This window comes from Micromonospora sp. R311 (assembly GCF_056780015.1).
In genome coordinates this window covers 1-56,275 of the sequence record NZ_JBSWCE010000042.1, presented here as the reverse complement: position 1 = coordinate 56,275, position 56,275 = coordinate 1, and the positions used below count along the sequence as shown (strand labels likewise).

Genomic DNA, 56,275 nt, shown 5'->3' with positions numbered 1-56,275 from the left:
GCCGGACGTGCTGCCGCCATAGCAGATCCACCGCGTCGGCGGGCGTTGTCCACAGGGCGTCGCGTTGTCCACAGGCGGCCGCGCGGGGCCGGCGGACGGGAGCCGATCGGCAGCAAAGTCTCCGGTCAGCAACCCCAGCCGACCGTTGGAGGCCACGATGCCACCCCGTACCTCCGTTTCCGCACACCGGCGCCGACCACTGGTCGTCACGTCGGACGGCGAGCTTCTCGACGACCTGCTGCGGCTCGCCGCGGCGGGCGACGTCGAGGTGGACCTCGCCGCCGACCCGACCGCCGCCCGGACCCGCTGGCTGCCCGCCCCGCTCGTGCTGGTCGGCTGCGACCAGGCGCAGCCCTGTCTGCGGGCGCGGTTGCCGCAGCGACCGCGGCTGGTCCTGGTGGGCCGGTCCGGCGAGCTCGACCCCGGCTGGCAGGTCGCCGAGCTGATCGGCGCCGAACACGTCGCCACCCTGCCCGCCGCCGAACCGTGGCTGGTCGACCGGTTCGCCGAGTGCGGCCCCGACCCGGCCGGGAACGGCGAGGCACGGGTCACCGCGGTGCTGGGCGGGCGCGGCGGTGCCGGTGCGAGCATCCTCGCCGGCGGGCTCGCGGTCACCGCCGCCCGCGCCCGGCTGCGCACGCTGCTGGTCGACGCCGACCCGCTCGGCGGCGGGCTGGACCTGGTGCTCGGCTGGGAGCAGTTGGAGGGACTTCGCTGGCCGGCGCTCACCGACGCGGACGGGCGGGTGGACGCACCGGCGCTGGTGCGGTCGCTGCCCAGCCGGGGTGACCTGGTGGTGCTCTCCTGGGACCGGGGCGACCTGCTCACCATCCCGGTGCAGGCAATGGCGGCCACCGTGGACGCCGCCCGGCGCGGCCGGGACTTCGTGGTCGTCGACTTGCCCCGCCAACTGGACGACGCGGCGGTGACCGCGCTCCAGGCGGCGGACCAGGCGTTCGTGGTGGTGCCCGCCGAGCTGCGGGCCACCGCTGCCGCGGCCCGGGTGGTGGCCGCCGCCGCCCCGCACTGCGCCGACCTGTCGGTGATCGTCCGCGGCCCGGCGCCGGGCCGGCTGCGGGCCGCCGAGGTCGCCCGGGCGCTCGGCCTGCCGCTGGCCGGCACGCTCCGCCCGGAGCCGGGACTCTGCCGAGGACTGGAACGGGGCGAGGCGCCGGCGGCCGGCGGCCGAGGGCCGTTGGCCACGCTCTGCCAGCGGATCGTCGGCGACCTGACCGGCGTGCCCGTGCCGGGTGCGGCATGACCGGGCAGGCCGACGGCGACACCCTCGCCGCCCGGGTGCGGCAACGGATCGCCGCCACGGACACGCCGGTCACTCCGGCCGCGATCGTCTCCGCCGTACGGGCCGAGCCGGGCGCCGCCGTCCTCGGGGACAACGCCGTGCTGCGGATGGCCGACCGGGTACACGACGACCTGGTCGGCGCCGGCCCGCTCGCCCCGCTGCTGGCCGACCCGGAGGTGACCGACGTGCTGGTGAACGGCACCCGCGTGTGGGTGGACCGGGGTCAGGGCCTGCACCAGGTCGCGGTGCCGGTCGGCACGGTCGACGACGTACGCCGGCTCGCGCAGCGGCTCACCGCCGGCGCCGGCCGGCGGCTGGACGACGGCTCGCCGTACGCGGACGCCCGGCTCGCCGACGGCACCCGGCTGCACGCCGTGCTGCCCCCGGTGGCGACCGACGGGCCCTACCTGTCGTTGCGGACCTTCCGCCAGCGACCGTTCACCCTCGACGACCTGGTACGGCAGGGCACGGTCCCGCGACCGGTGGCACCCGTGCTCGCCGCCGTCGTGGCGGCCCGGCTGGCGTACCTGGTAACCGGCGGCACCGGGTCGGGAAAGACCACACTGCTGAACACGCTGCTCGGTCTGGTGCCCGCGACCGAACGGATCGTGCTGGTGGAGGACGCCGCCGAGCTGCACCCGGTGCACCCGCACGTGGTCGGGCTCCAGGCCCGCACCGCCAACGTGGAGGGCTCCGGTGCGGTCGGGCTGACCGACCTGGTCCGGCAGGCGCTGCGGATGCGGCCCGACCGGCTGGTCGTCGGTGAGTGCCGGGGCGGGGAGGTGGTCGACCTTCTCGCCGCGCTCAACACCGGCCACGACGGCGGAGCCGGGACGTTGCACGCCAACGCGCCCTCGGACGTACCGGCCCGGCTGGAGGCGCTCGGCATGCTCGGCGGGCTGCCCCGCGCCGCCCTGCACGCCCAGGTGGCCGCCGCGCTTCAGGTGCTGCTCCAGGTCCGTCGCAGCGCCGGCGAGCGGGTCCTGGAGTCGATCTGCCTGTTGCTGCCCGAAGGCCCGGACCGGCTGGTCACCGCGGTCCCGGCCTGGATACGCGGACGCGGGCTCGGCATCGCCGCCCGGCCGCTCGGAGCGCTGCTGCGGGAGCGGGGCGTCGCGCTGCCGCCGATCCTCTGCGAGCCCTGGCCCGGATCGGCGGGACCGGCATGACCGCCGGGTACTGGCTGCTGGTGGCATTGCTGACCACGGCCGCGGTGCTGGTGGCCGGGCCGCTGCGACGCTCCCGGGTCCGATGCCGCGCCCTGACCGGCCCGGCTCCCCGGTCGGCCAGCACGGACGGGCCCGACGATCCGCTCGTGGACTGGGTGGCGGAACTGCGCCGCCCGATCGCCGGGCCCGCCGGCGTCGCCCGGGCGGCCGGCAGGGTGCCGTCACCGCCCGTCCGGCAGGTGGCCGGCCGAGCGTCGCTGTCCCGGCCGGGCGACGCGCCTCCGCTGTCGCCCCGGCCGGCCGACGAACCGGCGCTGCCGCCGCCTGCTGCCGGCGGGACTCCGATGGCACCGCGCTTCGCCGGCCCGCCGCGACCGCCCGGTCGCCGGGATCCCCGCCGACCCGCCGGGCCCGTCGGGCCGCCGAGGGCCTCAGTGGGGCGACGACCGGCGACAACGGGGCGACGGCCGGCGACCTGGGCCGGGCGGGTGCTGCCGGACGCCGGACGGCGTCGCGTGTCGGCGGTGCTCACCGCGTCGCCGAAGCGCACCCTGCTCCTCGTCGGCCTGGTCGGTGCCGGGTTGGGGTTACTGCTCGGCGGCCCGGTGGCGGGAGTGGCTCTCGGCGGCTACGGGACGTTGGGTGCCCGCGCCCTGGTGCGGCGGCAGGCGGCGCGGCGGGCGGACCGGGCCCGGCGCCGACGACTGGACCAGCTCTGCGGACTCGCCGCCGACCTGCGCGCGGGCCTACCCGTGCTGGTGGCCGCCGAGCGCCTGGGGCTGACCGTCGCCGGTGGCGCCTCGAACGCTCCGGCCCCGGCACGCGACGGCATCGGTCTGCCCGCGACGAACACCGGGCCGGCGCGGGCGCCGGTGAGCGCCGGTGCGGGTCTGCTGGCGACGAACGCCGACCGCGAACTGCCGTCGTCGAGCATCGGGGCCGTCGCGGGCGGCGGTGGCGCCGGGGCGGGTCCCGACCGGCGCGGGGAGCACGTCCCCCGGCCGCCGGTCGCGCCGGCGAGCGCCGAACCTCCCCGGGCGGATGCTCTCCCGGCTCTGCTCACCGGTGGTCCCAGCGTGGTCGTCGAGCCGGCGGCCAGCGCCGGCCCGCGACGCGGCGAGCCGGGCCGGCGTGCGCGGCCGGGCGACGAGCCGACCGGGTCGGATCGGCTCCTGCGGCTGGCGCTCGCCGCCGTACGCCTGGCTGACCGGACGGGCGCGCCGCTGGCCGAGCTGGTGGAGCGGATCGAAGCCGACGCCCGCTCGACCGATCGCGGCCTGGCCGCGGCGGCGGCGCAGGCGGCCGGGGCGCGGGCGACCGCGTGGCTGTTGGCGGCGCTGCCCCTCGGCGGCATCGGGCTCGGCTACGGCATCGGCGTGGACCCGGTCGCCGTGCTGCTGCACACCCCGGTCGGCGGCGGCTGCGCCGTCGCCGCGATCGTGCTCCAGGTCTCCGGGCTGCTCTGGGCCGAGCGGCTCGGCGCGGCGCCGGGGCGGGCCGGCTGATGTCCCGGACGGTGCTGGCCGCGGGGTGCCTGGTCGGGGCGGCTCTGCTGGCCGCGACGTCCGGGGTCGGGCGTCGACCGCGGCACCGGCTGCGCGACCTGAGCTCCACCCCGCCCGGCCCGGGACGACTGCCCGCCGAGCCGGCGGCGGACGGTGACGGGGCGCCACGGCCTGGTCGGCGCCCGGACGCGCTCCGGCTCGCGGCGGGGCTGGGCGGCCTGGCCGTGGCCGTTGTCGTCGGCGGTTGGCCGGGGCTGCTCGCGGCGCTCCCGACGGCGATGCTGCTCGACCGGGCGTTGCGCCGGATCGAGCCGCCGGCCGTCCGGAACCGCCGGTTGCGTGAGGCCGCGGACCTGCCCCTCGCCGCCGACCTGCTGGCCGCCGCGATGCGGGCGGGCGCGCCGGTGGACCGGTCCGTGCTGGCGGTGGCCGAGGCGCTCGACGGCCCTCTCGCCCAGCGGCTGGGCCGGGTCGGGCGCACGCTGCTGCTCGGCGGCGGCCCGGAGGAGGCGTGGTCCCAGCTCGGGCCGGTACCCGGTGCGGAGCGGATGACCGCGGCGGCGATGCGCTCCTCGCACAGTGGTGCCGCGCTGGCCGGGGCGCTGACGCGGCTCGCCGACGACCTGCGTGCCGACCGGGCCACCGCGGCCGAGGCGTCCGCCCGCCGGGCGGGGGTGCTCGTCGTGCTGCCGCTGGGGCTCTGCTTCCTACCGGCCTTCATTCTCGCCGGCCTGGTGCCGGTGATCGTCGCCGTCCTCGGCGACGTGCTCTGACAACCCTCGAGAAAGGACCAGCACGTGCGCAAACTCTTCGCCCGCCTGCGCGGGGACGCCGGCATGAACACCGCCGAGTACGCCGTGGGCACTCTCGCCGCCGTCGCCTTCGCCGGCATCCTGCTGAAGGTGCTGACCTCGGGCAACGTGCAGTCGGCGTTGACCGCCGTCATCGACCGGGCGCTGAAGTGACCCGGCGCCGGCCGGCCGGCCGCGACCGGGGTTCCTTCACCGCCGAACTGGCGGCCGGCCTGCCGGCGCTGGTCCTTCTCCTGCTCGCCGGGCTGACCGCGGTCAACGCGGTCAGCACGAAGGCGGGCTGCCTGGACGCGGCCCGGGAGGCGGCGCTCGCCGCCTCCCGGGGCGAGGACGGAACGGCCGCCGGGCAGCGCTCCGCTCCGGCGGGCGCCGAGGTGTCGGTGGCGGTCGACGGCGAACGGGTCCGGGCCACGGTCCGGGCGCCGGTCCGCACCCTCGGCGCCCGGCTGCCCAGGATCACCGTGGCCGCCACCGCGGTCGCCGCCGTCGAACCCGGCGTTCCGGGCGCGCAACCGTGACCGCCCGCGGCGACCGCTGCTCACCGAGCGGCCACCACCGCGGCGCTGCTCGCCGGCGGGCTGGTCCGGTGCGTCATCGAGCCGGTGGTGGCGTTGGGGAGCGGGGTGGGGCGACCATCTGCCTGCTCGCCGTCGGGCTGGTGTTCGTGGTGGTCGGGCTGTTCGGCGCCGCCGTGGCCAGCGCCCGGGCGGCCCGGCAGCAGGCTCGGGTGGCGGCGGACTTCGCCGCGCTCGCCGGTGCGGGTCGGGTGCTCGACGGCCACCCGACCGCCTGCGGACGGGCCACCGAGGTCGCCGCCGCCAACGGTGGGCGGCTGGTCGGCTGCCGGCTCGACGGACTCGACGTCCTGGTCACGGCGGAGGTGACCGTCGCGCCGCTGCCCGGGCTGACCCGCGTCGCCACGGTCAGCGCGCGGGCCGGCCCGGTGCGAGGCTGACCCGCGTCCACGGTCAGCGCGGGCCGGCCCGGTGCGAGGTTGACCTGCGTCGCCACGGTCAGCGCGCGGCCCGGCCCGGTGCGCGGCTGGCCCGCGTCGCCAGGGTCAGCGCGGGCCGGCCCGGTGGGGGCCAGGAGCGCGCCCGTCGGAGCCTGGAGGCGTCAGCGGGCCTGGAGGGCGTCGAGCGCGACGGCCATCGCGATCACCAGCCGCCGGTCGATCTGCGGGTGCTGGATCTCGACGACGTACCGGTCGCGCAGGCCCCACTTCTTCACCACCGTGAAGACCGGCTGGCCGTTCGCGGTGAAGTCGAAGTGGTACGGCAGCCAGGAGAGCGAGTCGACGAAACGCCGCAGCAGGGCCACCGGCAGGCTGCGCTCCTGGCCGGTCACCTGCGGCAGGCCGGCCTGCTCGACGTGCCAGGTGGAGCGGAGCAGCGACTGGGCGAAGTCCTTGCGGAAGACGCCGATGGGGTTGCCGGCGGCGTCGGTCACGTCGTACGTGGCGCCGAGGTCGAGGCGCTGGCGGGCCTTGAACCCGAGCAGCGGCTGCTGCTTCGAGTCGTCCGTGTAGATGGTCACCTGCTCCTTGAAGGCGAGCCGCTTCTGCTGGGCGAACGCCAGCAACCCGCCCTCGGAGCCGTCCGGCGCGACGGCGTGGACCTCGTACTGGTTGACCATCATCCGCACCCGTTGGCGGATGTGGAACTGCTGCTGGGCCTGCAAGTTGTCGGGCTGCATAATGTCTCCTCACCGATGATCCGCCGGAGTCTCGCACAGCCCGGTCGCCCCCGCCGCCCGGAAACCGCGACAACCGGCACCGAAAGCCACCACGACGGTGCCCTGACGGCGGCCACCATCGCGATCACCGGTGCCGGCCGCCGCCGCGATCACCGGTGCCGGCCGCCGCCGCGACTATCGGTGCCGGCCGCCGGTTGCCGAGGGGCCGGGCGTCAGCGGCCGCCGTCCACGGTGGCGCGCAGCGCCCAGGCGTTGAGCACCTGGTGGATGCTGCGCAGCCTTTCGTTGATCTGTTCCAGCCGCTCCGCCTGGGCCAGCGCGGCGAGCGCGGCGCCGAGCGCTATCTGCTGGTCGAGGGTGAGGTTCTCCTGGTCGATGGTGTAGAGCAGGTCGACGGTCTCGGCGATGGTGTCGGCCACGACTCCTCCTCCGGGCGAACGACGAACGAACAGCGGGACAGGACGACGACAACAGCGAAACGCCATCGACCACACCGTCGATGGAAGCGCTCCCACGACAGTGCCCAGCGAGCACCGGGTTCATGCATGACGGCCGGCTCAGGACGGCAGGTTCGACAGCACCACGTCGAGCACCCGGATCGCGTCCGGCTTGGACAGCGGGTTGTTGCCGTTGCCGCACTTCGGTGACTGGACGCAGGACGGGCAGCCCGCCTCGCAGCCGCACTCGGCGATCGCGTCCCGGGTGGCGCGCAGCCAGGCCGCCGCCGTGCCGTACGCCCGTTCGGCGAAACCCGCCCCGCCGGGGTGCCCGTCGTAGACGAAGACGGTCGGCGCCTCGGTGTCGGGGTGCACCGCCGTGGAGAGCCCGCCGATGTCCCACCGGTCGCAGGTGGCCATCAGCGGCAGCAGCCCGATCGCGGCGTGCTCGGCGGCGTGCAGCGCCCCCGGCACGTCGGCCGGCTCCACCCCCGCCGCGGTCAGCGACTCAGGGGAGAGGGTGAACCAGACCGCCACCGTGCGTAGCTCCCGGGCCGGCAGGTCCAGCGGCCGGGTGTCGATCACCTCGCCGGTGGCGATCCGGCGCCGCTGGTAGGAGACCACCTGACTGGTCACGTCGACCTCGCCGAGGAAGAGCCCGACCGGGCCGGCGTCGACATAGGAACGCACACTCACCACCGACAGCGAGGTGACGTCGCGGGCGTGGGTGGACCAGTCCGGCTCCTCCGGGTGCACCAGCGCGCACCCGTCGGCCAGGTCCAGCTCGTCCACCACGTACGAGACGCCCTGGTGCAGGTAGACCGCACCGGGGTGGAGCAGGAAGTGCGACGAGCCGCCGTCGACGGTGCCGAGCAGCCGGCCGGTCGCCGCCTCCACCACGCAGACCGGGGCGCCGCCCTCGCCGCGCAGGTCCACCTCGGGGTGCTCCCGGTGCCGCCAGTACCAGCCGGTCGGGCGCTGCCGCAGCGCCCCCGCCTCGACCAGCGCGTCCACCGCCTCCTTCGCCCCGTCGCCGAAGAGCGCCAGGTCGGCCGGGGTCAGCGGGGACTCGACCGCCGCGCAGGCGAGCTGCGGCCCGAGCACGTACGGGTTGGCCGGGTCGAGCACGGTCGCCTCCACCGGAGCCCCGAACAGCGCCTCCGGATGGTGCACCAGGTAGGTGTCCAGCGGGTCGTCCCGGGCCACCAGCACGGCGAGCGCCTCCTGCCCGGAGCGCCCCGCCCGCCCGGCCTGCTGCCAGAGCGAGGCCCGGGTGCCCGGGTAACCGCAGATCAGCACCGCGTCCAGGCCGATCAGGTCGACGCCCAGTTCCAGCGCGTTGGTCGAGGCCAGCCCGAGCAGGTCGCCGTGCAGCAGCGCCCGTTCCAGCTCGCGCCGCTCCTCGCGCAGGTAGCCGGCCCGGTAGGCGGCGACCCGGTCGCCGAGCCCGGGCACCGCCTCGTCCAGCGCCCGGCGCGCGTTGGCCGCCACCACCTCGGCGCCCCGGCGGGAGCGGACGAAGGCGAGCGTGCGTACCCCGTCGGCGACCGTGTCGGCGAGCAGGTCCGCGGTCTCCCGCAGCGCCGACCGGCGGACCGGCGCGAGGTCCACCGCGTCGGACGAGGTGTCGGCCGAGGGCAGCAGCGGCGGCTCCCAGAGCGCGAAGGTCACCCCGCCGCGCGGCGAGGTGTCCTCGGTGACGGCGGCCACTGGCAGGCCGGTGAGCCGACCGGCCGCCGCCGCCGGGTCGCCCGACGTGGCCGAGGCCAGCACGAAGACGGGGGTGTTGCGCGAGCTTGCGAGCGCAGGGGAGGAGGAGCGGCCCGTATTTCCACTCAATCTCCGCAGCCGGCGCAGCACGTGTGCGACGTGCGAGCCGAACACGCCCCGGTAGGTGTGGCACTCGTCGACCACCACGTACGCCAGCCGGCGCAGGAACCCGGACCACTGGGCGTGCCCGGGCAGGATGCCGTGGTGCAGCATGTCGGGGTTGGTCAGCACGAACCGGGAGTGCCGCCGGATCCACTCCCGCTCGGCGCGCGGGGTGTCCCCGTCGTAGCAGGCGGGGCGTACCCCGTCGAGTTCCAGCTCGGCGACGGCGCGCAACTGGTCGGCGGCGAGCGCCTTGGTCGGCGCCAGGTAGAGCACGGTGGCCCGGGGGTCGGCGAGCAGCGCCGCGAGCGCGGGCAGTTGGTAGGCCAGTGACTTGCCGGACGCCGTGCCGGTGGCCACCACCACGTGCTGCCCGTCGTACGCCAGGCTGGCCGCCTCGGCCTGGTGCCGCCACGGCGCGACCACGCCGCGGCGGGCGAACGCCGCGCGCAGCTCCGCCGGGGCCCACGCGGGCCAGGGCGCCGGCACGCCGGGCCGGGCCGGTACCCGCTCGACGTGGGTGACCGGGTCGGTCGGGTGCCGCCCGCGCAGCCGGCCCAGCAGGTCCGCCGGCGATCGCCCTCGGCCGGGGCCTGCGGATACGGTGACTGCGGACGACACGACCTGCACTCTCGCACTGGTGTTCGGAAATGAAAAGCCGGGGGGTTGGGTAAGGGGGAGCCTTCGCCGGTGAGCCGTCGGGCCGCACCGGCGGTAGTGGTTAGATGCCCAGGAGAGTTTACGGCTCTTGCGAGGAGGACCGATGGAGCTGTCGCTGGCGACCCGCACCGTGGGGGAGCACACGGTGCTCGAGGTCGGCGGTGAGGTGGACGTCTACACCGCCCCCCGGCTGCGTGAGCGGCTCCTCGAACTGATCGACGGCGGGGCCCGCCACGTGGTGGTGGACCTCGGCCGGGTCGACTTCCTCGACTCCACGGGGCTGGGCGTGCTGGTCGGCGCGCTCAAGCGGCTGCGCTCGGCCGGCGGCTCGTTCGCCCTGGTCTGCGACAAGGAGCCACTACTCAAGATCTTCCGGATCACCGCGCTCGACCAGGTCTTCCCGCTGCACCCCACGGTCGACGCCGCGGTGGCCGCGGGCCCGACCGGCGCCGGCGCGTGATGGCCACGGTCCGGCTCTCGTTCTCGCCGGCGCCGGTGCACGTCCGCACCGCGCGCCTGGTCGGCGTCGCGGTCGCCCGGCGCGCCGGGGTCCGCGAGGACCTGCTGGACGAGGTGCGCCTGGCGATCGGTGAGGCCTGCACCCGGGCCGTCGCGCTGCACCGCCAGTACGGGCTGGCCGACCCGGTGCTGGTGGAGATGTCCGACGCCGGGCAGTACGCCGTCCGGGTGGTCGACCGCGCGCCGATCGAGGCCGGCATCGGGCTGGCCGCGCTGCCGCCGGACGAACTGGCCGACGAGTCGCTCACCGACGAGGCGCTCACCACCGGCGTCGGCTTCGCGCTGCTCGCCGGCTTCGTCGAGGACCTCCAAGTGCGCCCGGTCGACGAGGGCATCGGCACCGAGGTCCGGATGGTCTGGCCCGTCGGCCGCTGACCCGGTCACCCACCACACAGGCCGCGTCCCCACCGGGGGCGCGGCCTGCCTGCCATGGACCCGCTCCTATATCAGATTCCGGTTCATAACACAGCGACGAAGATCATCGAGAGAGGGTGACCCCTCGGTGTGACCTCCGACACGGCAGAGGGCTACAGTACCCGGGTTGTCAGCAAGTGATCCATCCCGCAGCCAGCGGGAACGGGTGTTCATCGCTGGTCCGCCGGGGTGGGTTGGCGCGCGCTTGCGAGTCCGCATCCAGGCGCCGGTCGGTGCACTCCACCGGCCGGCGCGAGTGTCGGTACAGGAGGACACAGATGTCCGATACCTTGGCCGCCGCCGAAGGCGGCGGGATCTCCCTCACCGGAGCCAATGTCACCTACGTCGTCATCGCCGCGGTGATCGCGCTGGTGGCGCTCGCCTTCGCGGCCGCGCTGACGAAGGCGGTGCTGGCGGCCGGCAAGGGCACCACCAACATGCAGGAGATCTCCGGGGCGGTCCAGGAGGGCGCCGCGGCCTACCTGCTCCGGCAGTTCCGCACCCTGGCGATCTTCGTGGTCATCGCCGTGGTGCTGCTCTTCCTGCTGCCGGTGCACGACACCGACGGCAGCGAGACCGCGGTGAAGATCGGCCGCTCGCTCTTCTTCGTGGTGGGTGCGCTGTTCAGCGCGTTCATCGGCGGGGCCGGCATGTGGCTGGCCACCCGGGCCAACCTGCGGGTGGCCGCCGCCGCCCGGGAGCGACAGGGCGGCCGGGAGGCGGCCATGAAGATCGCCTTCCGCACCGGTGGCGTGGTCGGCTTCCTCACCGTCGGCCTCGGCCTCTTCGGCGCCGCGCTGGTCGTGCTGATCTTCCAGGGCGACGCGCCGACCGTGCTGGAGGGCTTCGGCTTCGGCGCCGCGCTGCTGGCCATGTTCATGCGGGTCGGCGGCGGCATCTTCACCAAGGCCGCCGACGTCGGCGCCGACCTGGTCGGCAAGGTCGAGCAGGGCATCCCCGAGGACGACCCGCGCAACGCCGCCACCATCGCCGACAACGTCGGCGACAACGTCGGCGACTGCGCCGGCATGGCCGCCGACCTGTTCGAGTCGTACGCGGTCACCCTGGTCGCCGCGCTGATCCTCGGCCGGGCCGCGTTCGGCAACGAGGGCCTGGTCTTCCCGCTGATCATCTCCACCGTCGGCGTGCTCGTGGCGATCATCGGGGTCTTCATCACCCGGCTGCGCACCTCCGACCGCAACGGCCTGACCGCGATCAACCGGGCCTTCTACCTGTCCGCGGTGATCTCGGCGGTGCTGGTGGCGATCGCCGCGTTCGCGTACCTGCCGGCCACGTTCGGCGGCCTCGAGGGCGGCCTCACCAACGACGACGGCACCCCGATCGACGGCAACCCGCGCCTGGTGGCCATCGGCGCCGTGGTGATCGGCATCGTGCTCGCCGCCGCGATCCAGGCGCTGACCGGCTACTTCACCGAGACCAACCGGCGCCCGGTGCAGGACATCGGCAAGAGCTCGCAGACCGGGGCGGCCACCGTCATCCTCGCCGGCATCAGCGTCGGCCTGGAGTCGGCGGTCTACTCGGCGCTGCTGATCGGCGCCGGCGTCTTCGGCGCCTTCCTGCTCGGCGGCAGCTCGATCACGCTCTCCCTGTTCGCGGTGGCGCTGGCCGGCACCGGCCTGCTCACCACGGTCGGCGTGATCGTCGCGATGGACACCTTCGGCCCGATCTCCGACAACGCCCAGGGCATCGCCGAGATGTCCGGCGACATCGACGAGCACGGCGCGCGGACCCTCACCGAGCTGGACGCGGTCGGCAACACCACCAAGGCGATCACCAAGGGCATCGCGATCGCCACCGCGGTGCTCGCCGCGACCGCGCTCTTCGGCTCCTACACCGACACGCTACGCATCTCCTACCTGGACGCGGGGGTGGGTGACGCCGGCGCCGAGATCCTCAATGCGCTCAACGTGTCCAACCCGCGCAACCTGGTCGGCCTGATCATCGGCGCGGCGGTGGTCTTCCTCTTCTCCGGCCTGGCCATCAACGCGGTCTCCCGCTCGGCGGGCGCCGTGGTGATGGAGGTACGCCGGCAGTTCCGCGAGCTGCCCGGCATCATGGACCGCACCCAGCGCCCGGAGTACGGCAAGGTCGTCGACATCTGCACCCGGGACGCCCAGCGCGAGCTGATGACCCCCGGCCTGCTCGCCATCCTGGCGCCGATCGCGGTCGGCTTCGGCCTCGGGCCCGGCGCGCTGGCCGCGTACCTGGCCGGCGCGATCGGGGCCGGCACGCTGATGGCGGTCTTCCTGGCCAACTCCGGTGGCGCCTGGGACAACGCCAAGAAGCTGGTCGAGGACGGCGCGTACGGCGGCAAGGGCTCCGAGTCGCACGCCGCGACCGTCATCGGCGACACCGTCGGCGACCCGTTCAAGGACACCGCCGGCCCGGCCATCAACCCGCTGATCAAGGTGATGAACCTGGTCTCGCTGCTGATCGCCCCGGCCGTGGTGGCCTGGAGCGTGGGCGACGACCGGAACACCGGCCTGCGGATCGGCATCGCCGTGCTGGCCACGGCGATCATCGTGGCGGCCGTGGTGTTCAGCAAGCGCAAGGGCGTGGCGATGTCCGACTCGGACACCGACGCCGGTGCGGGCAGCCCGGACCAGCGACCGGAGCCGGTCAACGCCTGATCCGTACGCCCCACCCGGTCCCCGGTCGGCAGCCGCCGGCCGGGGACCGGCGTGTCCGGATCGGTGCCGCCCGGGCCGCCGCAGCCGCGTCCGGGGCGGCAAACCTGACCGGTGCCGCCACTCGACAGAGGTCGTACGCTGCAACGCATGCGTACGTGCCGGGCGGCAGCCGCCGGAAAGCTCACGGTGGTCGTGGCCACGCTCGTACTCGTCGTCGCCGGCTGTGGTGGCGGCCCCAGCCCGCGGGCGTGGGCGGCGTCGGTCTGCTCGGCGCTGACCCCGTGGCGGGCCGAGATCAACAAGCTGACCAGCAGCACCAACCAGCAGATGACCGCGCAGACCACGCCGGCGCAGGCCAAGGAGAACCTGGTGCGGCTCTTCGGCGGCGCCGAGCAGGCCAGCGAGACGGCCCGGCGCAAGGTCGAGCGGGCCGGCATCCCGGAGGCCGAGCACGGCGCCGAGGTGTCCGCGGGGTTCCGCGCCTCGCTGGCGAAGATGCGGGACGCCTACGGCAAGGCCCGGGACACCATCGACGGGCTGAGCACCGGCCAGGCCACCGTCTTCTACGACGGCGTCCGCGCCGCCGTGGACACCCTCAACAAGGAGTACGACGCGAGCGCGCTGGACACCAGCCGGCTCAACTCCGAGGAGTTGAAACAAGCCTTCGCCGAGGTGCCGGAGTGTCGCTGAGCGGGACCGGTGAGCCGCCGGACGGGCAGCCGCCCCCGGCGCTGTTCCCGGTGCCCGAGCCGACCCCGGCGGGGCGGGGACGGCCGGGTCGGCCCGATGACGGTCGGGCCCGGCGGGCCCAGGGCCGGCAACCCCCCGGCGCCCGGTCGACGGCGACCGCCGGTCGGGGCGAGGCGACCACCGAGGCCGGCGGCGGACCGGCCGGCCCGCCCGGTGCTGACCGGTCCGGTGCCGGCGACACCCCGGACGACGCCCGCCGGCAACTGGTCTTCTTCGGCGCCGAGACGGCCGACCCGTCCGTCGCCGACCTCGCCGGCCTGCTCGCCGGGCCCGGCGAGGTGGTCCGGATGGGTGGCACCGCCCGGCTGTCGGTGGTGGTGGACGCCGCCTGGCGGGTGCACGTCCTCGTCGCCGAGCTGGCGCTGCGCGGCCTCCCGGCCAGCTGGGAGGCGACCGGGGACGAGCGGCACGCGGTGCGTACCTCGTACACCCGGGCCCTGAAGCCGCTCGCGGCGGCCTGGCTGCGCGGCGCGGTGAAGCGGCCTCCGGCCGGCTTCCACCTCAACGGCCGGCGGCTGCGGCTCTGGCTGGCGGCGGCGGGGGTGGCGGAGCCGACCGGGTTCCTGCTCCGGCTCGGCGCGGCGGACGCGGAGTGCCAGGCGACGGTGGGGGCGGCGCTCGCCGCGGCCGGCCTGGCCGGGGCGCTCGAAGCGGAGGTGGGTGGCCCGGCGTACCGGATCACCGGACGCCGCCGGCTGGCCCGGCTGGCGGAGCTGGTCGGCGACCGGCCACCCGCCGCGCCGGTCACCGCCTGGCCGGTCCGGCCCTGACCCGCCCGGCCCGGGCCGTGATCGCCCAGGTGGCGCCGGTGTGTCCGGTCGGCGACAGTGAGGGTGGGGCGGGGCGGTTTGGGGTGGAAAACGGCCGGGTGGCGCCTCGGCCGAGGGTCCGCCATCGTCACAGTGTTCCGCTTCCGGGCCTACCCACGGTGTACGGTGGCGCCGTCCGGCAACCCCGGCCGCGCACCGGCGGCGGGCGACCGCCCCCTGCCGGGGCGGTTTGCCGCCCGCGAAACCCGAAACGCGGACGGCGCGTTACGTTGGACATCCGGACCGCCGGGCATCGGCGGGGCGAAGCCGGCCCGAACCGGACGCGGGCGGCCACGAGCAGGAGTGAGGTCGGGGAGAGACGTGCCGAGCAACGCTGGAACCACCCGTCTGGTCATCGTCGAGTCACCGGCGAAGGCCAAGACGATCTCGGGCTACCTCGGCCCGGGGTACGTCGTGGAGGCCAGCTTCGGCCACGTCCGGGACCTCCCGCGCAACGCCGCCGACGTGCCGGCCAAGTACAAGGGCGAGCCGTGGGCCCGGCTCGGGGTGGACGTCGACAACGGCTTCCACGCCCTCTACGTGGTCTCCGCCGACCGCAAGCAGCAGATCAGCAAGCTGGTGAAGCTGGCCAAGGAGGTCGACGAGATCTTCCTGGCGACGGACGAGGACCGCGAGGGCGAGGCGATCGCCTGGCACCTGGTGGAGACGCTCAAGCCCAAGGTGCCGGTCAAGCGGATGGTCTTCCACGAGATCACCAAGCCGGCCATCCAGGCGGCGGTGGCCAACCCGCGGGAGATCGACCGCGACCTGGTCGACGCCCAGGAGGCGCGGCGCATCCTCGACCGCCTCTACGGCTACGAGGTCTCCCCGGTGCTGTGGAAGAAGGTCATGCCGAAGCTCTCGGCGGGCCGGGTGCAGTCGGTGGCGACCCGGATCGTGGTCGAGCGCGAGCGGCAGCGGATGGCCTTCCGCACCGCCGAGTACTGGGACATCCTGGCCACCCTGGCCGTCGCCGGGGCCGGCGAGGGCCCGCGCAACTTCAACGCCACGCTGGTCGCGCTGAACGGCGACCGGATCGCCACCGGCAAGGACTTCGAGCCCACCACGGGCCGCGTGAAGCCCGGCGCCGGGGTGGTCCACCTCGACGAGGGAGGTGCCCGGGGTCTCGCGGCCCGCCTCGAAGGGCGGCCGTTCACCGTCACCCGGGTCGAGGAGAAGCCCTACCGCCGCCGCCCGTACGCGCCGTTCATCACCTCGACGCTCCAGCAGGAGGCGGCCCGCAAGCTGCGGTTCTCGTCCCAGCAGACGATGCGCACCGCGCAGCGGCTCTACGAGAACGGTTACATCACCTACATGCGTACCGACTCGGTGAACCTGTCGGAGACCGCCATCGCGGCGGCCCGCCGGCAGATCATCGAGCTGTACGGCGAGCGCAGCGTGCCGCCGGAGCCGCGCCGCTACACCGGCAAGGTGAAGAACGCGCAGGAGGCGCACGAGGCGATCCGCCCGGCGGGGGACAACTTCCGCACCCCGGGCGAGGTGGCCAAGGAGCTCTCCGCCGAGGAGTTCAAGCTCTACGAGCTGATCTGGCGGCGCACCATCGCCTCGCAGATGACCGACGCGGTCGGCTCCAGCGTCTCGGTGCGCATCCGCGCCGTCTCCTCCGCCCAGGAGGAGGCCGACTTCGGCGCCACCGGCAAGACCATCACCGACCCGGGCTTCCTGCGGGCGTACGTCGAGTCCAGCGACGACGAGAACGCCGAGGCCGAGGACGCCGAGCGGCGGCTGCCCACCCTGGTCAAGGACCAGCCGCTCACCGCCGAGGAGCTGGCCGCGCAGGGCCACCACACCCAGCCGCCCTCCCGGTACACCGAGGCGTCGCTGGTCAAGGCGCTCGAAGAGCTGGGCATCGGCCGCCCCTCGACGTACGCGTCGATCATGCAGACCATCCAGGACCGCGGGTACGTCTTCAAGCGCGGCCAGGCGATGATCCCCTCCTTCCTGGCGTTCGCCGTGATCGGGCTGCTGGAGCGGCACTACCCGCGGCTGGTCGACTACGACTTCACCGCCAGCATGGAGAACGAGCTGGACGAGATCGCCGGCGGTGACCACGCCGCGGTCGACTTCCTCACCGCGTTCTACTTCGGCAGCGCCAACGGCGCTGGCGACCAGGACATCGCCCGTTCCGGCGGGCTGAAGAAGCTGGTCACCGAGAACCTCAGCGAGATCGACGCGCGCAGCGTCAACTCCATCCCGCTGTTCACCGACGACGAGGGCCGCGAGGTCGTCGTCCGGGTGGGGCGGTACGGGCCGTACCTGCAGCGGGCGGTGCCGGGCGAGCAGCCCGCGCCGGCCGCCGAGGGCGAGGAGGGCGGCGGCCAGGGTGACCGGGCGCCGATCCCCGAGGGCCTGGCGCCGGACGAGCTGACCCCGGAGAAGGTGCACGAGCTGTTCCTCGGCGGCGGCGGCGAGCGCAAGCTCGGCGACGACCCGGCCACCGGGGAGCCGATCCTGCTCAAGTCCGGCCGGTTCGGCCCGTACGTGGCCAGCGGCGAGCGGAAGTCCTCGCTGCTGCGCTCGCAGTCGCCGGACTCGCTCACCTTCGACGACGCGCTCAAGCTGCTCAGCCTGCCCCGGCTGGTCGGCGTGGCGCCGGACGGTGTCGAGGTCTTCGCCAACAACGGCCGCTACGGCCCGTACGTCAAGCGCGGCGAGGAGTTCCGCTCGCTGGACTCCGAAGAGAAGATGTTCACCGTCACGCTGGACGAGGCGCTGGCCCTGCTGGCCGCCCCGAAGACCCGCCAGCGCCGGGCCGCCGCGCCGCCGCTGCGGGAGATGGGCGTCGACCCGCTCACCGAGAAGCCGCTGGTGATCAAGGACGGCCGGTTCGGCCCGTACGTCACCGACGGGGAGACGAACGCGTCGCTGCGCCGCGGCCAGACCCCGGAGGCGCTGAGCATCGAGGAGGCCTCCGAGATGCTCGCCGAGAAGCGCGCCAAGGGTCCGGCCCCGCGCAAGAAGGCGGCGGCGAAGAAGGCCCCGGCCAAGAAGGCGACGGCGACCAAGAAGACGGCCGCCGCCGCCAAGTCCACCGCCGCCAAGAAGACCACCACCGCCAAAACCACGGCAAAGAAGGCAACCCCCCGCAAGGCCACCACCCCCACCGAGTGACGTCCGGGATCTTGGAAGGAAACGGCCCCCGGAGGGGCCGAAACCTTCCAAGATCTGTAACGACTACGGCTTCAGCCGGGCCAGCCCGCGGCGCGCAGGGCGGCGCGGAGTTGGGTGATCACCTCGTGTGGACGGGTGCGGAGAGCCCAGGAGGGGAAGCGGAGCATCCGGTCGCCCTCGATCCAGACGGCGTTCTGCCGGCGCATGTCCGCCCACGCGTGCGCCGGGTCGAGGTGCTGGCCGCCGTCGATCTCCACGTGCACCTGCCACTCCTCGAAGTAGGCGTCGAGGTAGCGGCGTCGGCCTGCGGAATCGCGACGGACCCGCTGGCGGGTCGGCTCCGGCAGCTCGGCGCGGCGGACGAGACCCAGGAAGTCCAGTTCGTTCAGCGAGTGAGCACCACCGGCCGCGTCGGTGGCGGTGGCGAGGATCAGCCGCCGGCGCCGGATGCGGGGCAGCCGCTCGACAACCCGCTGCAGATCGTCACCACCGACGAGGCGTTGCTGGAAGGCGGCGGCGACGATCGAGCGGGCCTCGTCGTCGGTGGTCGCCCACTGGGCGGCGTCGACGATCGACCGGGCCGGCAATGTCCGACGCGGCTGGCCGACGGCCAGCACATCCTCCGGCCCGAGGCAGGTGGTCCGGTGCAGCAGCACCCCCTGCGGCAGTGGCCCACGTCGGCAGGTGGCCGGTAACAGTAGGTGGATGGCGCGGCGGTCGAATCCGCGTAGACCACCGGCCTGGGCGGCGGTCAGTCCGCCGAGCACGGACTGCGGCCCTGCCGCGAGAACGGCGACCCATCGGAGTTGGGCCGGGCTGACAGGTCCGTTGTGGGTGACGAACACGGCGCGGTGGACCTGCCGCCACCGGCGGGTCGTGACCCGGTGCCGGATCGCCTTGCGGGACAGGTGCCGCAGTGCCTGACCGAGGCTGATCATCTCCTCCTGACGGAAGAGCAACCAGGTCAACTCGTCGGCGTCATCAGCCGGAAGTGGCCGGTTCAACGCGGCCAGCGACAGCCGCCCCCGCGCTCCCACCCCGCCAGTCTCCCCGCCCTACCCCCTCCACCTCTGCCCCTGTGGACAACACTGAGATCTTGGAAGGAAGTGGCCCCTCCAGGGGCCCTTTCCTTCCAAGATCTCGATGGGAAGCTCAGGCGCCGAGGACTTGGGCGAGGTGGGGGTTGGTGAAGAGGCGGTGGGGGTCCAGGCGGTCGCGGATCGACTGGAAGTCCGCCCAGCGGGGGTACGCCGCCGCCAGTGACGCCGCGTCCCGGTAGTGCAGCTTGCCCCAGTGCGGGCGTCCGCCCAGGCCGGCGGCGACCCGCTCGAACTCGGCGAAGTACGGCTCGTACGGCATGCCCACGTACTGGTGGATCGCCAGGTACGCCGAGTCGCGGCCGTAGCCGTGCGACAGCCAGATGTCGTCGGCGGCGGTGAACCGGATCTCGACCGGGAAGAGCACCTTGAACGGCAGGCCGTCCACGATCCGCCGGAGCGCCGCCAGCGCCTCGGGCAGGGCGGCGCGCGGCACCGCGTACTCCATCTCCACGAAGCGGACCCGGCGCGGGGTGCAGAAGACCTGGTCGGAGCGGCCGGTGTAGCGGCGCTCGGTGAGCGCCCGGGCGGAGACCGCGCTGATCCCCGGGGCGAGCGCCGGCAGGGCGCGGCCCAGCCGGCAGGCGCCGGCGAAGACGGTGTTGGCCAGGAAGTCGTCGTCCAGCCAGCTGCGCAGCCGGGACAGCGGCCGGTCGTCGGCGGGCACCCGGTCGTTGGTCTTGAGCTGTACCCGGGCGGTGTACGGGAACCAGTAGAACTCCACGTGGTCGTGCGCCCCGATCAGGTCGGGCAGTTCGCCGAGCACCGCGTCCAGCGGGGCGGGCCGCTCGTGCGCGTACAGCACGAAGGCGTCCACGCAGCGCAGGGTCACCTCGACCAGCACGCCGAGCGCGCCGAGGGAGACCCGGGCGGCGGCGAACACGTCCGGGTGCTCGTCGGCCGAGCAGCGCAGCACCTCACCGGTGCCGGTGACCAGGGTGAGCGCCTCGACGAAGGTGGAGAGGCAGCCGTACCCGGCCCCGGTGCCGTGGGTGCCGGTGGAGATCGCCCCGGCGATCGTCTGCGCGTCGATGTCGCCGAGGTTGGGCAGGGCCAGCCCGTGCGCGGCGAGCAGCCTGTTGAGCGCGTGCAGCGTCATCCCGGCCGGTACGGTGACCAGCCGGCGCTCGGCGTCCACCCGGACGCCGGTGTCCAGCGCGTCCAGTTCCATCCGGTGACCGTGGGTGACCGCGACGGCGGTGAAGGAGTGCCCGCTGCCGACCGCCCGGATCCGCTGGCCGCCCGCCGCCGCGCCCCGGACGGCCTCGGCTACGTCGTCGACGGAGGTGGGGCGCAGGATGGTGGTGGCGGTGCTGCGCTGGTTGCCGGCCCAGTTGGACCAGGCGCTGGTGAGCGGTGCGGTGGCGGCCATCGGCGCTCCTCGACATGAATATGAACTGACTTCATATCAGGAACGTTGTACCTGGTAAATACCGCAATCGAGGTCCGCTCGTTGTACCGGTAGTCACGAACACGTGACGTGCAGATATGTTCATCCGTCGAAGGGGGGTGGCGCCGAGTGTCCACACCAGCCGCCACGACCGGGCCGCTGCGCCGCGTACCGGTGCAGGGTCGAAGTGTCGCGCGGGTCCAGCGGATGCTGGACGCCTGCGCCGAGCTCGTCGACGAGGTGGGGTACGAAGGACTGACCACGACCCTGCTCGCCGAGCGTGCCGAGGTGGCGATCGGATCGGTCTACCAGTTCTTTCCGGACAAGCGGGCGATCGTGCAGGCGTTGACCCTGCGCACGATGGAGTCCTACCTCCAGCGGCTCGACGAGCGGTTCGCCTCCGACGACCTGACCCACTGGTGGGACGGCGTCGACGCGGGGATCGACGAGTACATCACGATGCACCGCACCGTTCCGGGGTTCCGTACCCTGCACTTCGGCGACGTGGTCGACCTGCACCTGCTCGATGAGCAGCGGGACAACAACGGGGTGATCGCGGACCAGCTGGCCCGGGTCCTCACCGAGCGGTTCGGGCTGACCGACGTGCCCGAGCTGCGCTTCCATCTGGAGATCGCGGTGGAGGTGGCCGACGCGCTGATCAAGCTGGCGTTCCGTCGGCAGCCGGACGGCGACGAGCGGGTGCTGGCCGAGGCGAAGGCGCTGATCCGGGAGTACCTGCACCAGCAGGTCGACGGCCCGGTGAACGCCGCCCAGTCCGGCTGACCGGCAGCGCCGTCCCGGTGCGTGGGGCGGCGACGAACGGCCCGGAGTGCGCCGGGCGGTGGTGCGACGACGATCGGCCCGGGGTGCGACCGGGTGACGGTGCGAAAGACGGACAGCCCGGGGTGCGCCGGGAGATGGTGCGAACCGGCCCCGCGGTCCGCGGGGCCGGTGGCTCAGAGGAAGGCGTGGCCCTCGCCCCGGTAGGTGGGCACGGTCGCCACGACCGCCTCCCCCTCCACCAGGTGCAGCTCGTTGACGTGCTCGCAGAGCTCGCCGGCCTTGGCGTGCCGGAACCAGACCCGGTCGCCCACCCGCAGGGTGGTGGCCGCGGTACCGGCCAGCGGGGTCTGCACCTCGCCGGCGCCCTCGGTGCCGATCAGCTTCAGCCCGGCCGGCAGCCACGGTCGGGGGAGGCGGCTGGCGCCGGCCTGGCCGGAGGCGATCCAGCCGCCGCCGAGCACGGTGGCCAACCCCGGCGCCGGTCGGCGGACCACCGTGCAGGCGAAGAAGGCCGCCGGGGTGGGCCGCCAGGCCCGGTAGGCGTCGAACAGCGTCGGCCCGTACAGGCCCGATCCCGCGGTGACCTCCGTGACCGCGGGATCGGCGCTGGTCGCCGCCACGCTGCCGGTGCCACCGCCGTTGACGAACTCCAGCTCGGCGTGTTCGCGGACCGCGGCCACCGCCGCGCCCCGGCGGGCCAGCAGCTCGCGGTACGAGCCACGCTGGGCCAACCGGATCGCGGTGCCGAGCACCGCCTGCCCGGGCGGCGCGTCGCCCAGGCCGGCGATCTGCGCCTCGTACGCCATCAGGCCGACCAGCCGGAAGCCGGCGCGGCCGGCGACGGTGGCGGCGAGCGCGCCGGCGGCCCGGGCGCTGTGCACCGGCGAGCGGCGGACCCCGACGTGCACCCCGCGCAGCGGCCGCCACGAGGCGTCCAGGTCGAGGCAGACCCGCAGCTCGGGCCGGTGGGCCGGAGCGCGCACGGCGTCGACCAGGTCGAGCTGCTCGGTGCCGTCGATCATCAGGGTGATCGCGGCGGCGAGGGCCGGGTCGCCGGCCAGTTCGGCGAGCGCGCCCCGGTCGGCCGTCGGGTACGCGACCAGCACGTCGTCACTCACCCCCCGGCGGACCAGCCAGATCGCCTCGGGCAGGGTGAACGCCATCACCCCGTGCCAGCCCGGTCGCCCGAGCGCCCGGCCGATCAGGTCACGGCTGCGGACGGACTTGCTGGCGATCCGGACGGGTTTGCCGGCGGCGCGGTCGACCAGCGCGGTCGCGTTCGCGTCGAAGGCGGTCAGGTCGACCACCGCGTACGGCGGGTCGAGGTGGGCGGTCGCCCGATCGAGGCGCTCGCGCAGTTTGTCGCTTTCGGTGGCCACGTGTGCACGCTAACTGTCCGGCGGTCAATGCGAAATACCCTCGCGTCCGCCCGGCTGCGCATCGTCGTGCCGGCAGCCTAGGCTCGGCGAGCAGGAGAATGTCATCGGCGGGACGGTGTCCCACCGGGACTAGAGTGTTCCACCGGGGATGCCCAGCGATGGGCCGGCACGTGGAGGTACGGCCATCGAAAGCCAGTTCAACGGCGAGTCGCCCGGCGTGTCGCCGTCCCGGAACAACCCCGGCGGCCCGGCCGGCGCCCAGGCCGACCGGTCCGGCTACGGCGCGATCCGCTCGGTGCTGCGCATCCGACCGTTCCGCCGGCTCTGGATCGTGCTCGGTGCGGCCTCCTTCGGTGACTGGTTCGGGCTGCTCGCCACGTCGGTCTTCGCCGCCTCCCAGGTCGAGGGGAGCACCGCGAAGGGTGCCGCGTTCGGCATCGTCATCGCCATCCGGCTGCTGCCCGCGCTGTTGCTCGGCCCGATCGCCGGGGTGTTCGCCGACCGGTTCGACCGGCGCTGGACGATGGTCGTCTGCGACGTGCTGCGCTTCCTGCTCTTCGCGTCCATCCCGCTGGTCGCGCTGCTCGGCGCCAGCGGCGGCGTGGTGGTCGGCTGGGCCACCATCGCGACCTTCCTGATCGAGACGCTCACCTTGATGTGGATCCCGGCCAAGGAGGCCGCGGTCCCCAACCTGATCCCGCGGGCCAAGCTGGAGACCGCCAACCAGCTCACCCTGATCACCACGTACGGCCTCACCCCGATCCTCGCCGCGCTGGTCGCCGCGGCGCTGGACGCCGCCGTGCGGGCGGCGACCGGGGGAGCGGCGCCGAACTGGGCCGAGCCCGCCCAGTTGGCGCTCTGGTTCAACGCGTTCTCCCGGCTGGCCACCGCGCTGGTGGTGGCGTTCGGGATCAAGGAGATCAGCCAGGCGCAGGCCAGCGAGCGGGAGCGCACCGAGCAGAGCATGACCCGGCAGTTCGCCGAGGGGTGGCGGTTCATCGCGCAGACCCGGCTGGTGCGCGGCCTGGTGCTCGGCATCTTCGGCGCGTTCGCCGGCGGCGGCATCGTGATCGGCACGGCCCGGTTCTTCGCCGCCTCGCTGGGCGCCGGTGACGCCGCCTTCTACCTGCTCTTCGGCGCCATCTTCATCGGCCTCGCGCTCGGCATCGGGCTCGGCCCGATGATCGTCAAGGAGATGTCCCGCCGCCGCTGGTTCGGCATGAGCATCGTGCTGGCCAGCGCCGCGGTGATGACGCTGGCCTTCGCCATCCACCTGTCGATGGCGATGGTCGGCGCGATCCTGGTCGGCGCGGGCGCCGGGATGGCCTTCCTCTCCGGCACCACGCTGCTCGGTGGGGAGATCGCCGACGAGGTGCGCGGCCGGGTCTTCGCGGTGGTGCAGATCGGCACCCGGCTGGTGCTGATCCTGGCCATCGGCCTGAGCAGCCTGCTCGCCGGCGTCGGCGGCTCCCGCACGCTGGAGATCGCCGACCTGGGCGTCTCCATCTCCTCCACCCGGTTGCTGCTGCTCGCCGCCGGCGCCGCCGGCATCTTCGCCGGGATCAGCGCCTTCGGTCAGATGGACGACAAGAAGGGCGTGCCGGTCCTGGCCGACCTCTGGGGCTCGATCCGGGGCCGCCCGCTGATGCCGGCCGAGCCGTTCGTCTCCGCCGGGCTCTTCGTGGTCTTCGAGGGCGGCGAGGGCGCCGGCAAGTCCACCCAGCTCGGCGCGCTCGCCGAACGGCTGCGCGAGCAGGGGCGCGACGTGGTGGTCACCCGGGAGCCGGGGGCCACCGCGGTGGGCGAGCGGATCCGCTCGCTGCTGCTCGGCGCGCCCGGCTCCGACGTGCCGTCGCCGCGCGCCGAGGCGCTGCTCTACGCCGCCGACCGGGCGCACCACGTGGCCACCGTGGTCCGGCCGGCGCTGACCCGGGGCGCCGTGGTGATCAGCGACCGCTACGTCGACTCGTCCCTGGCGTACCAGGGGGCGGGGCGGACGCTGCCGGTCGACGAGGTCTCCTGGCTCTCCTCCTGGGCCACCGGCGGGCTCAAGCCCGACCTGGTGGTGCTGCTCGACGTCGACCCGCGGACCGGCCTGTCCCGGGTGGCCGCCCGTAACCAGGAGACCGACCACCTGGAGGCCGAGTCGGTCGCCTTCCACGAGCGGGTCCGGTACGCCTTCCTCGACCTCGCCGCCGCCGACCCGAAGCGCTACCTGGTGCTGGACGCGTCCCGGCCGGCCGAGGAGATCACCGGGCAGGTGGCCCGGCGGGTCGAGGAGCTGTTGGCCCCCGGCGGCATCGTGCACCCGCGCCCCGCGCAGGGGCCGGACACCTCGGTGCAGCCGGAGTTATCCGAATCGGAGCTGGTGACGATGGAGCATCGGACCTGATGCCGGACGTCTTCGCCGACCTGGTCGGGCAGGACGAGGCGGTCGACACGCTGCGCCGGGCCGCCGCCGCGGCGGCCGCCGTGCTGCGCCGTACCGCCGACGCCCCCGCTCCGGGGGCCGAAAAGGGCGCGTCCGGGGCCGGGATGACGCACGCCTGGATCTTCACCGGGCCGCCCGGCTCGGGGCGGTCGGTGGCCGCCCGCGCCTTCGCCGCCGCCCTGCAGTGCGTGCACGGCACCGGCTGCGGCGAGTGCCCCGGCTGCCACACCACCATGGCCGGTACCCACGCCGACGTGCGGCTGGTGGTGCCGGAGGGGCTCTCCATCTCCGTCGGCGAGATGCGCGCGCTGGTGCTGCGCGCGGCCAGCACCCCGTCCGGCGGGCGCTGGCAGGTGGTGATCATCTCCGACGCCGACCGGCTCACCGAGGCGGCCGGCAACGCCCTGCTCAAGGCCGTCGAGGAACCGCCGCCGCGGACGGTCTTCCTGCTCTGCGCCCCGTCCACCCACCCGGACGACGTCTCGGTGACCATCCGGTCGCGCTGCCGGGTCGTACCGCTGCGGCAGCCGCCGGCCGAGGCGGTGGCCGAGGTGCTGGTCCGTCGGGACGGCATCGCGCCCGACGTGGCGGTCTGGGTGGCGGCCGCCGCCCAGGGGCACGTGGGGCGGGCCCGGCGGCTGGCCCGCGACCCGGAGGCCCGCAACCGGCGGGAGGCGGTGCTGGCGGTGCCGCGCCGGCTCACCGGGGTGGGCGCCGCCTTCGACGCGGCGTCGGCGCTGATCGAGGCGGCCGAGGCGGAGGCCGAGGCGTCGGTGGCCGAGGCCGACGCGGCCGAACGGGCGGCGCTGGAGACCGCGCTCGGCGCGGGCGGCACCGGGCGCGGCGCGGCGGGCGCCCTGCGGGGTGCCGCGGGGCAGCTCAAGGAGTTGGAGAAGCGGCAGAAGTCGCGGGCCACCCGGGCCCAGCGGGACGCGCTGGACCGGGCCCTGGTCGACCTGGCCGGCTTCTACCGGGACGCGCTCACCAGGGCGCTGGGCGCCCCCGTCGCGCCCGTGCACACCGACACCGCCGCCCTGGCCGAGGCCGGCGCCCGCAAGTGGGACGCCGAGGGCGCGCTGCGCCGCCTGGAGGCGGTGCTGGCCTGCCGGGCGGCGATCGAGGCGAACGTCAAGCCGCGGATCGCCGTCGAGGCGATGATGCTCTCCCTCTGGAAGGGCTGACCTCCGCTCCGAATCCCCGCACGACCTCGCCCGGATGAGGTCCCGCGCGCCGGACCGGTCGTCCACAGGCATCGACAGGCGCAATTGCTGTGCGGTACGGTCCGGTGTGCCGTGACGGTGGCGGCACGCAGAGTGATGACTGTCCGGGGAGGAGCCCGCCGATGCCACGGGGGGAGATCGACGAAGCCTGGATCGAGGAGGCGGTGCGGCGCTACCGCCGGATCGAGTCCCTGTCGGCCGAGTTCGACCAGGCGGTGTCGACGGTCGAGGTCACCGTCCGGTCGCCGGACGGGCTGGTCGAGGTGGTGGTGACCGCCGGTGGGCGGATCACCGACGTGCGCTTCCTCGGCCCGCTGCACACCCGCCACCCGCGCGACGTCGCCGGTTCCGTGCAGGCCGCGGTCACCGCGGCGGCCGACGCCGCCCAGTGGGCCCGGGAGAAGCTGCACAACGAGACGTTCAACGCCTACCGGCCGCTGGCGGGGGCCTGAGATGGAGACGCTGCGCGTCCTCGCCGCCCGCCTGGACGAGGCGGGCGCCACCCTGGCCGCCCTCTCCCGCACGGTCACCGCCGGCGACCCGCCGCAGGCCGCGTTCGGCGCCGACGCGCCCGGCCGCCCCGGCGAGATCGGGCGGGCGCTGCACCGGCAGTGGGTCGCCGCCACCGGCGACCGCGCCCGCGAGGCGCACGCCGCCGCGGCCCGGCTGGCCGCCGCGGCCACCGCGGTACGGGACGCCGCGGACGGCTACGCCGCCGTCGACGACTCGGCCGGTCGCCGGCTGGCCGGGGAGGCGTGATGGACGCGTTGGACCGGCTCGCCGAACCCGGCCTCGACCTGCTGCGCCGGGTCGACACGCTGCTCGCCGCGGGGGCGCCGGAGGGGCACCGGGTGTGGCCGCTGCTGCGCCGGATGCAGGTGCTCCCCGGTGAGGCGGTCCGCGGCTTCCTCGACCTGCGTCCCGCGCCGCTGGCTGCCGCCGGCCACGCGGTGCGCCGGCACGTCCGGGCGTACGACGAGGTCGGGGCCGCGTTGACCGACCCGGTCCTCTGGTCCGGGCCGGCCGCCGGCGAGTACGGGCAGGCGCGGACGGCCCTGCTGCGCCAGCTGGACGAGGGGCCGGAGAGCCTCGTCGGGCGGTTGGAGTCGACGGCCGGCTACGCCGACGCGCTGGCCGACTGGGTGGAGGGCAGCCGGCTCGCGCTGGCCCGGGCCCTGGCCGACGTGCTCCGCTCGGCCGAGGCGGTGGCCGTCGTCGCGGCGACCGCGATGCCCGGCGCGGTCACGCCGCCCCGGCCGACCGGCCCCGGCGGGGTGGCGGCCGCCGAGATAGCCGCCCGGGTGCTCGCCGTGCTCTGCGTCGCGTACGACGGGGCGGAGACGCTGCTGCGCCAGTGGGGGCCGAGCCTGGCCGAGTCCCGCTGGCGGGCGCCGGTGGTCGAGCGGACCCGCTACGACAGCCCCACCCGGGTCGGCTGGTAGCGATCCCGACCGGTCGCCGCTGGTGCCGTCGGCCGTCCGGCGGTCGTCCCGCCCGGTCCGGCGGTCGTCCCCGCCCGGTCCGGCGGTCGTCCCCGCCCGGTCCGGCGGTCGGCTCCGGACCCGGCGGTCGCGGCGCCGGTCGCCGTGGGCTGCCGGGTACACGGCACACGGCGTCGCGCTCGGGAGCCTCATCCGACTCCGGCAGCGACGCCGTGGCCTTCCCCCTGCACCCCCCGCAGGTCTGCCCTTCACTCAACGCCTCCGACGGGCGTTTGTCCCCTCCGGGCGGCCGGATTCAGCCGTCCGGGCGAGGATCAACGGCACGACGAGGTGGGCGGGGCATCGGTCGAGTCGACGAACATGGATGGCTGCACGGCGTAGTCGGGTGGCGACGCCCGGGCGGGCCGGGACCGGCCGACCGTCGTAGGGTGAGAGACATGGGCATGCTCTGCGCGGTCAGCTTCCAGCGGTACGGGCGCCTCTACTACCTCGACCCCGGCGAGCTGCGCCCGCAGGTGGGCGACAAGGTGCTCGTGCCCACCGACGACGGGCCCGAGGTGGCCGAGTGCGTCTGGGCCGCGCAGTGGGTAACCGAGGACACCGCCGGCTTCCCCCGGCTGGCCGGGTTGGCCCAGGAGGAGGACCTGCGCCGCGACGAGGCGCTGCGCCGGCGCAAGGCCGAGGCGAAGGTCGCGGCGAAGCGGCTGATCCGGGAGCACGGCCTGCCGATGAAGGTGGTGGCCGTCGACCACGTGCTCGGCGGCGGTGAGGGCGGCGGCGAGCGGAGCACGATCTACTTCACCGCCCCGCACCGGGTGGACTTCCGCTCGCTGGTCCGCGACCTCGGCGCGACCCTGCACTGCCGGGTCGAGCTGCGCCAGCTCTCCGCCCGCGACTCGGCGCGGGTGCAGGGCGGCATCGGCTCCTGCGGCCGGGACCTGTGCTGCGCCACCTTCCTCACGGACTTCGAGCCGGTCACCATCCGGATGGCCAAGGACCAGGACCTGCCGCTGAACCCGCTGCGCATCTCCGGCGCCTGCGGTCGGCTGATGTGCTGCCTGAAGTACGAGCACCCGCTCTACCAGCGGTTCCAGGAGTCCGCCCCGACGATCGGCGCGCGGGTGTCGACGCCCGAGGGCGAGGGCCGGGTGGTCGGCCACAGCGTCCCCCGCGACTCGGTCACGGTGCGCCTCGACGCCGACGGCTCCCGCTGCTCCTGCTCCCGCGCCTCCGTCTGCGCCCCCCGCCAAGCCCACGACCAGCACTACAACCCCTAACCCCTCCCCCGCCCCCCGCCCCCCGGGGGGCCCGCCCCGTTGATCATGAGGTTTGCGGCGAAGTTGATCGCGGATGGCGCCGCCAACCTCATGATCAATGAGTGGGACGGCGGGGGTCAGGGGAGGGTGATGGGGGGTTCGGCCAGGCGGGGGGTGAGGGGGGTTTTGGGGGTCAGCCAGGAGGACTGGGGGGACTGGTCGGGGTTGACCTGCCAGTCGCGGGCGACCCGGTCCACCGCGATCGGGTAGATGGTGAGCGTGCCGTCGGGGTCGATGCGGAGCCGGAGGAACGCCTTCGCGTCCTCGATGCCCTGGCCGGCGAAGAGCTCGTTGACGTTCACCCCGAACGCCCCGGCCACCAGCAGGTACGCCGCCACCAACTGGCTCGCCACCAGCCCGCTCACCGGGCCGTACAGCACCGCCGCGGCGACCAGCGGCAGCGGCCACGGCCAGTCGTGGAAGGGCAGCGCCAGCCACGCCCAGGTGCCGGCGGCGGCCAGCCCGAGGTGCGCCATCCCGTGGCCCACGCCGAGGATCCAGTGCCGGGCGTGCCGTTTGCCGCCGGCGCTGGGCGGCTTGGCGAAGAAGGCCGCGCCGACCAGTGTCACCAGCAGCATCACCACCAGCGGCAGGCTGAACAGCCGCTGCTCGGTGCCGCTCGGGTTCGCCACCACCGCCCCCATGGCCAGCATCAGCAGCGTGTGCAGGGTGCCGAGCAGGGTGGTGAAGCCCGGGTTGCGCAACGGCAGCCGGGGGAAGATGCCCCAGGCGTAGCGCCGGGAGCGGTCCGCGTCCGGGTAGCGGCCCGCCAGGTCGTACGGGCGGCTCGGGCTGGCGCGCCGGGCCAGGGTGTCGCGCGGCGGCACCTCGATCCGCTCCGGGAGCTTGTGCGTGGGGTAGAGGTACGCGCCACCGCTGCCGCAGGTGATCAGCTGCCGGTCCGGGCCGGCGTACCGGGCGTAGTGGTGCAGGTCGCCGGAGATGAGCAGCCGCACCTGCGCCCCGGTCGGCGCCACGATGGTCCGGATGAAGTAGTCGATCGAGTCGTACGCCGTGGGGTGGTCGACGGCCTTGACCCAGGTCGGCGCCGGCACGGCCAGGATCACCCTGCTCTGCGGGCCCAGCTTCTCGGCCACCGTGTCGAAGTAGGTCAGCTGCGGGTCGTCCAGGTACGAGCCGGACTGGTCGTCGAGGCCGAGCAGCCACCAGTCGGCGGGCAGCTCGACCGCGAAGTACGAGCGGGACTGGCCGGTCGCCCAGCCGCCGAAGTGCCGGTCCCGGGAGCGGACGAAGAGCCGCAGGAAGGCGGTCAGGCCGTCGTACCAGTCGTGGTTGCCGGGCACCGCGAAGAGGGTGGGCCGCTCGGGCGGCGTGCCCGGCAGCGCGGCCTGGTACGGGCCCTTGCAGCGGTCCTCGTACGCCTCGAAGGCGGCCGACGGGTAGACCTGGTCGCCGCCCATCACCAGGGTCTGCGCCCGGGGCAGCCGGTGCCCGTCCACCTCGAGTTCCGGCTGGGCGAGCAGGTACGCGACCGAGTAGGTGGCGTTGAAGCCGTCGCCCAGGTCGGCCACGTAGTCCAGCCAGAGCCCGCCGTCCGGCCCGACCTGCCGTTCGATCCGGGCCTCGAGGGAGTTCTGCAGCTCCCGTTTGTCCAGGTACGCCCCGAAGAGCATGGCCAGCAGCGTACGGATGCCGGTGCTGATCAGCAGGAACGGCGCGAGCCACGGAACCGGCTTGCGCGGGGTGAAGCCCAGCTCCAGGGGGTCGGTCGAACGCGGCCGGCGCGCCGGCCGACCGCCGGCCGCCTCGCCGGGATGCGGGCCCGGCGCCGGGGGGTGATCGTCGGTCACCCGCCGCAGCGTAGTCCCACCCGACGAGCGCCGCTGTCCGGCGAACGTACGGATCGTGCCGGATGTCCGGGTCGCCTCCGGTGGGTATCCCGTTCGGCTGGGCCGGGCCGGGTGCCGTACACTTGACGATCGTTGCCGCCTTAGCTCAGTCGGCTAGAGCGACGCACTCGTAATGCGTAGGTCGACGGTTCGATTCCGTCAGGCGGCTCGGTACAGAAGCCCAGGTCATCGACCTGGGCTTCGCCGTTTTCCAAGGTCGATAACGCCGCCGCCGACCGTGCCAGTCCGCAAATAGTCCGCATCCCGCGCCGTGACCGCCTCGTCCAGCCGGTTGGCGACGGCGTCCAGGTCGTCACCGAAGAGGCCGGCGTACACGTCCAGCGTCATCGACGCCGAGGCGTGCCCGAGCATCCGCTGCACCGCCTTGACGTTGGCGCCCGCCGCCACGGCCAGGCTCGCCGCCGTGTGTCGCAGGTCGTGCGGAGTCAGACCGGCCAGCCCGACCGATGCCGCAGCCGGCGCGAAGACCCGGGACCGGAAGTTGGTGTTGCGTAGCGGTCCGCCGTTCGGCGCGGTGAACACCAGCGCATCCCGACGCTTCCCGGCGACGTGCGCGGCCAGTTCGTCGACGAGGAAGCGCGGGATTGGCACGGACCGGCGCTGGTGGTTCTTCGGCGTCCCCTCGACCAGTTCCCCGCCGACCTCCGCGAAGGCCACGGCGACCGTCACCCGGCGCCGCAGCAGATCCAGCCGCGACACCCGCAGCGCGGATGCCTCACCCCACCGCAGCCCGGTGTAGGCGAGGAACCGTACGAGCAGCCCGTACCGCCCGCACGCCTCCGCGAGCCTCGCCACTTGGTCGTGGTCGAGGAACACCGGTTCCTCCCGCACCACCCGAGGCAGCCGCACGCCCTCTGCTGGATTCCGGGACATGCGACCGTCCCGCACGGCGTGAGCCAGGGCCAGTGACAGCACCCGGTGCGCGTACCGGACCGTTGCCGGCGCGAGGCCGGACGCGGTGAGCCGCTGCACCCAGGCCGCAACCTCCGCGTACGAGACTGCCGACAGCGGGCTTTCTTCCCAGGTCGGAAGGATCTGCCGTCGCAGCGCTAGTTCGTACCGGGCGCGAGTCGACGGCTTGAGCTGTACCTGAGCCGCCATCCACTGCGCCGCCCACGCGCCCACCGTCACCCGCGCCCGAGCCGGATCGATCCAGTCACCCCGAGAGATTGCCGCCTTGGCCGACGCCTCCCACCGCTCCGCATCCGACTTCCGATCGAAGTGCCGAGCAGTCTCCTTGCCCGAGGCGTCCCGCACCCGAGCCCGCCACTTCCGGTTGGGCCGCTTCTCCACGCTCACCGGCTACCCCGCCTGCTTCGCCAGCCAGGCCCGCACATCGGCCGGGTCATAGCGCAGATGCCGGCCAACTCGAGACGCACGCGGCCCGATCCGGCGGTAACGCCACTGATAGAGGGTGCTCACCGGTACGCCGAGGAACGCCGACACATCCTCAGCCGTCCACAGCGGCTCAATCGTCCGGGCCTTCATGCTGCTCCCTCCTGCGTCGTCGCAGTTGCCGAAACATCGGGTGGTGCCTGGTTGCGTCTGGCGGCGTCGAGCTGGGCGCGCCATTGGATCCGTTCGGATATCGCTCGCAGGACCCGGTGGCCGAGGGGCGCAACGTCGGGGTCGGTGGGCTTGGCGAGTTCCCAGGCGTGGCGTTGTTCGCCGCCGGGCGGGGCGGTGTCGGTGGTGACGCCGAGCAGTGCCTTGACCCAGTCGCGGCGGTCGGCGCGGTGGTCGGTGAGGGTCTTGCCGGACCACTGCCGGGAGATGAGGACTCGTCGGCCGCCGATGCCGAGGGTTTCCCGCTTGTGGACCTTGTTCTTGCAGTTCCCCGGCTTCAACCCAGGCCGGGCCTTCTTCGGCTGGACGCCGTAGAGCAGCCAGTTGGCGCACCGCTCCGAGCACGGCGTGTGCCGCAGCTCCAACCACAGCCGTTCCAGGTGCGCGCGCTGCCGTCCGGTGGTCACGTCGTGGCAGTCGGCGGCTTGCTTGGTCAGGTATTTGGTGATGTAGCCGACGCACCGGTCGGCGTCCTTGGTGCCGGCGAGGACGCCCTTGGCGTCGACCTGACTGCCGAAGCGGACGACGTGCACGGGTTCGGCGTCGGGGTCGGCGTCGACCAGGTCCAGGGCGTCATCCCACGACGGCAGCAGCTCGCCGGTGGTCGGGTCGGTGTAGCCGCCCGCGTCGGCGTCCCACTGCGGCGCCCGGCCCGGTTCGTAGACCCGCACGTCAACCGAGGGCCACCACACCTGGTGGTAGGTGGCGGCGGCAACCTGCCGGACGAGGGCGCGGGGGATGGTGCCCCGGATGGCGAAGTGCGCGTGCGGGGCCAGTCGGCGTTGCGGCTCGACTGCTCCGGCGTACTGGACGTTCCAGCCGACCGCGCGGCGCAGGTTCTGCCAGAACCGATCAAGCAGCCGGGGGAAGTGCACGGCATCCCAGGCGGCACGCCGGTAGTCGTAGCTGTCCGGGTCGACCGGAGTGCCGTCGGAGTGCACGCGCCCGTAGGAGCCGAGGGTGAGGGTCAGAAACATCGACGGCCGGAACACCTGCCCGCCGTGACCCTCATACGTGCGGCCGACCGTGCGGTTATCGACGGGCAGGCGGGGCAGGTCCGGGGCGTCCCGCCGCCGTTTGGTCGACCGCACCCGCCGCTTGCCGTCGCAGTCCTCCTGGTCGCCGCTGCCGTGTGGTGGGGCGGGTCGACCGCGGAGTCCTTCGGTGGTGATCTGGCTCTCCAGTTCCGCGATGGCGTCGTCCAGGTCCGTCACCTGGTCCCACTGCGAGGCCCGGGCTGCTTCGTCGCGGGCGAACTCCAGGTGAGCGCGGGCGACGATCAGCCCGCGTTGCGCGTCGGTGGCCGGCTGCGGGCCGGGGTCGGGTTCGTCGTCGCGGTGCCAGCCCTCGCGGATCTGCTGCTGCCGCAGCTTCCGTGCCCGCTTCGCGCAGGCCGGGCACTTGGCCTCCTGGGTGGCGCCGCACGGCATGTCGATGACTTCCGTCTGGCCGGAGTCCAGGTCGGTGCGGCGCAGGGAGACGGGGCGGGTGCAGACGCCGTAGTCGGCGGCCAGGTCTTTGACCACGTCGACGGAGCGGGGCATCAGCATCCGGGCGGCCCGGGAGCCCGGCCTCGGCTCCACCGAAGGGGCGGGGGCGAGGCCGGGCAGCGTCGGGGTGATGGTCATCGGCCCACCTCCGCACCAGCGGGGTGAGGTCGCGGACCCGGATGGTCGGGCGGGTGTCGGTGGCGTGGTCGTCGCGGTGGCGGTCGAACACGGCGACTCCGGCCCGGGTGGTCTTGGCCCGGTACATGGCCGCGTCGGCGTCAGCGAGCGCGGCGGCGAGGTCCCCGGTGGTGGGGGCGAGGCCGATGCTGGCGGTCACCGCGACGGCGACGCCGGAGGGCAGCCGGACGGGGGCGGCGATCGCGGCGGCCAGCTGCCGGCCGGCGGTCACGGGGTCGGGGTCGCAGAGCAGGGCGGCGAATTCGTCTCCGCCGAGGCGGGCGGCGACGCCGTGAACGGTGGCGAGCCGGGCGGCGACAGTCCGGAGGACGGTGTCTCCGGCGGCGTGGCCGTGGGTGTCGTTGACCGGCTTGAAGCCGTCCAGGTCGACCACGGCCACCCACGGCCGGACCGGGGCCAGTTGCTTCCAGGCTTGGGCGAGGCCGGTGCGGTTGGCCAGGCCGGTGAGCGGGTCGCGGACGGCGGCGCGTTGCAGGGCGGCGAGTTCGTAGCGGGCGACGTAGAGGCAGTAGCGGTCCCAGCAGACCAGCACCAGGACGCCGACGAGGAACAGGCCGGAGAACAGAGCGTCGGTCATCGGGTCACCTCTCCAATCAGCGGGGTGCCGTTGCGGCGAACAAAGGCGGACGGCGACACCGGAGCGACCGGTGCCGGGCGAGCGGCCTCGACCGGGACCAGGGCGACGGGCTCAGCCACCGGCGCGGAAGCAGGAGCAGGCGGGGCGGGCTGCTCGACCGGACGGGCCGGCGCGGTGGGCTCCTCGACGGGGCGGGCCGACGCAACGTCGGCGGGGGTCGGGGTGGGAGCGGTGGCCAGGACGAGCTTGGACAGGCCGATGAACGCCAGCGCGGGCACGGCGGACAGCAGCCACCCTGACAGGCCGGGCTTGGCGACCGCGAGCTGCGCGGCCAGGGACAGGGCGACGGCGGCGACGAGCAGGAACATCGGGTATCCGATCGGCCCGCCGGTCCGCTTGCGTCGGCGGATCGTGAGCAGGGCGGCGACGGGGACGAGTTCGGAGATGACGGCGTTGGCCCAGCCGAACCACTCGCCGGTCCCGGCCGGGGAGTTGTCGAGGGTCCAGTCCTTGACGTGGGTGAAGGAGGCGGCCCCGGCGAAGCCGGCGACCAGCAGGAGGATGACGACGAGGACCAGGCCCTCAGCTCGGTCGGCGCGGGTGTTGGTGGGGTGGGGCTTCATGCGGCACCGTCCAGGATCTGGCCGTCGATGACGCGCAGCCGGCCGTAGGTTTGCGCCATGTCGCGGATCTCGTCATCGGTCAGGTAGGAGAACCGGACCCGCATCGGCGTCGGGTCACCGTCGATGACCACGAAGCCCACACCGGGCAGGGACTGCGGGATGCGATCGCACAGCGCGCCCCGGTCCCGCATCCCGTCCCCGAGCACCAGGTCCACCTGGGCCGCCTCAGCCAGCCGCAGCCCGATCCGGGTAGGGAACAGGTCCCGGAACGGCAGCACCTCCTTGCGCGGGTCCTGAATCGCCGCTAGGACGTGCACGCCGACCGCTCGCCCTTGGCTGAGAAGGATCGACAGGGCCGCCTTGATCCGGTCCTTGAGCTGCCGGTCGGTCAGGTAGGCGGTCAGGTTCGCCAGCTCATCGATCACCAGGACGATCAGCGGCTCATCCGGCGTCGGGGTGTGCTGGCGGGTCCGGCCGTAGAGCTTGCCGGCGCGGTCCTTGGCGACGGTGGCGGCCTCCTCGATCAGCTCGCACATCGCGGCGTAGTCCTTGCGGGCGAACCGGGTGAACATCGGCGCGCCCATCCCCAGCTCCATCCCGCCCTTGGGATCGAGGCCCCAGATCTGCACGAGCCCGGAGGTGACCCCGGCGGCCAGGGAGCGGACCACGGACCAGATGACCGAGCCCTTCCCCGAACCGGTCGCGCCGACCACGAGGACCTGGGTGCCGAACAGGCGCAACTCGTAGCCGTCGCCGTCCTCGCGCTTGCCCACGGGCAGGGCGGTGAACTCGGGCACCGCCGGCACCGGCAGCGGCCGGACGAGCTTGGCGAGGGGGTCACCGCGGAACAGGTGCAGCAGCACCAGCTCGGGGCGCGGACCCGGCACGGCCTTGACCTGCCGCACGCCGAAGGTGTGCGCCAACCTCTCCGCGACGCGGGCGAAGTCGTCGGGGATCTGCCCGGTGACCATCCGCACCGACACCACATCCACCCCGGAGGCGCAGCGGACCCGGCGCAGGACGGGCAGGACCGTGTGGGCGTCGAAGGACACGGCGAGCTTGGCGGTGACCATCGCGGCCTGCCAGTTGCGGCGGTAGACCATCCGCCGGTAGCGGGACAGGACCGGCCACCACCCGAACCGCAGCCACGACGACCGATGCCCGAACGCCCACCCCGTTGAGCCGGCGGCGACGGCGCTCACCACGACGGCGGGACCGGCCCAGCCGAACCGCAGGTACAGCCAGCCGAAGACAGCGGCCGGGGCGGTCAGGTACCAGAAGCGCACCAGGACCACGGCCAGGCGGCCGAGCGCCTTCGCGGTCCACCACGACAGGGCCAGCCACATCGGGATGCGCACGAACGGGGTACGGACGTTGATCGGAGCGCCCTCGATCCGGTCACCCCGGATCACGTTGACCAGCGGCACGGCTCAGCCCTCCCCAGCGGTGGCGGCGGCGAACAGGGACCCCTGTCCCGGCGTACCGGGACGACGGCGCACCACCCGGCGACGGACCGGCGGGCGGGTCGGCAGCAGCGCGGCCAAGTCCACCGGCCCGAACTCGGGAGCGGGGACGTGGCGGGTCATGGTCGGCAGCCACCGACCCCGGCCGAGGACCGCGCGCAGGTCGACGCGGTCAGAGACGTGCGGGGCGATCAAATCGGCGTCGAGGTGGCGCAGCTTCACCACGGTCCGGGCCAGGGCGGCAGCGGCGGCGGCAATCTCGACCAGCGCGGCCACCCGGACGGCGTCGGCGGGGACGGTGGTGTAGACCTCGCGGACGGCCCGGATACCGGGACCGGCCAGCCGCATCACGGTGCGGCGGTGGGTCTTGCGGTTCGGACCGGGGCGCGGGTGCCCGGCGATCCGGGCAGCGTTCGATACCGTGGGCATCAGCCCAACTCCTTCCAGGGAGAAGAGGGTGAGGCGCGGGGCGGGGGTCGTCCTTGGCGGGGTGAAGTCCCGCCCCGCGCGTCCAGATCTGGTCAGGCCGCCTGCTTCACGGCGGCGGGCTCGGTCATCGCCCCGGCGCGGACCGACCACGCCTGACGCGCCCGGCACTTCCCCGAGCCCTTACACCGCTGCGAATCCACATACGGCGTCAGCGTCACGTCCGTGAACTCCACCGCCGGCGGATAACCCGGGATCTTCGACGCCGGCGGCACCGGCTGCACCGGCGCGGCGATCTTCACCTTCACTTCCTTCGACCCGCCGAACTTCCCGGCCTCCGGGTCCAGGTCCAGGACCTTGACCACCCACAGCCGCTCGCCCGTGTCCTTGTCACGGGCCTGGTCGTCGCCCTGGCCGCGCTTGTCGAAGTCCGTCACCGGCTCCACCCCGAGGCACAGCGCCCCCTGCGGGAAGACGTAATCAAACGGAACCGGAACCTTGATCGTGTTCGGGACTGCCATGCCCCTGCCTCCTCGCTCGGACGGCCGGCAACTTGCCGGTCGTACGTCTTATGCACATCTGCATAAGACCACTGAGGACAGTATGCACACGTGCATAAGTGTGGGCAAGCGTTTCTATCGATGCGAGGGAAGGGTTCAGCGGGTGGGGCGCAGCGGCACGAAGGCCAAGGAAGCCAGAGCCAGTAGACCAGCGGCGGCGGCGAAGGGAGCGCCGAGGCCGCCAGCATCGGCGACGACACCACCGAGGACGGAGCCCAGGGCCGCCGACCCGATGCCGAAGAGGCGAGTCGAGGACACGACGCGGCCGAGCATGTCGTCGGGCGTGTGTAGCTGACGGGTGGAGCCGCCGACGACGCTGCCGGTCGTCGAGGCGATGCCGACGAACACGAGGGCGACCGCAGCGACCCACGGAGTAGCCGTCAGAAGCACGGTCAGCCAGGCAGCGGCCTGGACTCCCAGCGTGACGGCGTAGGCGGAACGAGGAGAGAACGCTGCAGCGATGCGCGGCGCGAGCCACCCACCCGCGATGCCGCCCAAGGCGCCGCTCGCGATGAGCAAGCCGAAGCCAACGGTGCCGAGGTGAAGTACGTCCTGTGCGTAGAGGACTAGCGTTGCGAACGCGATGTTGTAGCCGAGATTGTAGGAAGCCATTCCGAGCGTCACCGTGCGGAGTTCGGGATGGCGGAAGAGGTGAGCCATGCCGACCCTGATGGCACGCAGCATCGGCGCATGCTCAACTGCAGGCTTCGCGGGTGGAGAAGGTAGCCGGCTCACAAGCGCGGCCGAGAGCAGGAAAGACCCGGCATCAAGCCCGAAGGGCAGGACACGAGAAGCCGCGAAGGTCGCCGCACCGACGGGTGGACCAGCTAGTGAGCGGCCGAAGGTGTCGATCGCCCAGAGTCGCCCGTTGGCACGTGACAGCCGCTCTTTGTCCCGGCCAACGATCGTCGGAATCACGGCCTGGGCCGCAGGGTCGAAGAAGCACGAGCCGACGCCAACGAGGAAGACCGCCACCGCGAGGGCCGCGATGCTGGCGCTGTCGGTCACGACCAGGAGGACGAACGCGAACAGCGTGGCCGCCCGGCCGAGGTCGGACGCCACCATGACTGTCCGCCTGCTCCAACGGTCGACCAGCGCGCCAGCGGGCAGACCGACGAGCAGCCAGGCCGCGTAGCCGGCCGCCGACACCGAGGCCACCGCCAGCGGGTCCCGAGACAGCGCCGCCGCCATCAGGGGCGCAGCGGCCAACAGCATGCCGTCCCCGGTGACCGAGACGCCGGTCGAAGCCAGCAGGAGGCCAAGGCCCCGTTTTGGCGACGCCTCGACCGGTCGCTCGGTCACCGCGGACATGCCAGCTGCCTCAGCGCAGACAGCAGTCGGGACCGAAGTGCCCCGCGGCTGCGCTGGCCACGAATGCAGCCCATCCCGGCTTGGCGAACGCGAGCATTGGGCCAGCACCAACCTGCTTGGTGTCTCGTACGCCGATAACGCCGTCCACGCTCGCGACTTCGACGCATCCTCCGCTGTCGCTGTGTGAACTCTTGCGCCACTTGGCTCTGCTGAAGTCAGGACTCACCACGGCCTCCGTCGATTGATCGAGGGTCCTCTAGATCCTCGATGTAACGAGCCAGTGACGCAAGGTGCTCTATCGACTCTGCCGGCGGTAGGGCATCGGCGGCGAGCGCGTCGAACACGGTCGAGTAGGCGTCCACATCGGCGGGCGCCGAGAGGTAGAGGTCGGCCGTCTGGGACTCCACGAACACAACTCGGGGACTGGACTCTGCGCGGAAGTCGTAGAGCGTGAAGGGCACCACTGCTGAGGCTGTACGGCCTACGCCCAACGGGATGATCCGCAGAGTCACGTTGGGCAGCTCGGCACGGGTCCGTAGGTATGCCAGCTGCGAGAGGATAACGTTGCGAGTGCCAGGCCAGGCCAGTAAGGCGCGAGCATCCAGAAGCGCGGCGTAGGCCGGCGCACCGTCCGCCTGTAGCAGGGCCTGCCGACTCATCCGGCGGGCAACGATCGCCTCCGGGTTAGGCCAGCCGCCGCTCCGGGTGTAGGCCAAGGCGTACTCAGGCGACTGCAACTGACCAGGCACCATCAGCGGGTAGTACTGCTGAATCGACCGGACGCGAGTCTCGATCGCCGCCACCTCGCCCTGGCGGCGAGTCACGCCACCGGCCCGTACTAGCCAGGCACCCCCGATGCCCTCGTCATCAGCACTCATCGCGAGCAGCTCCGCGCGGACCTCCTCGGGCACCCCGTAGTAGTGCAGGAGCGTCGCCAGGTCCCGGGTGCTTACGGCGATCCGGGCGTTCTCAATCCGCGACACCTTCGGCTGGGACCAACCAAGGGCAGCAGCCACTTCCTCGCCTGAAACTCCCAGACCCTCACGTACACGCTTCAGTTCGGCCGCCACGCGTTCGCGGTGAACCCCAACAGCCATGAAGCACCTCCGCCATGCAGCCATGCATACTCAGCCGAGTGTAAGGCGTCCAGTAGCCAGACCACGACCGGCGGCGCTGAGGACTGGCGAGCCTCCCTGCTCCCATGAGCCACCGCCCTCACATCACGATCTTAGAACCTTTTGCCAAACAGCGATCCTGCCGGGCTTTCGTCCGTAAGTCGAATGCTCAAATGGTCCTCAACGTTGAAACCGCTTCGCTCCAACTCTTTAGTTGGAAGGCTGTCTGAGTTAATTAGGGCAATATACTGGAATCCCTCTTTAGTGCTTTCCCTGGCAGCTAATTGGAGGGCGAGGGAAACTTGCCTCTCATCTACGCCCTCGAAAATCGCGCTGTCATGGATGAGCACGCCAGGGGATTCTCTGCGCTTCGCCCATACATGGGAGATGGCGAGGTCGTAGGCGTAGATGCCCATATTGCCCACGCCGTGAGAGTTTCCTCGCTCTAGTCGAACCTCAAAGGCGTACCCAGAATTGGTCACCTCTATAACCAGATCGCCCGGCTCACCGTAAAGGACCTGAGTTATTCGCGCGAAGCTCTCGATAGCCTCTGACCACTGCGGCCGCCGCTCGTAGTGGTCTGTCAGTGCCTGCTGCTTAAGTTGCTGCCGTTCAATCTTCAGATCTTCTTTACCAGCCTCAAGCTTCCGCAGTTCATCGGTGCGTGCATTAAGCGCCTCCAGTTGACCGCTGGCCTGGGCGAAGCGCGCTTGAAGGTTGGTGAGGTCATCTAAGGCCCCGCCCGATTCCAGCATGAGAAGGGACTCCTGACGAGCGGCCTCCAACTGGTCAAGCTCGGCTCTTCTCGTGGTTATGACGCCATGTAACCGGGAGATCTCTGCCTGAAGGTAGCTACGCCGGTTCTCGCTGATCTGCCGATGGAAAGTAGCCACTTCGTCAACCGACCGGCGAACAAGCTCTGGAAGTGTTACGCCCACCTCTTCGTACAACGCCGTGACTGCCGCCACGTCAACATCCGATTCTTGGCGGAGGCGTTCGGAGTAAAGGTTGACCATGTTCTGACTCAAAGTTACATCAGACATGGCCTCTTTAATCTCGCTCGTTACATTGTCCAAGCGACGTTGAATGTCATGGTATTGAGGTAGAACGCGGAATTCATTTATTGCAGCGCGAAGATCAGCAACCTGTGCCGCCAGCCGTACCCGCTCCGTTTCCAGCTCGCCGAGGCTGCCCTTGTAGCGTTGTACCGCTCTCGGAGACTGGTCCACCAAAGTCTTGAGTACGGCCTCATCGTCCTTAAGCGTTTGCCACTTTCCGGCCAGTCGCCAGTTGAGGCCCAAGAGGAAGGCATTGTTGACCTGTATGTTCCACGCTCGCTGTTGAGCGACCACTTGGAAGGGGGAAACGAATGCTCCTCGGCCGCTCCGCGCGAAGTACGAAAAGAGCGATCGAAAACTAGGCGAGTAGGGAACGTCCAGGCTCTTTTGCCCCAAGCCGAACGACGACTCTCCCAAGTACCGCTTCCACTCGTTAAGGCGGACGTGTAGCCCTCCAAGAGTGTCTAGTCTTCCCTCTATGAACCCAGGTATCGGTCCGTTAATTACAACCTCACTCATGCCCTCCAATGACCGGGAAACTTCGAATTGCGCGCCGCCAATCTCCAGCAATAGCCGGAAGGTCCACGGTCTAGTGTCCTTGACGCGATACAGGGTTTGACCTTTGGTTAGGTTTGAGCCCAGGCAGAAGTTGATGATTTCCACCAACGAACTCTTTCCTAACCCATTTCGCGAGTCAGTGTCTGCCGATTCCTGCGTCCGGTCTGCAACCACAAGGTTAAACCCGCGCTTGAATTGGACAGTGCGAAATTCGGGGTAGTCGGCGGAAACTCTCAGAATCTTCACCTGGACCACCGGAGGGTTCCGCGGTCCAGTTCGACCACACCGATAATAAACAGGAAATCGAGAGCCAGCAGGAAGCGTTCGTAAGAGAGTACGTCCTGTGTGGCAGCCCACAGGTCCGAAACCGTCATCCCGTTGCGCCTGAACTTGAGCAGAAGTGCAGACTGCCCTAATAGCGAGTACGGCGTCGTTACGTACTTATCAGGAAGGATCATCGCGGGACTTCCTCGAAGACGTCGCAAACCTGAAAGAGGTGCGCAAGGACCGCTAGGCCAGCCGCCTTCCTCGCGAAGGTCGTCTCTTCGCCCTCTTCGCCGCCGGCAAAGTTGCTCAACGCGACAAAAAGTGCGTCCCCCCGCAGTCCGGCATTCCAGAGCGAGTCGTATTCGGCGACGAAGCCCGCGCGCAGCTCGGCGGGGAAGTTTGGGTCGAGGTTGGCCGCCATCCTCTCCAGGTACCTGGCTACCATCTCGCTTTGAGCTAAGCCGATTGTCAGTCGCTTGCGCGTCAAGTCACCCAAGCCGTTGTGCGCCATCTTTTCCTCGGGGGGTACGGCGTTAAGGGCGGTGGAAGGAATGCCGTCGTGTTGGGCGATGTGCTTGCAAACGACGTCTAACTCGGCGTGTGTAACGATCGTCATTGACTTACTCAATTGCTGGTCGACCCACCGCTCATGTTGCACCTTGTAGGCAAGTAGCAGGTCCACCGGATAGTCTTCAACGTTCTGATCGATCAGGGAATGATGCGTGGGGCAAAGAATCATGAGGTTAGAAACGTCGTTCCTTTGGGCGAGATCAAGCGATGGATCGGCCCGAGGCCCCTCGTTCGCTAACCCCTTGATGTGAGCTATCTCGGCTAGGAGGGCGGCTTTGCCGTTGCTTTTGCCCTTAATGACTAGGGGCGCCCGGCAGCCAGGGAAGGAGCAGCGACCGCTAGACAGAGCGAAGAGGATCTTGATCGTCTTCGCTGTGTATGACCGTGCCGCCATCTGTCCCCCCGTCCTATAGCCACACAGTAGAGACTGAGTCGTCCATTGTGAACCACCCGCTGATACCGCGCCCCTCAGCCGTCAGGAGTGTCAGCTGCTGGCACGAGAGCTCTGCTTGGTCTGCCCTGCGGTGCAAACTGGGGCTAGGTGGCGGGGTCTACAGGCTGAGAACTGCCGAATTGACCTCTTAAGGATCAAGGCGGCCCGCAAGCGGGCCGCGCCGGCCCGGCCCCGGCCTGCTGGCGACCTCCGGCCGGCATCGGCCGGGCCGGCCGGCCATGCTGAGGGACGACACGCGGTCGTGAAGACCTCGGGGCTCCGCCCCGAACCCCGGCCCTCCTCAGAGATGCCGCCCGCGGATCACCTCGCCGGGCACCACAAGGGCTACCAGCCTCCCCGGAGGGGGACCAGGTCGTTCGTCCGGTAGGGCGCTCCACCTGGTCCCCCTCCGGGGAGGCTGGACGGTCGGAGACTGCCCGACGAGGAGATCCGCCTGATCGGTCCCTTAGACTGCGCTTCCGCTTCGGAGGTGTTTGATGCACTGGACTGTTCGGCATGCCGTGACCAGCGAGTACACGGACGAGGACGGAACACCCGCCTTCCTCTCCGTGGTTCTGGCTGAACAGCCTGGTCCAGAGGGTCGGTATATCGAGTTTCAGCTTGATCTCGATGAAGACGAGCGGGAAGACGGCTACTGCGTGATGGACGCCGCCCCGCCAAGTTACGACGGTGACCCGATCGCTCTAGGTCTGGCAGTCGGCACGCACAAGACCCTCTACGGCGGAGTCAAGGAGTGTCGGCTCGACAGCGGCCTGCTGATCCTCCGATTCACCTGGAAAGCGCGGCGGATCTTTGGCTGGCCAGGGAAGCTCAAGCTCGGTCTGGCGCTTCCAGAGGATCAACGTGCGGCGCTTCGGCGCGGCCTCGTGGAGGTGTTCGCATTCGCGCCTCCAGGCGAGCGCCCTCCACGGGTGATCGTCTAGCCCACGCCATGACGAGGGTGGCGCAGGGCGGTCCGCATCTGGTCCGCAAGAGGCCGATGGACGTTGGGGGAGTGGCGTGAGATGTCGAGAGGTGTTTTCGCTGCTAGAAGGCCACGTGCGCAGGTCGACGGGGCGGGCAGTTTGATCTCGTAATGCGTAGGTCGACGGTTCGATTCCGTCAGGCGGCTCGGCACAGAAGCCCAGGTCAACGGCCTGGGCTTCGCCGTTTCCCGAGGTCGACAACCTCGCCGCCGGCCGGCCGAATCCTTGAACTCCTTCCAGATGTACGACGACGTTGCCGTCGTGGAAACCTTCGTCGGCGAAACCACCCACCGCGACGACAAAGCCGCCGCCTAGGCCAGAGCTATCGAACGACTCCGGAAGGAAGCCGTCACCGGCGAAGAAGCCCGGAGACTCATTGCCCGCGCGGCTCGGGAACTGCCGAGCTAGGCGCACTCCAGCCGCCATGCTGGCCGCCCACGGCAGCGGCCAGCTCTACTGACCGAACGTGTACCGAGTCCGCAGGGACTTGAGCCGCAGGCACTGGAAGCAGACCTGAGCGTGTGGGAGCGCCGACGGTTCCACGTGGGGAGCCGTTGCCGCCGTATGCAGCTTCATCGCGGCGCGCGGCTTTGGCAGGTGGTTGGCGGTAATCATCGGGCCGGAGATGACACAAGCCAGGGTGAGAGTTCGTCGACCAGGCGGGAGTCTTGGATGGGTCCACCGGGAGAACGCGATGAGGACTGGTTCACCAGGGTCTACTCGGCCGATTACGGACAGGTGGTGAAGTACGGCCAGCGCCGGCTTGCCGATCTGGACGCGGCGGCTGAGCTCGCTCAGGAGGTGTTCGTCATCGCCTGGCGGCGTCGCCGCGAGGTCCCGGACCGTAGCCTGCCCTGGCTGTACGGGGTGGCTCGTCGTCTGCTTGCGAACGAATGGCGAGCTCGGAGAGCTGCGCCGGATGTGCTACCGATTACCAGGGTTGGCCTTTTGCAGAAGCCGGGTTCGTCCGGTGCCGACGCGACAGTGGGCGTCGCCGATCTTCAGGCCGCTCTAGCCACTCTCGCCGACCTCGACCAGGAAATCCTCCGGCTGGTCGGCTGGGAGGAACTGACAGTTTCCGAGGCCGCCCAGGTCCTCGGCTGTACCCGTACCACCGCTGCGGTGCGTCTGCACCGCGCCCGTAGGCGTCTCAACGAAGCGATGTCGCACCGAGCTGCGCCGGTGCGGCAGCCGGTGTTGACGAGTCCTCGAAAGGTCATGTGATGTTCGGAGAAGAGCGAACGCGTACCCTCCTCGGTCCGGCTGACCCGGTCAGGCAAAGCACCGTCGCACCGCCCCGGCTTTCGGCACACGATCTGATCGTCCGCGCGGAGGCTATCGCCGAGCCGGTCGCCCATCGCCGCCAGGCGCGCCCGACGCGCAGGCTGCTTCTGACGGCCGGGACGTTGGCCGTAGCGGTCGGCGCCGCGGCACTCGCTCAAACGTTCGGCCCGTCCAGCCCGGACACCTCTGAGATCGTCAGTCCGCCCGGGGTGGATCCGGGGGTGGTGCTCGTGCCGGTGGCGTACGGCTCTGGCACCCGTGATGCGGGGAGCCAGCTGCGCGCGTTGGCGGGCAGGCTTGTCGATGCGGAGTACGACAACCGTACGGGCCGGTACATGTACCACCACACCAAGACGTGGGGCGACCCAGTGATGACGTCTCCTGACGGTCGCCACCACGTCGCTTTCGCGGCCGATACCAAGGTCTGGCAGGCTGCCGACGGGACCGGTAAGCAGGTCACCGTTCAACTTGAGCCGCAGTATCCGGACCAGGAGTCCCGGGACTACTGGCAGCGCAACCTCGAGCCCACGGCTGCCGCCTCCGCCACCCCCGCGCCTGACAGCATTCCGCTGCCACCGATGGACCTCGCGCCGCTGCCGTCGGGTCGAGCACAGCTGAACGAACTGCTCAAGGTCAGGTTCGGTGCCACCGCCGTCAGCAAGGAAGTCAGTACGGTGTACGGGCGGTATGTCGTTCCGCGTCAGACGCGAGCTGAGATTTTGCGGGTCCTTGCCGATGTGCCTGGGTTCGTGTGGCGGGGCCAGGTGACCGATCGGGCCGGCCGGAAGGGTGTAGCCATCACCTTCGACGACCCCGATCACAACGCGCAGTCCTTGCTGATCTTTGACCCGAACACTGGCGAACTGCTCGCTCACGAGCGGCTAACCCTCTCGCCGGTACGAATCAGCGCGTACCGGGTAATCCTTGGCACTGCCTGGACCGATCGACTCAACTGAACTGCCGGGTGCCGGGGCTGCCTCGATGGTGGCCCCGGTCCGCGGCCAACTTCGTTGATCGTGCTACGCGGCAACGGGCCCAAGGCGGCCGTCTACGGCATCCACGGCAGCACCGCAGTGGTGATGCTGGCGATCAGCGTGCTCCTGCTCGTCGCGTAACCGCTCGTCACGCCGCCTCGGCCGGGTATCGCGTCCACCACGACCTCGTCTCGTCGCCGCCAGCCCGTGGCGGCGTCAGGCGATGGAACGGCGGGTCCGCCGCCTGTCCTTGGTCCGGAGCGAGCGAATCAACCAGGCTCCCGCCGGGGCGTCGGTCAGCTCGTCGACTTGGCCCGGCCTCGGGGCGCATGCCAATCGCTAGCGGGGAAGCCTGGTGGCCGGCTCGTCGGCTGGCCTCCCCGGGGCTCGCCTCACCAGGTCGGCGAGGGTGGCCCGCCGCATCAGCGGACGGCAGGCGTCGAGTCAGCCGGCCCGGGCCGCCCGGCTCCGGTAGGCGCGGGGTGAGAGGCCGGTGGTGCGCTTGAAGGCGACGCTAAGTGCGCTCTCCGAGCCGTAGCCGACGGCGCGGGCGATGACCGCGACGGTGTCCTCGCCGCGGCGGAGACGGTCGGCGGCCAGCTCGATCCGCCACGCGGTGAGGTACTCCAGCGGGCCGCGCCCGACGATCTCCTTGAAGCGGGCGGCCAGCGTGGAGCGGGACACCGCGGCGGCGCGGGCCAGTTCCGCCACCGTCCACGGGTGGTCCGGGCGGGCGTGCATCGCCCGCAGGGCCGGGGCGACCACCGGATCCGCCAATCCGGCCAGCCAGCCGGACGTGGTGCCGTGGTTGAGATGCAGGCGCAGGATCCGGATCAGCATGACCAGCGCGAGGTGCTCGGCGACCAACCTCGCGCCCGGGTGCGCCTGCCGTAGCTCCGCGTCGATCTCCCCTACGGCCCACCGGACGGTCTCCGCCTCGGGCGTCGCGGCCGGTACGTGGACGACGGGCGGGAGGCTGTCCAGCAGCAGGGCGCGGGCTCGCTCGGTGAAGGAGAATGCGCCGCCGACGAGGAACACCTCGTCCCCCTCTCCGGCGCGGGCCACCCCGTCGACTGCTGTCTGGAAGATCGGCTGAGCCGGCTCTGCCGGCTCATCGGGGCCGCTGGCGAGGGTGAACGCCCGCGGCCGGGTCAGCAGGAAGCAGTCACCCGCTTCGAGGCTGACCCGGTCCGGTCCTCCGTCGACGTGCAGCAGGCAGCGGCCCCGCCGCACGGCGTTGAATTTGACGCCGGTGGGCGGCTCGAACCGGACCGCCCAGTGCCCGCCGGCGACCAGTGCTGCGGAAACCTGGCTCGTCGCGCCGAGCAGCGTGAGCACCTCTTCCAGGGGATCCACGGCACCTCGCGTTGGACTGTCGCTAAAGAGTGATGGACCCTAGAGTACAGACAGTCCGGCGATGTCGCTCGTAGCGTGGGCACCATGACAGAGACCGCACGCCTGGCCACCCCGTTCACCGCCCGGACCACGGCCGCCGAGGTCCTCGACGGCGTCGACGTCAGCGGGCGCCGGATGATCGTCACCGGCGGAGCCTCCGGCATCGGCGTCGAGACCGTTCGCGCTCTCGCCGGCGCCGGCGCGGAGGTCACCGTTGCGACCCGCAATCCGGCGCAGGCCGAACCGCTGGTGGCGGAGTTCGCCGGTCCCGGTCCGGGCAGCGTCCGCGCGGCAGCGCTCGACCTGGCCGACCTGGCGTCCGTCGACGCGTTCGTCGCCGCCTGGGAGGGGCCGGTACACGCGCTGATCGCCAACGCGGGCATCATGGCGATCCCCACCCGGCAGCTCACCCCACAGGGTTGGGAACTCCAGCTCGCCACCAACTACTTGGGCCACTTCGCGCTCATCCGCGGCCTGCACGACAACCTCCGCGCCGCCGGCTCGGCGCGGGTGGTGGTGGTCAGCTCCGGGGCGCACCTGCGGGAGGCGTTCGATTTCGGCGACCCGCAGTTCGAGCGGCAGCCCTACGACCGCTGGGCGGCGTACGGCCGGTCGAAGACCGCCGAGGTGCTGCTCGCGGTTGGCATCGCCCGGCGCTGGGCTACCGACGGGATCACCGCCAACGCGCTCAACCCTGGCTTCATCACCACCAACCTCCAACGCCACATGGACGACGAGACGCTGCGCGCGTTCGGGGCGATGGACGAGGCGGGCAACCGCATCGAGCAGCCCTACTTCAAGACGCCCGCGCAGGGCGCGGCGACCTCCGTGCTGCTGGCCGCGTCGCCGCTGGTCGAGGGCGTCACCGGCCGGTACTTCGACGACAACCAGGAGGCCGACCTCGTAGCCGGCGGCCCGGAGGCAACCGGCGGAGTGGCCGCCCACGCCGTCGATCCGACGGCCGCCGACCGGCTCTGGGAACACGCGGAGACGGTGCTGGCCCGCCGCCAGGCGTCGAGGTGACGGCCAGGTCCGGGCCGTCACCGAACGGCCCCGCGTACACGTCCGGTGTCATCCGGGCCGACGGCCCGCGACCGAATGTCGGCCGGTGCTCGGGGACGGGATGCGGGACCGGGGCGCGGTCACGAGGCGTCCGAAGAACGGGCCGAGGCGAGTCGACTGCGATCACCAGAGCCGTTCCTCGCCGGGCTCTTCCCGCCGATGAGACATCACGGCGAGGAGATCCGCCTTCAACCACCCGGTGACAACATCTACTGCGTTCCCCTGCGCAGGTACCACAATCCGGCCCGCTGACGGTCGCGCAGCCAGTGCACCCGGGGTGCCTCATCCGGTCGAGGCGTCCAGTCGCGGTAGGGCAGGAAGGCCACGCGCCAGGCAACCACCGCGAAGATGTAGAGGCCTGCTGGGGGAAGGAACCACCACAGGGCATCTCGACGGCGGTAAGAGCCATGGGGCGCGAGCCAAGCCGTGGCCGCGACCGGAACCGCGATCTGCCCGAGATCCGCGAGCGGGTCACTCTCCAGCGCGCCCTCGATCAGTTCACCGGTGCTCGCGGACAGCACCACCACCCCGCCCAGGAGCAGCGCCGTGATCAACGTGCGACGACCGCGTCCGACCGGCGGGCGCGAGCCGGGGGGATCATTGGCCATGCCCGGAGGATACGAGCCGACAGCAATCGTTGACGTGAGGATCGTTTGCTGGGGCGGTGTTGCGCCGGCCGTCCACGAGCCGTCACCGCACCCCGACGGGTCCTCGCCTTCAGGGCGGGCGACTACAGCATCTTCACCGGCACCAGTCGCACGACGTCGACCCCGTCGAGTCTCAGAAGTTCGGACACGTCCCGTCCCCTCGGATCGAGCGGCACCTGGAACCGCAACGACGCGTGGGTCATCTGCCGGTCGAGATGCGTGGCCAGCTCGCCCTTGCCCCGGCACTGCTCGCGCAGGCGCTCGTAGGCGGCGTCGCGGTCCTCGAAGGCAACCGACTTCGCTTGTGGCAGTGCCCGGACGGCCTTCTCCACGGCAGCTCGCTGCTCGTCGGTCACGGTCGACTTCAGCCGGACGATGACCCCGATCTGCGACGGTAGAGGGTCGATCTGTGGGCTGCTGAGCGCCACGTCCTCGACGCCGTCAACCCCGGCCATCACCAACTCGACCGCCTCGGCGATCGAGGCGTCGGTGACAGTGGCGCGGAACGACTCCGGCATGACCTCCGGCTTCAGCTCCGCCAGCAGGTCCGGGCGGTCCTTGAGCGCCTCCTTCTGGCGCTCGTACGCCTGATCCCGGGTTTCCAGGGCCACCTGCTCGACGCTTGGCATCGACCGTAGTCGCTGCTCCACAACAGCCTTCTGCTCCGCCGTCCCGTCGCTGTCCAGGAAGACCGCCAACGTGCTGTCCCCGGCCACCGGTGCTTGGGAGGTGCAGGCGGACAAGCCCAGCAGGAGCAAGATCGCCAATATCGGCGCGACCCGACGCATGGGGCGACATCGTAGGTGATCGTGAAGCACCGCAGGTGGTAGGCAGGTGCATGAGTGGGGTGCCAGGGCCGGAGTTGACGGCCCTATCGGGATGGTGGGCTGTGCGTCTCAGACCGGGCCTGGACGAGGAGGGTCTGGTGATGGCTCCACAGCCACCGCAGGTAATGCTGTAGTTCCTCGGGTGTGGCGACCCATCCTTCGTCCACGTAGGTGAGGATGCGCTTCACTTCCCCGGCCACGAGGTCGTAGGCGGTCGCGCCGGTTTCCGGTACGGGCGTGCCCGGGGGGACCGCCACCGGGAGCGGGATGACGGGGAGGCGGGTCCCCTGCCTGGCGAATGCCTTGAGGACCGTGAGGTAGACGCGGGCCAGGTGGTAGGGGGAGACGGTGAGCGCGAGGCTGGCGATGCCGAGGGCCTGCACCTGGTCGACGATCCAGGCGGCCTGCAGGCCGGTGTGGGGAGCGGGCTCGGCCTGGAGGTGGACCCCGTCGAGGCGCCGGAGTCCGAGGCTCCGCAGGTAGTCGAGCGTGATCTCGACATAGGTCTCCTCGGCCGGATTTCCGTTCGCCACCAGGAGGTAGCGGAGGCCCGCGTTCGCCTCCCACCTTCGGATCGCATGGGTGAGACGCCATTCTTCGCCCTGACCGGTGGCTACGACGAGTGCCTCGACGTGGTCGGCGGCAGACTGGGGCAGGGTCAGGATCGCCGTGAGGGCCTTCATCACCGCCAGGAACTGGCCGGCCGTGACGCCGGCGAGGTCCTCGTCCCGCACGATGCGAGGGGTCGCTCCGTGGGGGTTCACCGAACTGCCCGGACCGGGTCGTGACCGGCGTCGGCGCGCGGAACCAGGGACGCCAGGTCGGGTCGGGGCAGGAAGGCCATGCGGGCGATCTTTTCAGGGCGGCGCATCGGCTACCAGCCCGCGGGCCGCAGCCGATGCGCCGCCGGGGTCACTGCAGGTGGAACCGTTCGTCGACGGCGAGGGCCGCCAACTGCGGCACGGAGAACGGCAGCCGCGTCAACCCGGTCCGCTCGTCGCCGAGATTCGCGACCTGCGCGACGAAGACCACCACACCGTCCGGGTGCCGGTACGCCGCCCACTGGTCGAACCGGTCGTCAAGGCCGGGCCGGACCACCACGCCGACCTGGGTCGCTCCGACGGTCACCACCTCGCACTCGCCCTGCATCTCCCAGAACTGCCGGGCCAGCGGGCACGGCTCGGCCGCCAGCGTGTTGCCGGCGGTGTGCACCTCGACGAGCAACCGCCCCGTCCGTTCCCCCTGGGCCAGCGCGGCCCATGACGTGTAACTCCACACGTCGACGCCGTTGACCCTGTCCACGAACTGCGCCTGGTGGTCCCGCAGCGGGGACTGGTCAGCGGGCTGGTTCGCCGGCTTCTCGGGCGTGGTGTAGCCGGCGGGCACGACGGAGACGACCTCGTCGAGCAGCCGGACGCCCTGGTCGCGCCGGGAACCCGCCGGCGCCGTCCGGTCCTCCTGCGGGCGGCCGTCCGGCCCGGTCGGCCACGGCTGCGCGCTGCCCTTAGCCGACGGGTGCGGGATGGCCTGCGGCCCCGGACCCGCCGGGCTGAAGCCGCCGGCACCCGGGGCGCCGACGGCCGTGACGCCGGCGACCGCCAGCACCACCGCCGCGGATCCGGCGCACGCCCAGGCGGTACGGCGGCGGGTGCGCGCCCGCCGCGCGGCGCCCAGCGTGGTGGCCGTACTCAGCGGAGGCGGCGCGGTGGTGGCCGCCATCTCGCTGCGCAGCGCCTCACGCAACTCTTCTCCGTTCATCGCTCCCCCTTCTCGATCCCGCTGTGCGCGGGCTGCAGGAGGCCGCGCAGTGTGTCCAGGCCGCGGGCCGCCTGGCTCTTGACCGTAGTCAAGGCGCTATAAAAGCCACGCACGGTTCGCCCGTTTGCGACGTCGGTCAGTTTCTGCACTATGGACGGCATGGCGCCCGTTCCCAGTACCCGATACGCGGACTTCATCGCCGCAGCTCGACGCGTTGCGCCGTCGGTGCTGCTGCCAGCGCTGGCGAACGCCTCTATCCAGCAGCTCGACGGCAGCATCTACCGTCCCCGTGCGAACGATCTGATCCAGGCGTGGATCATTGCGGCGGCTGCACGGGAAAACACCGCGTATGGCAATGAGCACCGGCAGCAGACGGTGGCCCTCAAGGACTTGATCCGAATCCGGAACACCTACCTCGAGTTGCACGACCCGTTCCTCAACGCGGTCGGGCAGCCAGGTGCGGTGGAGTCACTGATGGTCCGGACCGTGTTCGAGCAATTCCCGTTCGCACACTCCCGGTTCGAGGACCTATCACGCATTTTGTTACTCTTCGAACGGGATTACTCCTCGCTGAACTGCGAGGTGCTCTCCGTATCCTCATGGGAGCAGGTACTGGGCGCGCCGCTGGAGCAGTTCATGCGTGCAGCGTTCTTTATCTTGGTCGGCGCGCTCTGCAACGGCGGACTGTTCAACCCGGGCTGGCTCACCATGCCCCACTTCACGCCGGTGTTCGACGCCTACGACATGGCGCCGGTCCAGGTGCTGGAGATCTTCGACCGGGTGTTCGTAGCCGACTTCGCCGATGTACGAAGCAGAGCAGGGGTTAACCGGAACCCCGATCCGCACCTGCGGCGGTTCGACCCGAATCCCCTCCTGGAGACGCCGTTCGTGCGAATGCCCGACGGCACCAATTTGGCCCCATGCGTGCATCTCGTCGCACAGCGGGTCAGCCCCGCGTCCCTGTACTACGTGGGCCTTAGCCTCGATCCGTGGATCGGACCGGTGTGTGACGCTGTCGAAGACGGCGTGGAAATGACGAGAGTGCCCTCTGGGCTGCGATGATCGGGTTTCTCTAGGACCCAGATCGGTGCGGCTCGGAAGGACACTCTCGGTGCAAGGATCTCATGCCTTTCAGGCGGATGGCGCGGTGTTCGACGAGGACAACCTCGTGTCGCACGCGGGCTTGGTCCCGGTGCTGGAACTGGCCGAACAGGCCGGGTTGTCACAGCTGCTGGATCAACATGTCCGGTTCGTCGATGAGCGGGTGAAGTCCGGGGCGGCGAACCCGACACCGAAGCTGACCTCGATCATCGCGGGGATGGCCGCCGGCGCGGACAGCATCGACGACCTGGACGTCATCCGCTCCGGTGGGATGAAGCAGGTGTTCGGCGGGGTCTACGCATCCGCGACGCTGGGGATCCTCTTGCGGGAGTTCACCCACGGCCATACCCGGCAGCTGTCAGCGGTACTGCGCCGCACCTGATCGCCCTCGCCCGGCAGACCCCGATCCTGCACGGCATCAGCGAACAAGCATTCATCGACATCGACTCTCTGCTGCGCCCGGTGTACGGCCACGCCAAGCAGGGAGCCTCGTTCGGGCATACGAAGATCGCCGGGAAGACCATCCTGCGGCGGGGCTTGTCCCCGCTCGCGGTGACCATCTCCACCGAGACCGCAGCGCCGGTGGTGGCCGGGGTGCGGCTGCGGGCCGGACGTGCCGGCTCCTCCCGCGGTGCGGCGAGCATGGTCACCGAGGCGGTCAACACCGCCAAAGCCGCCGGCGCGCACGCGGACAACATCCTCGTGCGCGGCGACTCCGCCTACGGCAACGGCAAGGTCATCGCCGCCGTCGTCAAAGCCGGCGCCCGGTACTCGTTCACCCTGACCAAGAACGAAGCGGTCAACGCCGCGGTCGCGGCCATCCCCGAGGAGGCATACACACCCGTGCACGACCCGGGCGCGGTCACCGACCCCGACACCGGTGAGCTGATCTCCGACGCCCACGTGGCCGAGGTGCCCTACACCGCGTTCGCCGGCAGCCGTCACCGCATCACCGGCCGGCTCATCGTCCGCCGCGTGCTCGACGCCAACACCCAGGACCCGCTGTTCCCGGTCTGGCGCCACCACCCGTTCCTCACCGACAACACCGAACCGACCGCCGAGGCCGACATCACCCACCGCCGGCACGCCATCTGCGAGACCGTCTGGTCCGACCTCATCGACGGGCCCTGGGCCCACCAGCCGTCCGGATCGTTTCCCGCCAACGCCGCCTGGAACATCCTCGCCGCGATCACCCACAACCTGCTGCGCGCCGCCGGCACCCTCACCGGCAGCCCCCGCCACGCCGTAGCCCGAGGTGCCACCCTGCGCACCCACCTGGTCAACATCCCCGCCCGGCTCGCCCGGCCCCAACGCCGACCCGTGCTGCACCTGCCCACGCACTGGCCCCGGGCCGACGCCTGGCTCGCCCTCTGGCGGGCGGTCTTCGTCACCTGAACGCCCCCGCCCACGCACGCAACACCCACCAGCACACGCATCCGCGCCCCCACCCGCCGACCAGGAACCGAGCACGCTGGACAGACCAGCAGCACAACGACGCCCCCAGCCGACCAAAGACCGTCTCAACCGATCAAGCGATCAACCCGAATCCGATCCACGGATCGAGGCTTAAGGCGTCAGTGGCCGCAGGTCCGAACGGCTTGCCTGCACCTGCCGACGGCGGCGCCGCGCCCGCGAACCCAGATCTCGGCGCCCGTTCCAGGGAACGGACCGACGCCATCCTCGCGGCGCTCAGTAGCCAGCAGCCCGACGATCTCGTGTACACGCCTCCGGCCGACGTCCAGCAACTGGTTGCGGACTTCCTCGTCTCGACCGCCCGCGTCTACCTGGTCACCGGCCCCCCGGGCTGCGGCAAGACCAGCTTCACCCGCCATCTGGCGACTCAGGCTCCCGGAGTGGATGTTCAACTGCTGACCGCGGACTCGTGGACCGAGGACGTCGACCTGGCGCGGGAGATCCTCCGCTACGGCTCTCTGCCGGCGGGCGTGGATCCGCTGCTGACCCTCGAGGGTGAGAGCCAGAGCCTGTCCAGGCCTCTGCTCGTCGTCATCGACAGTCCGCAGTCCCGCGCCGTCGTGGACAAGGTCTGCCGGCAGCTCGACGGCACGCTGCGGCAGGTGCTCTCGGGCAACCTGAGGTTCCTCCTCGTACTGCGCACACCGCCGGATGTCGAACTCGCGCCCTACCCCGTCCTGTCCGCAGCGGTCATGACCGGTCAGGATCACGGTGTCGGCCCGTCGCTGCGGCTGGACCGCTGGGACGCCGGCACGGCCCGGGACGTGTAGAACGCGCAGCGGCACGAGAGTGAGCCCCCGTTCGACGCCCTGCCCGCCAAGATTCGCAACTTGGCCCGCCTGCCGCTGTACATGAGCCTCATCCGGGCCGCCAAGTCGACTGAACCGCTCGGGCAGACCAACGCCTTCCGGCTCGTGGAATTCTGCGTCGCCTCGATCCTGAAGGCGGCGAGCCTGGACGTCGAACGGGCCACGGCGGACCTGACGGCACTCGCGCGGATGCAGCTTGCTGCGGCATGGACGCATCACCTGCTTCCCGCGATGGAAGCCGACCCGCCAGGGGATGTCGGAGACCTCACCGCGTCCCCGGTCGCGAGACTTGTGCGGTCCGGCCCGTCCGGCGGCCTGACGTTCCATCACGACGTCATCCGTGAGTATCTCTTCGCCCGGTGGCTCGCCCAGCTCATCGAGGCCCACGGACGCTCGACCATCACCATCGAGCTGCTCAACGACCTTGCCGCTCGCACGAGCACGTCAGGCGACCTGCGAGGCGTCCTGGAATTCCTGTTGCAGGGCTTGGACGCTACGTCGCCGGAACTGCTGGCCGCCGTCGCACAGTCACCATCGATCAGCATCACCGAGACGCTGCCCTTGATGCTCGAACTCACCGGTGAGAGCCCGGCGTTCACCACCGCCGAGGTGCTGCGCGTGTGCGCCTCCCGCTGCCTGCACGACAATGGCCTACCGCTTGCCAGAGCCCTCCTGCACACCAACGCAGCCGCGACAGCACTGGGCGCTGAGTACCCCCGATGGATGCTGCGGGTCCTGCGCCGCTTCGGCCCGGCAGTATGGTCCGACATCGTGGCGTGCGTCGAGACGCAGCTGCCCATAGCGGCCATCCACGACTTCGTTCGTCTCGCGCAACTCGACACCGTAGAGGACGCGGTGTTCCTCGCCCGACACTTCTACGTCTTTCTCACCGCTGACGACGGCACTTCCCAGGAACTGAAGGCACTCCTGGCTCACCCCGACTGGCGAGCCCGCGCCGCCCTCGCCGAGGGGATCCGAGCGGGCCACGCGATCCCACACCAGATGATGATCTCTGTCAAGCCCCGGGTTTGATGGAGAGTTGGTTAGCTGGTTTTCAGGGGTGCGGTGACCGGGTGGGTCATCGCGTGTA

Annotated in this window: 52 protein-coding genes, 1 tRNA gene and 2 pseudogenes; 29 read left to right on the top strand and 26 right to left on the bottom strand. The window is 71.8% G+C overall.

The window, feature by feature from the left end:
* The first annotated feature begins 157 nt into the window (after nucleotides 1-157).
* From ssd to AC1WTP_RS28830, 7 genes are all read left to right on the top strand, one after another.
* Nucleotides 158-1,261 carry a septum site-determining protein Ssd gene (gene ssd / locus AC1WTP_RS28860; RefSeq protein ID WP_481652391.1) on the top strand — a complete coding sequence of 368 codons (1,104 nt, stop codon included), beginning with the start codon at nucleotides 158-160 and terminating at the stop codon, nucleotides 1,259-1,261.
* Nucleotides 1,258-2,469, top strand: a complete 1,212-nt coding sequence (locus AC1WTP_RS28855) for a TadA family conjugal transfer-associated ATPase (RefSeq protein WP_481652390.1) — start codon at nucleotides 1,258-1,260, stop codon at nucleotides 2,467-2,469. Before ssd ends, AC1WTP_RS28855 begins: the two co-directional genes overlap by 4 nt.
* Before the next feature lie 524 nt (nucleotides 2,470-2,993).
* Nucleotides 2,994-3,974 carry a hypothetical protein gene (locus AC1WTP_RS28850; protein WP_481652389.1) on the top strand — a complete coding sequence of 327 codons (981 nt, stop codon included), beginning with the start codon at nucleotides 2,994-2,996 and terminating at the stop codon, nucleotides 3,972-3,974.
* A complete protein-coding gene (locus AC1WTP_RS28845) occupies nucleotides 3,974-4,747 on the top strand; it encodes a type II secretion system F family protein (RefSeq protein WP_481652388.1) in 774 nt (257 codons plus the stop codon). The genes AC1WTP_RS28850 and AC1WTP_RS28845 overlap by 1 nt, the downstream gene beginning before the upstream one ends.
* A 24-nt stretch (nucleotides 4,748-4,771) precedes the next feature.
* Nucleotides 4,772-4,939: a DUF4244 domain-containing protein gene (locus tag AC1WTP_RS28840; RefSeq protein ID WP_088997060.1), complete on the top strand. Its 168-nt coding sequence runs from the start codon at nucleotides 4,772-4,774 to the stop codon at nucleotides 4,937-4,939.
* Nucleotides 4,936-5,304, top strand: coding sequence for a TadE family type IV pilus minor pilin (locus AC1WTP_RS28835; protein WP_481652387.1), 369 nt, complete (start codon nucleotides 4,936-4,938; stop codon nucleotides 5,302-5,304). The genes AC1WTP_RS28840 and AC1WTP_RS28835 overlap by 4 nt, the downstream gene beginning before the upstream one ends.
* A 68-nt stretch (nucleotides 5,305-5,372) precedes the next feature.
* Nucleotides 5,373-5,741 carry an Rv3654c family TadE-like protein gene (locus AC1WTP_RS28830; protein WP_481652386.1) on the top strand — a complete coding sequence of 123 codons (369 nt, stop codon included), beginning with the start codon at nucleotides 5,373-5,375 and terminating at the stop codon, nucleotides 5,739-5,741.
* Between the two features lie 161 nt (nucleotides 5,742-5,902).
* On the opposite strand, the gene AC1WTP_RS28825 is transcribed toward AC1WTP_RS28830, so the two are convergent.
* The 3 genes from AC1WTP_RS28825 to AC1WTP_RS28815 all read right to left on the bottom strand — a co-directional run bounded on the left by AC1WTP_RS28825 (nucleotide 5,903) and on the right by AC1WTP_RS28815 (nucleotide 9,411).
* Nucleotides 5,903-6,481: an LURP-one-related family protein gene (locus AC1WTP_RS28825; protein ID WP_481652385.1), complete on the bottom strand. Its 579-nt coding sequence runs from the start codon at nucleotides 6,479-6,481 to the stop codon at nucleotides 5,903-5,905.
* Between the two features lie 212 nt (nucleotides 6,482-6,693).
* Complete coding sequence (locus AC1WTP_RS28820; protein ID WP_481652384.1) at nucleotides 6,694-6,900, bottom strand: hypothetical protein; 207 nt, start codon at nucleotides 6,898-6,900, stop codon at nucleotides 6,694-6,696.
* Nucleotides 6,901-7,038: 138 nt separating this feature from the next.
* Nucleotides 7,039-9,411, bottom strand: coding sequence for a DEAD/DEAH box helicase (locus AC1WTP_RS28815; RefSeq protein WP_481652383.1), 2,373 nt, complete (start codon nucleotides 9,409-9,411; stop codon nucleotides 7,039-7,041).
* A gap of 142 nt (nucleotides 9,412-9,553) precedes the next feature.
* Here AC1WTP_RS28815 and AC1WTP_RS28810 point away from each other — a divergent pair, with 142 nt between their 5' ends.
* The 6 genes from AC1WTP_RS28810 (at nucleotide 9,554) to topA (ending at nucleotide 17,725) form a co-directional block, all read left to right on the top strand.
* Nucleotides 9,554-9,910, top strand: coding sequence for an STAS domain-containing protein (locus AC1WTP_RS28810; RefSeq protein ID WP_109904225.1), 357 nt, complete (start codon nucleotides 9,554-9,556; stop codon nucleotides 9,908-9,910).
* Entirely contained in the window at nucleotides 9,907-10,344 is a 438-nt protein-coding gene (locus AC1WTP_RS28805; RefSeq protein ID WP_447136573.1) for an ATP-binding protein, read from the top strand. Before AC1WTP_RS28810 ends, AC1WTP_RS28805 begins: the two co-directional genes overlap by 4 nt.
* Nucleotides 10,345-10,661: 317 nt before the next feature.
* On the top strand, nucleotides 10,662-13,034 hold the full coding sequence (locus AC1WTP_RS28800) for a sodium-translocating pyrophosphatase (RefSeq protein ID WP_481652382.1): 2,373 nt from the start codon (nucleotides 10,662-10,664) through the stop codon (nucleotides 13,032-13,034).
* A gap of 147 nt (nucleotides 13,035-13,181) precedes the next feature.
* Nucleotides 13,182-13,724: a hypothetical protein gene (locus tag AC1WTP_RS28795; protein ID WP_481652381.1), complete on the top strand. Its 543-nt coding sequence runs from the start codon at nucleotides 13,182-13,184 to the stop codon at nucleotides 13,722-13,724.
* Nucleotides 13,715-14,554 carry a hypothetical protein gene (locus AC1WTP_RS28790; protein WP_481652380.1) on the top strand — a complete coding sequence of 280 codons (840 nt, stop codon included), beginning with the start codon at nucleotides 13,715-13,717 and terminating at the stop codon, nucleotides 14,552-14,554. Before AC1WTP_RS28795 ends, AC1WTP_RS28790 begins: the two co-directional genes overlap by 10 nt.
* A gap of 360 nt (nucleotides 14,555-14,914) precedes the next feature.
* A complete protein-coding gene (topA, locus tag AC1WTP_RS28785) occupies nucleotides 14,915-17,725 on the top strand; it encodes a type I DNA topoisomerase (RefSeq protein WP_481652379.1) in 2,811 nt (936 codons plus the stop codon).
* A gap of 71 nt (nucleotides 17,726-17,796) precedes the next feature.
* Here topA and AC1WTP_RS28780 read toward each other — a convergent pair whose 3' ends face one another.
* Nucleotides 17,797-18,762: a DUF559 domain-containing protein gene (locus AC1WTP_RS28780; protein WP_481652378.1), complete on the bottom strand. Its 966-nt coding sequence runs from the start codon at nucleotides 18,760-18,762 to the stop codon at nucleotides 17,797-17,799.
* A gap of 115 nt (nucleotides 18,763-18,877) precedes the next feature.
* Complete coding sequence (locus tag AC1WTP_RS28775) at nucleotides 18,878-20,194, bottom strand: D-arabinono-1,4-lactone oxidase (RefSeq protein WP_481652377.1); 1,317 nt, start codon at nucleotides 20,192-20,194, stop codon at nucleotides 18,878-18,880.
* Between the two features lie 225 nt (nucleotides 20,195-20,419).
* Here AC1WTP_RS28775 and AC1WTP_RS28770 point away from each other — a divergent pair, with 225 nt between their 5' ends.
* On the top strand, nucleotides 20,420-20,995 hold the full coding sequence (locus tag AC1WTP_RS28770; protein ID WP_447136593.1) for a TetR/AcrR family transcriptional regulator: 576 nt from the start codon (nucleotides 20,420-20,422) through the stop codon (nucleotides 20,993-20,995).
* 173 nt (nucleotides 20,996-21,168) lie between these two features.
* Here AC1WTP_RS28770 and AC1WTP_RS28765 read toward each other — a convergent pair whose 3' ends face one another.
* Nucleotides 21,169-22,374 (bottom strand): amino acid deaminase/aldolase, encoded by a 1,206-nt coding sequence (locus tag AC1WTP_RS28765; RefSeq protein ID WP_481652376.1) that lies wholly within the window; start codon nucleotides 22,372-22,374, stop codon nucleotides 21,169-21,171.
* Between the two features lie 148 nt (nucleotides 22,375-22,522).
* Here AC1WTP_RS28765 and tmk point away from each other — a divergent pair, with 148 nt between their 5' ends.
* From tmk to AC1WTP_RS28735, 6 genes are all read left to right on the top strand, one after another.
* On the top strand, nucleotides 22,523-24,766 hold the full coding sequence (tmk, locus tag AC1WTP_RS28760; protein ID WP_481652375.1) for a dTMP kinase: 2,244 nt from the start codon (nucleotides 22,523-22,525) through the stop codon (nucleotides 24,764-24,766).
* On the top strand, nucleotides 24,766-25,986 hold the full coding sequence (locus tag AC1WTP_RS28755; RefSeq protein WP_481652374.1) for a DNA polymerase III subunit delta': 1,221 nt from the start codon (nucleotides 24,766-24,768) through the stop codon (nucleotides 25,984-25,986). Before tmk ends, AC1WTP_RS28755 begins: the two co-directional genes overlap by 1 nt.
* 161 nt (nucleotides 25,987-26,147) lie before the next feature.
* Nucleotides 26,148-26,477, top strand: a complete 330-nt coding sequence (locus AC1WTP_RS28750) for a YbaB/EbfC family nucleoid-associated protein (protein WP_481652373.1) — start codon at nucleotides 26,148-26,150, stop codon at nucleotides 26,475-26,477.
* A 1-nt stretch (nucleotide 26,478) separates the two neighbouring features.
* Complete coding sequence (locus AC1WTP_RS28745) at nucleotides 26,479-26,784, top strand: hypothetical protein (protein ID WP_481652372.1); 306 nt, start codon at nucleotides 26,479-26,481, stop codon at nucleotides 26,782-26,784.
* A complete protein-coding gene (locus tag AC1WTP_RS28740; RefSeq protein ID WP_481652371.1) occupies nucleotides 26,784-27,467 on the top strand; it encodes a hypothetical protein in 684 nt (227 codons plus the stop codon). Before AC1WTP_RS28745 ends, AC1WTP_RS28740 begins: the two co-directional genes overlap by 1 nt.
* 437 nt (nucleotides 27,468-27,904) lie before the next feature.
* Nucleotides 27,905-28,744, top strand: coding sequence for a PSP1 domain-containing protein (locus tag AC1WTP_RS28735; protein ID WP_481652400.1), 840 nt, complete (start codon nucleotides 27,905-27,907; stop codon nucleotides 28,742-28,744).
* Between the two features lie 116 nt (nucleotides 28,745-28,860).
* Here AC1WTP_RS28735 and AC1WTP_RS28730 read toward each other — a convergent pair whose 3' ends face one another.
* The gene (locus AC1WTP_RS28730; protein WP_481652370.1) at nucleotides 28,861-30,594 is read right to left on the bottom strand and encodes a metallophosphoesterase family protein; all 1,734 of its coding nucleotides are present in this window, start codon (nucleotides 30,592-30,594) and stop codon (nucleotides 28,861-28,863) included.
* 134 nt (nucleotides 30,595-30,728) lie between these two features.
* Here AC1WTP_RS28730 and AC1WTP_RS28725 point away from each other — a divergent pair.
* Nucleotides 30,729-30,802, top strand: a tRNA-Thr gene (locus AC1WTP_RS28725).
* A gap of 17 nt (nucleotides 30,803-30,819) precedes the next feature.
* Here the strand turns inward: AC1WTP_RS28725 and AC1WTP_RS28720 are convergent.
* The 14 genes and pseudogenes from AC1WTP_RS28720 to AC1WTP_RS28655 form a co-directional block, all read right to left on the bottom strand.
* On the bottom strand, nucleotides 30,820-31,755 hold the full coding sequence (locus tag AC1WTP_RS28720) for a tyrosine-type recombinase/integrase (RefSeq protein WP_481652369.1): 936 nt from the start codon (nucleotides 31,753-31,755) through the stop codon (nucleotides 30,820-30,822).
* A 201-nt stretch (nucleotides 31,756-31,956) separates the two neighbouring features.
* Nucleotides 31,957-32,142: a helix-turn-helix transcriptional regulator gene (locus tag AC1WTP_RS28715; protein WP_481652368.1), complete on the bottom strand. Its 186-nt coding sequence runs from the start codon at nucleotides 32,140-32,142 to the stop codon at nucleotides 31,957-31,959.
* Nucleotides 32,139-33,848 carry a replication initiator gene (locus AC1WTP_RS28710; protein WP_481652367.1) on the bottom strand — a complete coding sequence of 570 codons (1,710 nt, stop codon included), beginning with the start codon at nucleotides 33,846-33,848 and terminating at the stop codon, nucleotides 32,139-32,141. The genes AC1WTP_RS28715 and AC1WTP_RS28710 overlap by 4 nt, the downstream gene beginning before the upstream one ends.
* Before the next feature lie 25 nt (nucleotides 33,849-33,873).
* Nucleotides 33,874-34,485, bottom strand: a pseudogene (locus tag AC1WTP_RS28705) (diguanylate cyclase); the annotation flags it as partial.
* A complete protein-coding gene (locus AC1WTP_RS28700) occupies nucleotides 34,482-35,108 on the bottom strand; it encodes a DUF2637 domain-containing protein (RefSeq protein ID WP_481652366.1) in 627 nt (208 codons plus the stop codon). The gene AC1WTP_RS28700 and the pseudogene AC1WTP_RS28705, both read right to left, overlap by 4 nt.
* Nucleotides 35,105-36,535 (bottom strand): FtsK/SpoIIIE domain-containing protein, encoded by a 1,431-nt coding sequence (locus tag AC1WTP_RS28695; RefSeq protein WP_481652365.1) that lies wholly within the window; start codon nucleotides 36,533-36,535, stop codon nucleotides 35,105-35,107. The genes AC1WTP_RS28700 and AC1WTP_RS28695 overlap by 4 nt, the downstream gene beginning before the upstream one ends.
* A gap of 3 nt (nucleotides 36,536-36,538) precedes the next feature.
* Nucleotides 36,539-37,000: a hypothetical protein gene (locus AC1WTP_RS28690; protein WP_481652364.1), complete on the bottom strand. Its 462-nt coding sequence runs from the start codon at nucleotides 36,998-37,000 to the stop codon at nucleotides 36,539-36,541.
* 92 nt (nucleotides 37,001-37,092) lie between these two features.
* Nucleotides 37,093-37,518: a hypothetical protein gene (locus AC1WTP_RS28685; RefSeq protein WP_481652363.1), complete on the bottom strand. Its 426-nt coding sequence runs from the start codon at nucleotides 37,516-37,518 to the stop codon at nucleotides 37,093-37,095.
* A 135-nt stretch (nucleotides 37,519-37,653) separates the two neighbouring features.
* Nucleotides 37,654-38,868: an MFS transporter gene (locus AC1WTP_RS28680; RefSeq protein ID WP_481652362.1), complete on the bottom strand. Its 1,215-nt coding sequence runs from the start codon at nucleotides 38,866-38,868 to the stop codon at nucleotides 37,654-37,656.
* A 10-nt stretch (nucleotides 38,869-38,878) separates the two neighbouring features.
* Nucleotides 38,879-39,094 carry a DUF397 domain-containing protein gene (locus AC1WTP_RS28675; protein WP_481652361.1) on the bottom strand — a complete coding sequence of 72 codons (216 nt, stop codon included), beginning with the start codon at nucleotides 39,092-39,094 and terminating at the stop codon, nucleotides 38,879-38,881.
* On the bottom strand, nucleotides 39,084-39,965 hold the full coding sequence (locus AC1WTP_RS28670; protein WP_481652360.1) for a helix-turn-helix domain-containing protein: 882 nt from the start codon (nucleotides 39,963-39,965) through the stop codon (nucleotides 39,084-39,086). Before AC1WTP_RS28670 ends, AC1WTP_RS28675 begins: the two co-directional genes overlap by 11 nt.
* 131 nt (nucleotides 39,966-40,096) lie before the next feature.
* Nucleotides 40,097-41,704, bottom strand: a complete 1,608-nt coding sequence (locus tag AC1WTP_RS28665) for a DUF2326 domain-containing protein (protein WP_481652359.1) — start codon at nucleotides 41,702-41,704, stop codon at nucleotides 40,097-40,099.
* A 137-nt stretch (nucleotides 41,705-41,841) separates the two neighbouring features.
* A complete protein-coding gene (locus AC1WTP_RS28660; protein WP_481652358.1) occupies nucleotides 41,842-42,057 on the bottom strand; it encodes an ABC-three component system middle component 6 in 216 nt (71 codons plus the stop codon).
* The gene (locus AC1WTP_RS28655; RefSeq protein ID WP_481652357.1) at nucleotides 42,054-42,830 is read right to left on the bottom strand and encodes an HNH endonuclease; all 777 of its coding nucleotides are present in this window, start codon (nucleotides 42,828-42,830) and stop codon (nucleotides 42,054-42,056) included. Before AC1WTP_RS28655 ends, AC1WTP_RS28660 begins: the two co-directional genes overlap by 4 nt.
* A gap of 560 nt (nucleotides 42,831-43,390) precedes the next feature.
* Here AC1WTP_RS28655 and AC1WTP_RS28650 point away from each other — a divergent pair.
* From AC1WTP_RS28650 to AC1WTP_RS28640, 3 genes are all read left to right on the top strand, one after another.
* A complete protein-coding gene (locus AC1WTP_RS28650; protein WP_481652356.1) occupies nucleotides 43,391-43,813 on the top strand; it encodes a hypothetical protein in 423 nt (140 codons plus the stop codon).
* 714 nt (nucleotides 43,814-44,527) lie between these two features.
* Complete coding sequence (locus AC1WTP_RS28645) at nucleotides 44,528-45,079, top strand: RNA polymerase sigma factor (protein WP_481652355.1); 552 nt, start codon at nucleotides 44,528-44,530, stop codon at nucleotides 45,077-45,079.
* Nucleotides 45,079-46,095, top strand: a complete 1,017-nt coding sequence (locus AC1WTP_RS28640) for a CU044_5270 family protein (RefSeq protein ID WP_481652354.1) — start codon at nucleotides 45,079-45,081, stop codon at nucleotides 46,093-46,095. Before AC1WTP_RS28645 ends, AC1WTP_RS28640 begins: the two co-directional genes overlap by 1 nt.
* A 462-nt stretch (nucleotides 46,096-46,557) precedes the next feature.
* Here AC1WTP_RS28640 and AC1WTP_RS28635 read toward each other — a convergent pair whose 3' ends face one another.
* Nucleotides 46,558-47,469, bottom strand: a complete 912-nt coding sequence (locus AC1WTP_RS28635) for an AraC family transcriptional regulator (RefSeq protein WP_481652353.1) — start codon at nucleotides 47,467-47,469, stop codon at nucleotides 46,558-46,560.
* Between the two features lie 84 nt (nucleotides 47,470-47,553).
* Between AC1WTP_RS28635 and AC1WTP_RS28630 the strand changes: the two genes are divergently transcribed.
* Nucleotides 47,554-48,531, top strand: coding sequence for an SDR family NAD(P)-dependent oxidoreductase (locus tag AC1WTP_RS28630; RefSeq protein WP_481652352.1), 978 nt, complete (start codon nucleotides 47,554-47,556; stop codon nucleotides 48,529-48,531).
* 248 nt (nucleotides 48,532-48,779) lie between these two features.
* Here the strand turns inward: AC1WTP_RS28630 and AC1WTP_RS28625 are convergent, their stop codons facing one another.
* The 4 genes from AC1WTP_RS28625 to AC1WTP_RS28610 all read right to left on the bottom strand — a co-directional run bounded on the left by AC1WTP_RS28625 (nucleotide 48,780) and on the right by AC1WTP_RS28610 (nucleotide 51,802).
* Complete coding sequence (locus AC1WTP_RS28625) at nucleotides 48,780-49,178, bottom strand: hypothetical protein (protein WP_481652351.1); 399 nt, start codon at nucleotides 49,176-49,178, stop codon at nucleotides 48,780-48,782.
* Between the two features lie 122 nt (nucleotides 49,179-49,300).
* Nucleotides 49,301-50,005 (bottom strand): permease-like cell division protein FtsX, encoded by a 705-nt coding sequence (locus tag AC1WTP_RS28620; RefSeq protein ID WP_481652350.1) that lies wholly within the window; start codon nucleotides 50,003-50,005, stop codon nucleotides 49,301-49,303.
* 83 nt (nucleotides 50,006-50,088) lie between these two features.
* Complete coding sequence (locus AC1WTP_RS28615) at nucleotides 50,089-50,808, bottom strand: hypothetical protein (protein ID WP_481652349.1); 720 nt, start codon at nucleotides 50,806-50,808, stop codon at nucleotides 50,089-50,091.
* A 148-nt stretch (nucleotides 50,809-50,956) separates the two neighbouring features.
* Nucleotides 50,957-51,802, bottom strand: a complete 846-nt coding sequence (locus tag AC1WTP_RS28610; protein WP_481652348.1) for a hypothetical protein — start codon at nucleotides 51,800-51,802, stop codon at nucleotides 50,957-50,959.
* Nucleotides 51,803-51,961: 159 nt separating this feature from the next.
* Here AC1WTP_RS28610 and AC1WTP_RS28605 point away from each other — a divergent pair, with 159 nt between their 5' ends.
* The 4 genes and pseudogenes from AC1WTP_RS28605 (at nucleotide 51,962) to AC1WTP_RS28590 (ending at nucleotide 56,217) form a co-directional block, all read left to right on the top strand.
* Entirely contained in the window at nucleotides 51,962-52,864 is a 903-nt protein-coding gene (locus AC1WTP_RS28605; protein ID WP_481652347.1) for a hypothetical protein, read from the top strand.
* Nucleotides 52,865-52,913: 49 nt separating this feature from the next.
* Nucleotides 52,914-54,298, top strand: a pseudogene (locus tag AC1WTP_RS28600) (IS1380 family transposase).
* A 182-nt stretch (nucleotides 54,299-54,480) separates the two neighbouring features.
* Nucleotides 54,481-55,146: an ATP-binding protein gene (locus tag AC1WTP_RS28595; protein WP_233257853.1), complete on the top strand. Its 666-nt coding sequence runs from the start codon at nucleotides 54,481-54,483 to the stop codon at nucleotides 55,144-55,146.
* A gap of 60 nt (nucleotides 55,147-55,206) precedes the next feature.
* Complete coding sequence (locus AC1WTP_RS28590; protein WP_481652346.1) at nucleotides 55,207-56,217, top strand: hypothetical protein; 1,011 nt, start codon at nucleotides 55,207-55,209, stop codon at nucleotides 56,215-56,217.
* The last annotated feature ends 58 nt before the right edge of the window (nucleotides 56,218-56,275 follow it).

Bases quoted from the DNA above. Each gene is read 5' to 3' on its own strand.
- ssd (WP_481652391.1), top strand. From the start codon at position 158: ATGCCACCCCGTACCTCCGTTTCCGCACACCGGCGCCGACCACTGGTC.
- AC1WTP_RS28855 (WP_481652390.1), top strand. From the start codon at position 1,258: ATGACCGGGCAGGCCGACGGCGACACCCTCGCCGCCCGGGTGCGGCAA.
- AC1WTP_RS28845 (WP_481652388.1), top strand. From the start codon at position 3,974: ATGTCCCGGACGGTGCTGGCCGCGGGGTGCCTGGTCGGGGCGGCTCTG.
- AC1WTP_RS28825 (WP_481652385.1), bottom strand. From the start codon at position 6,481: ATGCAGCCCGACAACTTGCAGGCCCAGCAGCAGTTCCACATCCGCCAA.
- AC1WTP_RS28810 (WP_109904225.1), top strand. From the start codon at position 9,554: ATGGAGCTGTCGCTGGCGACCCGCACCGTGGGGGAGCACACGGTGCTC.
- AC1WTP_RS28800 (WP_481652382.1), top strand. From the start codon at position 10,662: ATGTCCGATACCTTGGCCGCCGCCGAAGGCGGCGGGATCTCCCTCACC.
- AC1WTP_RS28795 (WP_481652381.1), top strand. From the start codon at position 13,182: ATGCGTACGTGCCGGGCGGCAGCCGCCGGAAAGCTCACGGTGGTCGTG.
- AC1WTP_RS28775 (WP_481652377.1), bottom strand. From the start codon at position 20,194: ATGGCCGCCACCGCACCGCTCACCAGCGCCTGGTCCAACTGGGCCGGC.
- AC1WTP_RS28770 (WP_447136593.1), top strand. From the start codon at position 20,420: ATGCTGGACGCCTGCGCCGAGCTCGTCGACGAGGTGGGGTACGAAGGA.
- tmk (WP_481652375.1), top strand. From the start codon at position 22,523: ATGCCCAGCGATGGGCCGGCACGTGGAGGTACGGCCATCGAAAGCCAG.
- AC1WTP_RS28755 (WP_481652374.1), top strand. From the start codon at position 24,766: ATGCCGGACGTCTTCGCCGACCTGGTCGGGCAGGACGAGGCGGTCGAC.
- AC1WTP_RS28750 (WP_481652373.1), top strand. From the start codon at position 26,148: ATGCCACGGGGGGAGATCGACGAAGCCTGGATCGAGGAGGCGGTGCGG.
- AC1WTP_RS28745 (WP_481652372.1), top strand. From the start codon at position 26,479: ATGGAGACGCTGCGCGTCCTCGCCGCCCGCCTGGACGAGGCGGGCGCC.
- AC1WTP_RS28740 (WP_481652371.1), top strand. From the start codon at position 26,784: ATGGACGCGTTGGACCGGCTCGCCGAACCCGGCCTCGACCTGCTGCGC.
- AC1WTP_RS28735 (WP_481652400.1), top strand. From the start codon at position 27,905: ATGGGCATGCTCTGCGCGGTCAGCTTCCAGCGGTACGGGCGCCTCTAC.
- AC1WTP_RS28720 (WP_481652369.1), bottom strand. From the start codon at position 31,755: ATGGCGGCTCAGGTACAGCTCAAGCCGTCGACTCGCGCCCGGTACGAA.
- AC1WTP_RS28715 (WP_481652368.1), bottom strand. From the start codon at position 32,142: ATGAAGGCCCGGACGATTGAGCCGCTGTGGACGGCTGAGGATGTGTCG.
- AC1WTP_RS28710 (WP_481652367.1), bottom strand. From the start codon at position 33,848: ATGACCATCACCCCGACGCTGCCCGGCCTCGCCCCCGCCCCTTCGGTG.
- AC1WTP_RS28700 (WP_481652366.1), bottom strand. From the start codon at position 35,108: ATGAAGCCCCACCCCACCAACACCCGCGCCGACCGAGCTGAGGGCCTG.
- AC1WTP_RS28690 (WP_481652364.1), bottom strand. From the start codon at position 37,000: ATGCCCACGGTATCGAACGCTGCCCGGATCGCCGGGCACCCGCGCCCC.
- AC1WTP_RS28685 (WP_481652363.1), bottom strand. From the start codon at position 37,518: ATGGCAGTCCCGAACACGATCAAGGTTCCGGTTCCGTTTGATTACGTC.
- AC1WTP_RS28680 (WP_481652362.1), bottom strand. From the start codon at position 38,868: ATGTCCGCGGTGACCGAGCGACCGGTCGAGGCGTCGCCAAAACGGGGC.
- AC1WTP_RS28670 (WP_481652360.1), bottom strand. From the start codon at position 39,965: ATGGCTGTTGGGGTTCACCGCGAACGCGTGGCGGCCGAACTGAAGCGT.
- AC1WTP_RS28660 (WP_481652358.1), bottom strand. From the start codon at position 42,057: ATGATCCTTCCTGATAAGTACGTAACGACGCCGTACTCGCTATTAGGG.
- AC1WTP_RS28655 (WP_481652357.1), bottom strand. From the start codon at position 42,830: ATGGCGGCACGGTCATACACAGCGAAGACGATCAAGATCCTCTTCGCT.
- AC1WTP_RS28645 (WP_481652355.1), top strand. From the start codon at position 44,528: ATGGGTCCACCGGGAGAACGCGATGAGGACTGGTTCACCAGGGTCTAC.
- AC1WTP_RS28640 (WP_481652354.1), top strand. From the start codon at position 45,079: ATGTTCGGAGAAGAGCGAACGCGTACCCTCCTCGGTCCGGCTGACCCG.
- AC1WTP_RS28630 (WP_481652352.1), top strand. From the start codon at position 47,554: ATGACAGAGACCGCACGCCTGGCCACCCCGTTCACCGCCCGGACCACG.
- AC1WTP_RS28625 (WP_481652351.1), bottom strand. From the start codon at position 49,178: ATGGCCAATGATCCCCCCGGCTCGCGCCCGCCGGTCGGACGCGGTCGT.
- AC1WTP_RS28620 (WP_481652350.1), bottom strand. From the start codon at position 50,005: ATGCGTCGGGTCGCGCCGATATTGGCGATCTTGCTCCTGCTGGGCTTG.
- AC1WTP_RS28610 (WP_481652348.1), bottom strand. From the start codon at position 51,802: ATGAACGGAGAAGAGTTGCGTGAGGCGCTGCGCAGCGAGATGGCGGCC.
- AC1WTP_RS28605 (WP_481652347.1), top strand. From the start codon at position 51,962: ATGGCGCCCGTTCCCAGTACCCGATACGCGGACTTCATCGCCGCAGCT.